The sequence below is a fragment of the Empedobacter sp. 225-1 genome, from assembly GCF_030328185.1.
In the GTDB taxonomy this organism is placed as follows: domain Bacteria; phylum Bacteroidota; class Bacteroidia; order Flavobacteriales; family Weeksellaceae; genus Empedobacter; species Empedobacter stercoris.
This window is the reverse complement of sequence record NZ_JACALO010000026.1, coordinates 1-45,868: the sequence shown is the minus strand read 5'-3', so window position 1 is coordinate 45,868 and position 45,868 is coordinate 1. Positions and strand designations below refer to the sequence as shown.

At 31.2% G+C, this 45,868-nt stretch carries 50 protein-coding genes; 42 read left to right on the top strand and 8 right to left on the bottom strand.

Going from position 1 to position 45,868, the window contains the following annotated elements; translation table 11 throughout:
- Positions 1-93: 93 nt before the first annotated feature.
- The 3 genes from HX088_RS09025 to HX088_RS09015 all read right to left on the bottom strand — a co-directional run bounded on the left by HX088_RS09025 (position 94) and on the right by HX088_RS09015 (position 1,418).
- Positions 94-750 (bottom strand): SCO family protein, encoded by a 657-nt coding sequence (locus tag HX088_RS09025; RefSeq protein WP_171623063.1) that lies wholly within the window; start codon positions 748-750, stop codon positions 94-96.
- Complete coding sequence (locus HX088_RS09020) at positions 743-1,039, bottom strand: YHS domain-containing protein (protein ID WP_171623065.1); 297 nt, start codon at positions 1,037-1,039, stop codon at positions 743-745. The genes HX088_RS09025 and HX088_RS09020 overlap by 8 nt, the downstream gene beginning before the upstream one ends.
- Before the next feature lie 67 nt (positions 1,040-1,106).
- Positions 1,107-1,418 (bottom strand): hypothetical protein, encoded by a 312-nt coding sequence (locus HX088_RS09015; protein WP_171623066.1) that lies wholly within the window; start codon positions 1,416-1,418, stop codon positions 1,107-1,109.
- A 247-nt stretch (positions 1,419-1,665) separates the two neighbouring features.
- On the opposite strand from HX088_RS09015, the gene ppk2 (HX088_RS09010) reads away from it, so the two are divergent.
- The 4 genes from ppk2 (HX088_RS09010) (at position 1,666) to rplS (ending at position 4,595) form a co-directional block, all read left to right on the top strand.
- On the top strand, positions 1,666-2,472 hold the full coding sequence (gene ppk2 / locus HX088_RS09010) for a polyphosphate kinase 2 (protein ID WP_375781345.1): 807 nt from the start codon (positions 1,666-1,668) through the stop codon (positions 2,470-2,472).
- A 17-nt stretch (positions 2,473-2,489) separates the two neighbouring features.
- A complete protein-coding gene (ppk2, locus tag HX088_RS09005) occupies positions 2,490-3,308 on the top strand; it encodes a polyphosphate kinase 2 (RefSeq protein WP_225541689.1) in 819 nt (272 codons plus the stop codon).
- Positions 3,309-3,325: 17 nt separating this feature from the next.
- Positions 3,326-4,129, top strand: a complete 804-nt coding sequence (gene ppk2, locus HX088_RS09000; RefSeq protein WP_286483969.1) for a polyphosphate kinase 2 — start codon at positions 3,326-3,328, stop codon at positions 4,127-4,129.
- A gap of 115 nt (positions 4,130-4,244) precedes the next feature.
- Positions 4,245-4,595, top strand: coding sequence for a 50S ribosomal protein L19 (gene rplS / locus HX088_RS08995; RefSeq protein ID WP_171623070.1), 351 nt, complete (start codon positions 4,245-4,247; stop codon positions 4,593-4,595).
- A gap of 60 nt (positions 4,596-4,655) precedes the next feature.
- Here rplS and HX088_RS08990 read toward each other — a convergent pair whose 3' ends face one another.
- Positions 4,656-5,522: a cupin-like domain-containing protein gene (locus HX088_RS08990; protein ID WP_260543701.1), complete on the bottom strand. Its 867-nt coding sequence runs from the start codon at positions 5,520-5,522 to the stop codon at positions 4,656-4,658.
- 84 nt (positions 5,523-5,606) lie between these two features.
- Positions 5,607-6,851, bottom strand: coding sequence for an NAD(P)/FAD-dependent oxidoreductase (locus HX088_RS08985; protein WP_286483971.1), 1,245 nt, complete (start codon positions 6,849-6,851; stop codon positions 5,607-5,609).
- An 86-nt stretch (positions 6,852-6,937) separates the two neighbouring features.
- Between HX088_RS08985 and flxA the strand changes: the two genes are divergently transcribed.
- From flxA to flxY, 29 genes are read left to right on the top strand one after another with little or no spacing between them, the layout of a single operon-like run.
- Positions 6,938-8,452 carry a flexirubin biosynthesis tyrosine ammonia-lyase FlxA gene (flxA, locus tag HX088_RS08980; RefSeq protein WP_286483968.1) on the top strand — a complete coding sequence of 505 codons (1,515 nt, stop codon included), beginning with the start codon at positions 6,938-6,940 and terminating at the stop codon, positions 8,450-8,452.
- Positions 8,453-8,455: 3 nt separating this feature from the next.
- Positions 8,456-9,187 carry a flexirubin biosynthesis SDR family reductase FlxB gene (gene flxB / locus HX088_RS08975; protein WP_225539280.1) on the top strand — a complete coding sequence of 244 codons (732 nt, stop codon included), beginning with the start codon at positions 8,456-8,458 and terminating at the stop codon, positions 9,185-9,187.
- A gap of 5 nt (positions 9,188-9,192) precedes the next feature.
- A complete protein-coding gene (locus HX088_RS08970; RefSeq protein ID WP_171623074.1) occupies positions 9,193-10,419 on the top strand; it encodes a beta-ketoacyl-[acyl-carrier-protein] synthase family protein in 1,227 nt (408 codons plus the stop codon).
- Positions 10,420-10,422: 3 nt separating this feature from the next.
- A complete protein-coding gene (locus HX088_RS08965; protein WP_171623075.1) occupies positions 10,423-10,671 on the top strand; it encodes a phosphopantetheine-binding protein in 249 nt (82 codons plus the stop codon).
- A gap of 5 nt (positions 10,672-10,676) precedes the next feature.
- Positions 10,677-11,546: a lysophospholipid acyltransferase family protein gene (locus HX088_RS08960; protein WP_225539279.1), complete on the top strand. Its 870-nt coding sequence runs from the start codon at positions 10,677-10,679 to the stop codon at positions 11,544-11,546.
- Between the two features lie 53 nt (positions 11,547-11,599).
- Positions 11,600-12,508 carry a dialkylrecorsinol condensing enzyme DarA gene (locus tag HX088_RS08955; protein WP_286483967.1) on the top strand — a complete coding sequence of 303 codons (909 nt, stop codon included), beginning with the start codon at positions 11,600-11,602 and terminating at the stop codon, positions 12,506-12,508.
- A 1-nt stretch (position 12,509) separates the two neighbouring features.
- Entirely contained in the window at positions 12,510-13,649 is a 1,140-nt protein-coding gene (darB, locus tag HX088_RS08950; protein WP_286483966.1) for a dialkylresorcinol biosynthesis protein DarB, read from the top strand.
- Positions 13,650-14,090 (top strand): hotdog family protein, encoded by a 441-nt coding sequence (locus HX088_RS08945; RefSeq protein WP_260543694.1) that lies wholly within the window; start codon positions 13,650-13,652, stop codon positions 14,088-14,090.
- A gap of 3 nt (positions 14,091-14,093) precedes the next feature.
- Positions 14,094-14,549, top strand: coding sequence for an ApeP family dehydratase (locus tag HX088_RS08940; protein ID WP_171623080.1), 456 nt, complete (start codon positions 14,094-14,096; stop codon positions 14,547-14,549).
- Complete coding sequence (DarG, locus tag HX088_RS08935) at positions 14,546-14,950, top strand: flexirubin biosynthesis protein DarG (RefSeq protein WP_260543693.1); 405 nt, start codon at positions 14,546-14,548, stop codon at positions 14,948-14,950. The genes HX088_RS08940 and DarG overlap by 4 nt, the downstream gene beginning before the upstream one ends.
- Entirely contained in the window at positions 14,934-15,935 is a 1,002-nt protein-coding gene (gene darH / locus HX088_RS08930; RefSeq protein ID WP_171623082.1) for a BtrH-related acyltransferase DarH, read from the top strand. Before DarG ends, darH begins: the two co-directional genes overlap by 17 nt.
- Before the next feature lie 2 nt (positions 15,936-15,937).
- On the top strand, positions 15,938-16,663 hold the full coding sequence (locus HX088_RS08925; RefSeq protein WP_260543689.1) for an ABC transporter ATP-binding protein: 726 nt from the start codon (positions 15,938-15,940) through the stop codon (positions 16,661-16,663).
- A 1-nt stretch (position 16,664) separates the two neighbouring features.
- Positions 16,665-17,942, top strand: coding sequence for an ABC transporter permease (locus HX088_RS08920; protein ID WP_260543688.1), 1,278 nt, complete (start codon positions 16,665-16,667; stop codon positions 17,940-17,942).
- The gene (locus HX088_RS08915; RefSeq protein WP_171623085.1) at positions 17,917-18,354 is read left to right on the top strand and encodes an acyl-CoA thioesterase; all 438 of its coding nucleotides are present in this window, start codon (positions 17,917-17,919) and stop codon (positions 18,352-18,354) included. The genes HX088_RS08920 and HX088_RS08915 overlap by 26 nt, the downstream gene beginning before the upstream one ends.
- Positions 18,354-19,475 carry a beta-ketoacyl synthase N-terminal-like domain-containing protein gene (locus HX088_RS08910; RefSeq protein WP_286483965.1) on the top strand — a complete coding sequence of 374 codons (1,122 nt, stop codon included), beginning with the start codon at positions 18,354-18,356 and terminating at the stop codon, positions 19,473-19,475. Before HX088_RS08915 ends, HX088_RS08910 begins: the two co-directional genes overlap by 1 nt.
- A complete protein-coding gene (locus tag HX088_RS08905; RefSeq protein WP_260543686.1) occupies positions 19,468-20,007 on the top strand; it encodes a 3-oxoacyl-ACP synthase in 540 nt (179 codons plus the stop codon). The genes HX088_RS08910 and HX088_RS08905 overlap by 8 nt, the downstream gene beginning before the upstream one ends.
- Positions 20,008-20,034: 27 nt before the next feature.
- A complete protein-coding gene (locus tag HX088_RS08900; protein ID WP_284583918.1) occupies positions 20,035-20,292 on the top strand; it encodes a phosphopantetheine-binding protein in 258 nt (85 codons plus the stop codon).
- Positions 20,292-21,488, top strand: coding sequence for a beta-ketoacyl-[acyl-carrier-protein] synthase family protein (locus HX088_RS08895; RefSeq protein WP_286483964.1), 1,197 nt, complete (start codon positions 20,292-20,294; stop codon positions 21,486-21,488). Before HX088_RS08900 ends, HX088_RS08895 begins: the two co-directional genes overlap by 1 nt.
- The gene (locus tag HX088_RS08890; protein WP_286483963.1) at positions 21,485-22,474 is read left to right on the top strand and encodes a beta-ketoacyl-[acyl-carrier-protein] synthase family protein; all 990 of its coding nucleotides are present in this window, start codon (positions 21,485-21,487) and stop codon (positions 22,472-22,474) included. Before HX088_RS08895 ends, HX088_RS08890 begins: the two co-directional genes overlap by 4 nt.
- Entirely contained in the window at positions 22,471-23,244 is a 774-nt protein-coding gene (locus HX088_RS08885; RefSeq protein WP_286483962.1) for a polysaccharide deacetylase family protein, read from the top strand. Before HX088_RS08890 ends, HX088_RS08885 begins: the two co-directional genes overlap by 4 nt.
- On the top strand, positions 23,234-23,860 hold the full coding sequence (gene lolA2 / locus HX088_RS08880; protein WP_317619461.1) for a flexirubin biosynthesis/transport protein LolA2: 627 nt from the start codon (positions 23,234-23,236) through the stop codon (positions 23,858-23,860). Before HX088_RS08885 ends, lolA2 begins: the two co-directional genes overlap by 11 nt.
- Complete coding sequence (lolB2, locus tag HX088_RS08875) at positions 23,838-24,461, top strand: flexirubin biosynthesis protein LolB2 (RefSeq protein WP_171623093.1); 624 nt, start codon at positions 23,838-23,840, stop codon at positions 24,459-24,461. Before lolA2 ends, lolB2 begins: the two co-directional genes overlap by 23 nt.
- A 56-nt stretch (positions 24,462-24,517) precedes the next feature.
- Positions 24,518-24,889: an ApeI family dehydratase gene (locus HX088_RS08870; RefSeq protein ID WP_225539270.1), complete on the top strand. Its 372-nt coding sequence runs from the start codon at positions 24,518-24,520 to the stop codon at positions 24,887-24,889.
- Positions 24,889-25,371, top strand: a complete 483-nt coding sequence (locus HX088_RS08865; RefSeq protein ID WP_286483961.1) for a hypothetical protein — start codon at positions 24,889-24,891, stop codon at positions 25,369-25,371. The genes HX088_RS08870 and HX088_RS08865 overlap by 1 nt, the downstream gene beginning before the upstream one ends.
- Before the next feature lie 4 nt (positions 25,372-25,375).
- Complete coding sequence (locus HX088_RS08860; protein WP_171623096.1) at positions 25,376-26,560, top strand: DUF2062 domain-containing protein; 1,185 nt, start codon at positions 25,376-25,378, stop codon at positions 26,558-26,560.
- Positions 26,553-30,212, top strand: coding sequence for an MMPL family transporter (locus tag HX088_RS08855; protein WP_286483960.1), 3,660 nt, complete (start codon positions 26,553-26,555; stop codon positions 30,210-30,212). Before HX088_RS08860 ends, HX088_RS08855 begins: the two co-directional genes overlap by 8 nt.
- Positions 30,187-31,758, top strand: a complete 1,572-nt coding sequence (locus HX088_RS08850; RefSeq protein ID WP_286483959.1) for a phytoene desaturase family protein — start codon at positions 30,187-30,189, stop codon at positions 31,756-31,758. The genes HX088_RS08855 and HX088_RS08850 overlap by 26 nt, the downstream gene beginning before the upstream one ends.
- Positions 31,751-33,418 carry a C45 family autoproteolytic acyltransferase/hydrolase gene (locus tag HX088_RS08845; protein ID WP_286483958.1) on the top strand — a complete coding sequence of 556 codons (1,668 nt, stop codon included), beginning with the start codon at positions 31,751-31,753 and terminating at the stop codon, positions 33,416-33,418. Before HX088_RS08850 ends, HX088_RS08845 begins: the two co-directional genes overlap by 8 nt.
- Positions 33,385-34,698, top strand: a complete 1,314-nt coding sequence (flxY, locus tag HX088_RS08840) for a flexirubin biosynthesis putative acyl-CoA ligase FlxY (RefSeq protein ID WP_286483957.1) — start codon at positions 33,385-33,387, stop codon at positions 34,696-34,698. The genes HX088_RS08845 and flxY overlap by 34 nt, the downstream gene beginning before the upstream one ends.
- A 52-nt stretch (positions 34,699-34,750) precedes the next feature.
- On the opposite strand, the gene HX088_RS08835 is transcribed toward flxY, so the two are convergent.
- From HX088_RS08835 to HX088_RS08825, 3 genes are all read right to left on the bottom strand, one after another.
- Positions 34,751-36,313, bottom strand: coding sequence for a M20/M25/M40 family metallo-hydrolase (locus tag HX088_RS08835; RefSeq protein WP_286483956.1), 1,563 nt, complete (start codon positions 36,311-36,313; stop codon positions 34,751-34,753).
- Between the two features lie 212 nt (positions 36,314-36,525).
- Entirely contained in the window at positions 36,526-36,951 is a 426-nt protein-coding gene (locus tag HX088_RS08830; RefSeq protein WP_225539263.1) for an Hsp20/alpha crystallin family protein, read from the bottom strand.
- 205 nt (positions 36,952-37,156) lie between these two features.
- Positions 37,157-37,948: a S1/P1 nuclease gene (locus HX088_RS08825; RefSeq protein WP_188319849.1), complete on the bottom strand. Its 792-nt coding sequence runs from the start codon at positions 37,946-37,948 to the stop codon at positions 37,157-37,159.
- A gap of 306 nt (positions 37,949-38,254) precedes the next feature.
- Here HX088_RS08825 and HX088_RS08820 point away from each other — a divergent pair, with 306 nt between their 5' ends.
- The 9 genes from HX088_RS08820 (at position 38,255) to HX088_RS08780 (ending at position 45,776) form a co-directional block, all read left to right on the top strand.
- The gene (locus tag HX088_RS08820; RefSeq protein ID WP_171623104.1) at positions 38,255-38,596 is read left to right on the top strand and encodes a PadR family transcriptional regulator; all 342 of its coding nucleotides are present in this window, start codon (positions 38,255-38,257) and stop codon (positions 38,594-38,596) included.
- On the top strand, positions 38,589-40,379 hold the full coding sequence (locus HX088_RS08815) for a PspC domain-containing protein (RefSeq protein ID WP_286483955.1): 1,791 nt from the start codon (positions 38,589-38,591) through the stop codon (positions 40,377-40,379). Before HX088_RS08820 ends, HX088_RS08815 begins: the two co-directional genes overlap by 8 nt.
- 147 nt (positions 40,380-40,526) lie before the next feature.
- Entirely contained in the window at positions 40,527-41,087 is a 561-nt protein-coding gene (locus tag HX088_RS08810) for a 1-acyl-sn-glycerol-3-phosphate acyltransferase (RefSeq protein ID WP_188319850.1), read from the top strand.
- Positions 41,088-41,513, top strand: coding sequence for a PaaI family thioesterase (locus tag HX088_RS08805; protein WP_225542814.1), 426 nt, complete (start codon positions 41,088-41,090; stop codon positions 41,511-41,513). It begins immediately after the preceding gene.
- Positions 41,506-42,528, top strand: a complete 1,023-nt coding sequence (locus HX088_RS08800; protein ID WP_188319851.1) for an isochorismate synthase — start codon at positions 41,506-41,508, stop codon at positions 42,526-42,528. The genes HX088_RS08805 and HX088_RS08800 overlap by 8 nt, the downstream gene beginning before the upstream one ends.
- 94 nt (positions 42,529-42,622) lie before the next feature.
- The gene (locus HX088_RS08795; protein ID WP_171623108.1) at positions 42,623-43,456 is read left to right on the top strand and encodes a 1,4-dihydroxy-2-naphthoyl-CoA synthase; all 834 of its coding nucleotides are present in this window, start codon (positions 42,623-42,625) and stop codon (positions 43,454-43,456) included.
- Positions 43,457-43,660: 204 nt separating this feature from the next.
- On the top strand, positions 43,661-44,038 hold the full coding sequence (locus tag HX088_RS08790) for an MFS transporter (RefSeq protein WP_286483954.1): 378 nt from the start codon (positions 43,661-43,663) through the stop codon (positions 44,036-44,038).
- Complete coding sequence (locus HX088_RS08785; protein ID WP_286483953.1) at positions 44,022-44,900, top strand: MFS transporter; 879 nt, start codon at positions 44,022-44,024, stop codon at positions 44,898-44,900. Before HX088_RS08790 ends, HX088_RS08785 begins: the two co-directional genes overlap by 17 nt.
- 84 nt (positions 44,901-44,984) lie before the next feature.
- Complete coding sequence (locus HX088_RS08780) at positions 44,985-45,776, top strand: hypothetical protein (RefSeq protein ID WP_260543662.1); 792 nt, start codon at positions 44,985-44,987, stop codon at positions 45,774-45,776.
- The last annotated feature ends 92 nt before the right edge of the window (positions 45,777-45,868 follow it).

Here is a 45,868-nt window from a genome sequence, read left to right as displayed (position 1 = left end):
TGAGCCCGATACAATATCGAACTCATTTTTATAATTATTAATTTTTAATCTGTCCAAACTTTTGGGTGCAGTCTACATTGTTGACGCTTTTTATTATTCTGCTAAAAGTTTTTTGATATCTTCTTTTAAATACTCAATTTCAGGATGATATTCACCTGAAAGGGAAGTCTCTTTACCTTCAGGATCTTTGTAATTTAATCCCGAATAAAACAACATAGGAACGCCTGATTTATTGTATCGACTTCTTATATTTCCTTGTTTATCAACTAAAGCGAGCTTTCCGCTGTGATTTAATCCTTCTGCAGTTGTCTCATCTTTTCCAACATAAATATTAAATTTATCCGAAAGTTGTTCAATCACTTCACGATTTGCTGTCAAATAATGCCAATTCGGTGATTTTACTCCTATTTGTTTTGAATATTCTAACAAACGAGCAGGCGTATCTCGTTTCGGATCAATTGTAACGGAAATAAAGCCAAGATTTGGATTGTTAATTTCATCTTCTATCGAACGTAAATTATGACTCATCACAGGGCAAATCGTAGGACAGCTTGTAAAGAAAAACTCCACAACGTATACTTTTCCTAACATATCCCGATCAGTAATTGTTTGATTATGTTGATTAGTCATCGAAAATGTAGGAACTTTCATCACATTATATAACTTATCTTTTGGTTTATTTTTTAACCAAAAAATAGATCCAATAACGCCTAAAATAATAAGTACAACAGCGATTAATTGTTTATTCATGAATATGTTTTTCAGGATTTTTTAGAAACTCATCTTTACACATTGTCGAACAAAAACCGTAGGTTTTTCCTTCATAATTAGCAGTATCACTTAAATGATCAGCAGTTTTCATCTCGCAAATAGGATCAAATTCATTTACAACAGCAACATCTAATTTCTTTGCTGCTTTCATTTCTTCGTGTGAAACATGTTTTACTTCAAAATCATCTTGTTTTGGTTGTTCTTTGCTACAAGCTGTAAATGTTATTGCTAAAATTGTAAGTGTAAATATGTTTTTTAAATTACTCATTTTTAATTGTTTAGTTAATTTTAATTAATTGTTGTCTAAATTTATAGTTCAAATAGATTTTAAAAAATTAAATAATTGGCGGATGAAAAACTAAACGAATAATATAATCAGAATCAATGTCTTGGTAAAAATCAATATGTGATTTATGTTCTTGATAAAAATATGTTTTGGATGATAATAATTGTTGTTGAGGTATAAGCGCATCAAGAACTTTGATCGAATTTTTGACAAAATGATTTTCCGGTAGATTCTTTTCACTTTTAGAAACTTCATCCTTCAGATAGCAAAATCCATTACAAAGTAATTCTGGTTCTTCGCGATTTTCACATAGTTCAGTTGCAATTTTATCATAATTTAAAACATAATCTATCACAGGCATTAAAGGACGAAATGCAATAGAAAATATTAATGATATGAAAAATAGGATACGCAAAAAACTAATTTTATACAAATTTAACCAAATTGGCTGAGGTTGAACATGATAAATTTTATGATTTGAATGGAAAGATTTATCATATTCTTCACTTTTATATTGCTCAAAATTTCTATCTTAAAAAAGATTTTTACAATCTATATTATTTATGAAAAAAAGTAAGATTTCTGATTTTACAACAACCGAACAATTAATGCAGTTTTTGGTTGAAAATCAGGAAGAAAATACATTATATAAAAATGTTTTGAAGAAATTTGAATATGAAACTGAATTGTTAAAATTACAATCGGAATTAGTCAATCTTCAAAATTGGATTTCAACAGAAAACAAAAAAGTAGCCATTATTTTCGAAGGTAGAGATGCTTCAGGTAAAGGAGGAACAATACGTCGTTTTAGAGAACATCTTAACCCACGATCTATGCGTGTTGTTGCATTAAACAAACCAACAGAAGTAGAGCAAAGTCAATGGTATTTTACGCGTTACATTAAAGAATTGCCAAATGCAGGAGAAATTGTTTTTTTTGATAGAAGTTGGTACAATAGAGCGGTTGTAGAGCCTGTGATGGGGTTTTGTACAGAAAAACAATATGAACAATTTATGGTTCAAGTTTCAGAATTTGAACATATGCTATACGAATCTGGTACACACATTATCAAATTGTGGTTTTCCATTACAAAAGAGGAACAGCAAGCACGCTTTGATTCTCGTTTAAATAATCCACTTAAAAAGTGGAAATATAGCCCTGTTGATGCGAAAGGGCAAGAATTATGGAACGATTTTTCGACTTACATCAATCAAATGTTTTCTCGAACACATAATTCGTTTTCACCATGGATTATTGTAAATGCAAATAATAAAAATTTGGCTCGATTAGAAACGATTCGTTATGTTCTATCTTTGTTTAATTACAAGGGGAAAGATGAGTCGAAAGCTGATTTGATGGTCGATCCAAATGTGATTGAACGTTATTATCGAATGGTAAAAGAAATGAATCATTAATTTTATATGTTGATAAAATGGAATTTAAACCGAAGGATTTAAAATTAATCGAAACTAAAAAAGGACTTGTTGGACTTTTGCAGTCAGATCATGACCAATTAAATTTTGCAAAAGCATTGCGTACCGTAAAATATGAAAAACGAATCGAAGAGTTACAAGAGGAATTGATTAAACTTCAAACTTGGGTGGCAAATCACAAGAAAAAAGTGGTGATTGTTTTCGAAGGTAGAGATGCAGCAGGAAAAGGTGGTGCTATACGTCGAATTGTGGAACATCTAAATCCTCGAGAACATCGTATTGTCGCTTTACCAAAACCGAATGAAGTTGAAAGTGGACAATGGTATTTTCAGCGTTATGTTCGTCAATTACCACGCGAAGGAGAAATTGTTTTTTATGATAGAAGTTGGTATAATAGAGCTGTAGTAGAGCCAGTTAACGGGTTTTGTACACAAGATGAATACGCAACTTTTATGAATGAAGTAAATGATGTGGAGAAAATGTGGATTAATTCTGGGATTTATCTAATCAAGATTTATTTTTCCATTACAAAAGAACAACAAATGAAACGTTTTAACGATATTGTTAACTCTCCTATTAAGCGTTGGAAGTATAGTTCTGTTGATCAAAAAGCACAAGATTTGTTCGAAGTTTATTCTGAATATAAAGATAAAATGTTTGAATTAACCCATACAAAAATAGCACCTTGGAAAATAATTGATGCCAATAAAAAATATAAAGCAAGGGTTGAAGCAATGGAATATATTTTGTCTAAAATACCTTATGATGATAAAAATAAACGCATTTTGAAACATCAAAATTTAGAAGTTGAAATATAGTCTTTAAACCTAATACTATGGCAGAATTTGATTTAAGTGATTTAGAGAAAATAAATAATAAACAAGAAATCGTTGATTTTTTAGTTGAACATGATATCATTAAAGAAAAGAAATTCAAAGAACAATTAGCTTACGAAAAAGAGTTAAAGCAACTTCAAGAAAAACTATTGAAAATACAAACCAAAGTTATTCAAGAAGATAAACGAGTTTTAATTATTTTTGAAGGTCGAGATGCAGCAGGAAAAGGAGGGACAATTTCTCGTATTACCGAATTTCTAAATCCTAAAAAATATCGTGTAGAAGCTTTACCAAAACCGACAGAAATAGAAGTGGGACAATGGTACTTTCAGCGATACTTTAAAGAATTGCCAAATGCAGGAGAAATTGTTTTTTTTGATCGTTCGTGGTACAATCGAGCGGTAGTTGAGCCAGTTTTCGGATTTTGTACAGAAGAACAATACAATCGATTCTTGAAACAAGTAAGTGAAATAGAACAGCTTTTACAAGAAGACGGAATTATTTTGATTAAAATTTTTCTTTCTATTTCGAAAGAAGAGCAAGCAGAACGTTTGCAGGAACGAAAAGAAAATGAGATGAAACAATGGAAGTTAGGAGCATTGGATCAAAAAGCACAAGAGCTATGGGAGGTTTATACCAATTATATTGATAAAATGTTTCAAGAAACTGGAACAAAAGATTCGCCTTGGATAGAAATTGAGACAGATGACAAAAAATCGGCACGAATTGTTGCGATGAAATCTATAATTACGCAATTAAACAATCAAGTTTATACACACGAATTAATAAAATATCACAAATAAAATTAAGAGAATCATTTGTATAATCAAGATTTTTGATTAATTTTGCACCCACATTGTTCAACCTCTGACGAAGGACGTTTAAGTTGCTCAATTTAAATAAATTGAAATTATTAAAATGGAAAATTTAGTAAAATACGTACAAGAGAAATACGTAGCTAAAAAAGAGTTCCCAGCTTTCGCAGCAGGTGATACTATTACAGTTTATCAAGAAATTACAGAGGGTGGAAAAACTCGTGTTCAGTTCTTTAAAGGGGTTGTTATCCAAAGAAGAGGACAAGGAACTACAGAAACTTTCACTATCCGTAAAATGTCTGGAGATGTAGGTGTAGAGCGTATCTTCCCAGTAAACATGCCAGCATTACAAAAAATTGAAGTGAACAAAAGAGGTAAAGTTCGTAGAGCTCGTATCTTCTACTTCAGAGCATTACGTGGTAAAAAAGCTCGTATCAAAGACGCTTCTTACTAATAAGTACTTTTTTAGAAGAAATAAAATCCGTTCGATTATTCGATCGGATTTTTTTATTGGTTAATTTTTAATATTATAAAAACGGTGACTTTTCTTGATTGCCCATTTTTCTTTAAAATGAATCCATTTGATTTGAAATATTTTGCGCATGATTTTATCAGTGTAACGCATAATAAAAACATGATAAACGGTATTCAAGACTTGAAAAAATTCATTCGGAAAAGCACGCAATGACATCGAAAAACCAGCTTCCAAATAACGGTTATAATGCCAATAACCACGCGGAATAAATAAAGCATCGCCGTGATTCATTACAAAATCAAATCCTTTGGCGTGTTTCATGGCTGGAAATTTTTCATAATCAGGGTGATCGTAATCTATTTCGTAAATCGTATGAACCGAAAGGGGAACTTTGTACAATGCTTTTGATTGTTGAGGTTCGAATAATAAAATGCGTTTGTCGCCTTGAAATTGAAAATGAATAAAATCCGTCATGTCTACATCATAATGCATCAAAACTTTTGCCTCACTTCCGCCGAAGAATAAAGTAGGTAATCGTTCAAAATATTTTAACCCAAGGTCTGGATAAGTAAAATTGTTAAGTAATTCAGGAATTTTATCTTTAATAATAAAAAAGAAAATTCTTAAGTCAGAAGGTTGCTTTTTTATTAAATCAACATATTCGTTAAATTTCATGTGTGTGGCAGGTGTATCCGAACTTTTTGTTGCATCAGCGGGTTTACTATCGTACAAAGGAACAATTTGTTCACCAGCTTTTTCTTTGATATAATCAAGATTCCATTTATCAAAATCCTTCCAATCTTTAGCGTAACCTTTTAATAACAAAGGTTTTCTTTTTTTGAGATAATTTTTTATAAATTCTTCTTTCGATATCGATTCTACCGTATCAATTGTCTGAAATTGCATGTATTTGTAGTATTGGATTACTCAAAAATAGAGAAACTAATTGAATTTGAAATAAAAAAAATCGACAGATTGTCGACTTCATTATTATTCTTTTTCGTTTACCATTCGGATCAAATAGGCCATATTTCGAATCACGCTACTGTGTTTTTTGACAAAAGGATTTTCTTTATTCCAAACATATCCAGCTAAAACAGCACAAATTTTTTCTTTAACATCAGGATTTTCGGGTTGATGAAAAAATAATTCTTGCAAATTTCCAGTATACCATTCTTGTACATAAGTTGTAAAAACATCAATGCCTTCTTTCATATAATCTTCATATTCAGATTGCCAATCAACTTTTTCGTTGTTTATTTCTTTAATGGCGAGTTTTGCAGCTTTCAAACCGCTTTCTGTCGCAAAACAAACTCCAGAAGAAAAAACAGGGTCTAAAAATTCGGTACTATTTCCTGTCAAAACATAACCATCTCCATACATTTTTGTAACTGCTGCCGAATAATTTTTCAACCATTTAGGTTCAAACTCAAACGGTAAATCACCAAATCGATTGACATAAAAATCAGACTTTTTAATTGCATTTTGTAAAGCCTCAACAGTACTTTGATTGGTTGATAATTGATTGATATAATTTGTTGGACCAACAATTCCGACACTCGTTTTACCATTTGAAAAAGGAATTACCCATAGCCAAACTTTTGTTTCGATGATATCAAAAGAAATCTGTGTACCTTCTTGTCCTTGAGGTCGACGAACATCATCTATATGTGTGAAAATAGCCGAATGAGGATTTAATTTTGAGGGGCTATCAATGTTTAATAATCGAGGTAAAACACGACCATATCCACTTGCGTCAATTAAAAATTTAGCGTTAATTTGATAGGTTTCACCGTTTTGTTTTTTTACAGTTGTGATTGATCTTTTCTGTTCAAATTGTACATCAATAACTTCTTCATTAAAACGTAAATCAGCACCTTTGTCAATAATTGCATTCGCAAGAGTCATGTCAAAATCAGCACGAGGAACTTGCCAGGTCCAATCTTGACCTTTACCAAATTTTTTACTGAAGTCGAAAACACAAATTTGTTCATCACGAATAAATCTTGCTCCAGCTTTTACTTCAAAATTTTGTTGATCCAAATAAGGCAATAAACCCGCTTCTTCGAAATGATCCATTGAACGAGGAATTAAACTTTCGCCAACAACAATTCGTGGAAATTGCGTTTTTTCTAACACAATTACATTGACGTTGTGCTTTTTCAAATAGGCTGCAGCAACAGATCCCGAAGGACCTGCACCGATGATTAAAACATCTGTATTTTCAATCATGATTTTTTGTATAGTTTTTTAATTATTTTTGCAATTGATTGAGGAAACAAGTAACCAAAAATCGCTAAATATTTTACCTAATCAATAACATGACAAAATTAACAATTGACACTATAGAAAACATACTTTTTGCAAATAAAAAATTAGTGATGGATAAATCAACACTTAAGCGAGTGGAGAATAGTTTTAATTTTCTGAAAGAGTTTTCAACAAATAAAATAATTTATGGCGTAAATACAGGTTTTGGTCCAATGGCTCAATATCGTATTGAGGAAGAAGATACAATTCAACTTCAATATAATTTAATCAGAAGCCACTGTACAGGAATAGGAGAACCATTGACGTTAGATCAAACAAAAGCAGCAATTATTGCGCGTTTAAATACGTTGTCTCTTGGTTTTTCAGGAATTCATCCATCGGTCTTGTTGTTGATGCAAGAGTTGGTGAATCGTGATATTTTACCGGTTATTTATCAACATGGTAGCGTAGGAGCCAGTGGAGATTTAGTTCAGTTAGCACATTTAGCATTAGCTTTAATCGGTGAAGGGGAAGTATTTTATAAAGGAGAAATCAAATCAACGAAAGAAGTTTTTGAGATTGAAAATCTTCAGCCAATAGAAGTTCATATTCGCGAAGGTTTGTCTATTATGAATGGGACTTCGGTTATGACAGGTATCGGAATGGTAAATTTGATTAAAGTAGATCAATTGATTAATCTTTCGATTACGTTGAGTTCGATGATGAATGAGATTGTTCAATCTTTTGATGACCATTATTCAAAACCATTAAATGAAGCTAAACAACATATAGGACAGCGAGTTGTTGCGAATAAAATGACCGACTTTTTGAATGATAGTCAATTGGTTAAAAAACGAGAAAATGAATTGTACCAAGAACGTAAAGAGAAAATTTTCCAAGAAAAAGTACAAGAATATTATTCGTTACGTTGTGTTCCGCAAATTTTAGGTCCAATTTACGATACATGGAATGCTGCAAAAGAAGTAATAGAAAACGAGATTAATTCGGCAAGTGACAATCCAATTATTGATGTAGAAAATCAAACGGTTCATCACGGAGGTAATTTTCATGGCGATTATGTTTCGTTAGAGTTAGATAAATTGAAATTAGCTGTCACGCGTTTATCGATGCTTAGTGAGCGTCAATTAAATTATTTAGTGAATCCAAAAATTAATGATATTCTACCACCTTTTGTGAATTTAGGAACACTTGGTTTTAACTTTGGTTTACAAGCAGCGCAGTTTACAGCTACGTCTACAACGGCAGAAAATCAAACACTTTCTACGTCGATGTATGTGCATAGTATTCCAAATAATAACGATAATCAAGATATTGTGAGCATGGGAACGAATGCCGCTACAATTTGTGCAAAAGTGATTGATAATACGTTTGAGGTATTGACAGTTCAAAGTTTAGCTGTAACACAAGCGATAGAATGTCTACAAATACAAGATAAATTGTCATCAAAAGGGAAAGCATTTTATGATTCAATTCGTAAAATTGTTCCTGCATTTAAGGAAGATGAGGTGATTTATCCTTATCTTAAGGAAGTTAAAAATTATTTACTAAATAATAAAGTAAAATAAAGCATGAAATGTGCAATAGTAACAGGTGGTTCGCGTGGAATAGGAAAAGCAATTTGTTTAAAAATTGCCGAAGACCATGAGTATCATCTTTTAATCAATTATAATTCGAATGAAGCTGCTGCGTTAGAGACTTTAAGAGAAGTGGAAAGGTTAGGAGGTTCAGGTGAAATTTTGAAATTTGATGTAGCTGATACTAATCAAACCCAACAAGTTTTGACAGATTGGTCAGAAAAAAATTCAGATGCAATTGTAGAAGTAATTGTTAACAATGCTGGAATAACAAAAGACAATTTGTTTATGTGGATTTCGCAAGATGATTGGTCGAATGTGATTAATACAAGTTTAAATGGTTTTTATAACGTGACGCATTTCTTTATCAATCCATTGTTAAGAAATAGATTTGGTCGAATTGTGAATATTGTTTCTGTTTCTGGATTGAAAGGAACGCCAGGACAAACGAATTATTCAGCAGCGAAAGCAGCAGTTATTGGTGCTACAAAAGCCTTAGCACAGGAAATTGCCAAACGCAATGTGACAGTAAATGCTGTTGCGCCAGGTTTTATCGAAACCGATATGACAGATGAATTGGATCAAAAGGAATTAAAAAAAATAATTCCAGCCAATCGTTTTGGAAAAGCCGAAGAAGTAGCTGATTTGGTAAGTTTCTTGGTTTCTAAAAAATCGAGTTATATTACAGGTGAAGTAATCAATATAAATGGAGGAATTTATTCTTAGCTAAAATGAGTCAAAGAGTCGTAATAACAGGAATGGGAATTTATTCTTGTTTAGGAACATCATTAGAAGAAGTAACCGAATCTTTGCGTCAAGGAAAATCAGGGATTATTTTTGATGAAGAACGTAAAGAATTTGGATTCAAATCCGCATTAACAGGAATGGTTCCTCATGCTGATTTGAAACCTTTTTTAAATCGTCGTCAACGAATTACAGTTGGCCAAGAAACAGAGTTTGCGTATATGGCAACTTTAGAAGCCTTGAAGAATGCTGGTTTGACGGAAGAGTATGTGAAATCAAATGAAGTTGGCATTATTTACGGAAACGATAGCGTTTCGAAAGCAATTATTGATGCTATTGATATTGTTCGGGAGAAAAAAGACACAGAATTAATAGGTTCTGGTGCTATTTTTAAATCAATGAATTCTACTGTAACCATGAATCTTGCAACAATTTTCGAATTGACAGGAATTAACATGACCATTAGTGCTGCTTGTGCAAGCGGTTCTCATTCTGTTGGTTTGGGTTTTATGATGATCAAAGATGGTTTGCAAGACATGATTATATGCGGTGGAGCGCAAGAAATAAATAAATATGCTATGGCAAGCTTTGATGGGTTAGGTGTTTTTTCAGCCAATGAAAAGCATCCAGAAAAAGCATGCCGTCCTTTTGATAAAAATCGTGATGGATTAGTACCAAGTGGAGGAGGGGCAACGTTGATTTTAGAGAGTTATGAATCGGCTATAAAACGTGGTGCTCCAATTATAGCTGAGGTTTTGGGTTATGGTTTTTCATCAAATGGGGGGCATATTTCTACACCTAATGTAGATGGGCCTGCGATAGCAATGAATAGAGCGTTAAAACAAGCAAATCTATCGGCTGATGAAATTCAATATATCAATGCTCATGCGACTTCTACACCAGTTGGTGATGCGAATGAAGCAAAAGCAATCGATCAAGTTTTTGGGAAAACGAGACCTTATGTTAGTTCGACAAAATCGATGACAGGACATGAATGTTGGATGGCGGGAGCAAGTGAAATTATATATTCTAACTTAATGATGATGAATAATTTTATTGCGCCTAATATTAATTTCGAAGATGCAGATGAAGATTCAGCTAAATTAAACATTGTTAAAGAAACCTTAAATAAAGAATTTGATGTATATTTGTCAAATTCTTTTGGATTCGGTGGAACGAATTCTGCCCTTGTAATTAAAAAAATTAATTCCTAAAAAATGGTGAAAAGTCAAATCGCTGAAAAATTAAACGCTATCTTAATTGATGAATTTGAAGTTGATCCTTCTGTGATTTCAGAAGAAAAAAATATCAAAGAATCATTAGATTTAGATAGTTTAGACTATGTCGATTTAGTGGTAATCATTGAATCTAATTTTGGTGTTAAATTAGTAAAAGAAGATTTTCAAAGTATGATTACTTTTGAAGACTTTTATACAATTGTAGAACAAAAGTTAGAGAACAAATAACAAATATGAAACAATGGGATGGTCGTTCTAAAGGAACGGTCCTTGGTTACAAAATATTTGTCAATGTGATGAAAAAGCTCGGAATTAAGGCTGCTTACTCAGTCTTAATTTTTGTAGCTTTTTATTATTTTATAACAGCTGTCGATAGCAATAAATCAATCTACAATTACTTTCGTTATCGTCTAAAATTTTCCATTTTCAAATCAATTTTAAGCGTTTATAAAAGTTATTATACGTTTGGTCAAACATTAATTGATAAAACAGCAATTAATGCAGGTTTACGTAATAAATTTACGTACGAATTTGATGGGATTGAATTGTTGAAAAATTTGTTAGATCAAAAACAAGGAGGAATTTTAATCAGCGCACATGTTGGAAATTTTGAAGTTGCAGAACATTTTTTTGCTGACATCGATTTAGATTGTCAAATAAATTTGGTAACGACAGATTTAGAACGAAACGTCATCAAAGAATATTTGGAAAGTATTTCCATGAAACCTTCGGTGAAATTTATCTTAATTCAAGAGGATTTATCACATATTTTCGAAATTAACAATGCGCTTAGCCGAAATGAATTGATTTGTTTTACAGGTGATCGTTATTTCGAAGGAAATAAGACCATGTCAGAAGTTCTTCTTGGCAAAGAAGCTAATTTCCCTGCAGGACCATTTTCTATTGCTTCTCGATTGAAAGTGCCCGTTGCTTTCGTGTATGTCATGAAAGAAAAAAATCTACATTATCATCTATATGCTCGTCAAGCGAATTTCAAACATCGTGATGCAAACGCTCTATTGAAGGAGTTTTGTACGAATTTAGAAATCATTCTAAAAAAATATCCTTATCAATGGTTCAATTATTTCGATTTTTGGAAGTAAATTACACAACAATATGAATTTTCAAACCACTAAAAAAAATAATCTTTTACAAAATGACAAACATATTAGTTGTCTATTATTCGCAGTCAGGACAATTGAAAGAGATTGTAAAGCAAACAACTTATGATTTAAATAAAAGCCAAGATATTAGTTTAACGACCTATAACATAAAAATGGAGGAGGAGTTTCCTTTTCCGTGGGATTTTTATTCTTTTTTTAATGCTTTTCCTGACAGCTTTCTTCAAAAAAAGAAGAAAATTAAACCAATTCCATCCGAAATCTTACATCAAAAATATGATTTGATTTTATTGTATTATCAAGTTTGGTTTTTATCACCTTCCATTCCAATTAACTCTTTTTTAAGAGATTCGCAAACGCAAAAACTTTTAGAACATACTAAAATAATTACGATTAGTGGCTCGCGAAATATGTGGTTTTTAGCACAGGAAAAAATCAAGGTAATTTTGAAAGAACAAAAAGCGAAATTGGTCGGAAATATTGCGTTAGTAGATCATACACCAAATTTAATAAGTGCAATGACGATTGTAAATTGGATGTTTTCAGGAGTTAAAAAACGAATGTTTAATTTGTTGCCTTTGCCAGGAATTAATGAAAAAACAATACAAGAAAGTAGAAGATTTGGTAAAATTATTCTAAATTCAATCCAAAATAATAGTTATTCAGATTTACAAGAAAAATTAGTACAAGCTCATGCTGTTGAGGTAAAACCTTTTTTGGTTTCTGTAGATAAAAAGGGAAACCGAATGTTTAAAGTTTGGTCAAAAATGATTGATTCTAAGCAAGGTAAACAGCGAGAAAAGTTCTTAAAATTCTTTTATTATTATTTAATTGTGGCTATTTGGATAATATCTCCGATAGTAAATTTGTTATATATTATATTTTATCCGTTTAATTATTTTAAATACAAAAAACAGGTAAAATATTATCAAGGAATAAAATAATATGCAACACGTATATATCACCAAAACTTCTAAGTTTTTGCCAAATCAACCAGTTTCAAACGAAGAAATGGAAGATTTTTTAGGAAAGATTAATCAAATTCCGTCAAAAGCAAGAAGAATTGTTTTAAGAAATAATGGAATCAAAACACGTTATTATGCACTTGATGAATCAGGGAATATAACGCATTCTAATGCTGAATTGACAATGAAAGCAATCGTCAATTTGTTGGATGATCGATTTACACAAAACGATATTGAGGTATTGTCTTGTGGAACTTCTACACCCGATTTGCTATTACCTTCTCATGCAGCAATGGTACATGGTTTATTGCAAAATAATGTTTCAGTCGAATTAAATTCTTCTTCTGGTGTTTGTAATTCGGGAATGAATGCGTTAAAATTTGGATATCTTTCAGTGAAATCGGGTAATTCTAAAAATGCAATTTGTTCTGGATCGGAACGAGTTTCGACATGGATGAAAGCAGAAAAATTTGAACATGAAGTTGAAAATTTGAAAGAATTAGAAGAACAACCTATTATCGCGTTCAAAAAAGACTTTTTACGTTGGATGTTGTCTGATGGTGCAGGTGCTTTTTTATTAGAAAATACACCAAATGAAGATACTATTTCACTAAAAATAGAGTGGATGGAATCTTATTCTTACGCACACGAATTAGAAACCTGTATGTATGCAGGTGGTGATAAATTACCAAGTGGAGAAATGAAACCTTGGAGCGATTATTCTTCGGAAGATTGGCTAAAAAAATCGGTTTTTTCATTGAAACAAGATGTCAAAGTTTTAAACGAAAATATTTTTATCAAAGGTGTGGAAAGCATGAAAGCTGCAATGGATAAACATCAATTATCATCAGATCAGATCGATTATTTATTGCCACATGTATCTTCTAATTATTTTGTTCAAGGATTATATGATGAATTTTGTAAGAAAGGTATCACAATTCCGCTTGAAAAATGGTTTATGAATTTGAGTAAAGTTGGAAATGTTGGCTCGGCTTCTATTTTTTTAATGCTTGATGAACTTTTTCAGAAAGGAAATCTTATAAAAGGAAATCGTATCATGCTTTGTGTACCAGAAAGTGGACGTTTTTCTTATTCGTATGCCTATTTAACTGTCGTGTAAATGAGTGCAATACAATTACCTAATCACTCGATAGAGTTTATCAAATTATTGATTCCACAACGCGAACCAATGATAATGGTTGATGCTATTTTTGATTTTGAAGAAGGAAAAGTAGTTGGTGGTTTATCGGTACAAAATGATTCAATTTTTGTGAGTAATAATGAATTAAAAGAACCAGGAGTGTTAGAACATATGGCGCAAACAGTAGCGTTGTATACAGGATATCAATTTTATATTCGAAATGAATCAGCACCAACAGGATATATCGGGTCGATGAAGTCAATACAGATTAATCGTTTGCCTAAAGTTAATGAAAATTTAGTAACAACAGCCGTTATTTTACACGAAGTGATGGGGGTGACTTTGGTATCAATCGAAACAAAGATTGAAGAAGAGGTAATTGCAAAAGGAGAGATGAAAACAGTGATTGCAGAAACATAATTTATGAAAGTAAATCAACAAATTGATATTCAACAATACCTTCCACATCGTGAGCCAATGCTTTTTGTGGATACGATTTCTTGGTTAGAAAAAACGTATGTTGAAGCATTATTTACGATAAAACCAACTCAACTATTTATTCAGAACGAATATTTTACTGAAGTCGGTTTGCTCGAAAATATGGCGCAAGTTTGCTCAACGATTATAGGTCAAAATTATTTTGTCAATTTTGCTGATCTTCATAAAGGGGATGTAACTGGTTTTATTAGTACGATAAAACGAGCTGAAATCTTGAAATTACCAAAAATTAATCAAACAATAACAACAAAATCAACATTGTTAGAAGTTTATGATTATGATGAATTTACAATTAGTTTAATGCAGGCAATAGTTGTACTTGACGAAGAGATTATTGCAACAGCTACGATGAATTTGATGCTTCAAAACCATAAAAAATGAAACAATCAGAAGTACCACAAGATAAAGGACATTTAAAAGATTTTAATGAAGTATATTACGCGATTGATGATCAAGGCGAGTTTTCTCAAACGTTGAGTACGGGTTGGGAAGCGAAGAATCTTGTTCAGTCCGAAACATTAAAAATATTAGATGAGCGTACAGAGCAAGCAAGACAACAAGTGATTGAAGGAAAAGCAAGTCCAATATTATATTTCATGGAATTGAAACGTATGGATTGGGATATCCTTTCTAATTATGTTGGAATTTGGAAATTTTTTGTCAAACGACATTCAAAGCCAACTGTTTTCGCAAAACTAAAAGAATCAACACTAAAAAAATATGCCGAAGCTTTTGAAATTTCGGTTGATGAATTAAAAAACTTTAATGGAAACCCTAACTGATTTTAAACATTTTCAATCTGCACATTGCGAGAACGGTGTTGCTTCTAATTTGTTAAAAAATAAAGGAATTGATATTTCAGAACCAATGATTTTTGGAATTGGTTCGGGACTATTCTTTGTCTTCTTGCCATTTCTTAAAGTGAATCATGCGCCTGCTATTAGTTATCGTCCAATGCCTGGAATGATCTTTAATCGTGCAGCAAAAAATCTTGGAATAAAGGTTAAACGTCATAAATTTCGTTCTACAAAGTCTGCTCAAACCTTTTTAGATCAACAACTATTAGCTAATCGTCCATGTGGTTTGCAGGTTGGTGTATACAATTTAACTTATTTTCCCGAAGAATATAAATTCCATTTCAATGGACATAATTTGGTTGTTTTTGGTAAACAAGATCAAACCTATTTAATTAGTGATCCCGTGATGCAAGAAACAACAAAATTGACAGAAAATGAATTAGAAAAAGTTCGTTTTTCGAAAGGAGTTTTAGCTCCAAAAGGTCATTTGTATTATCCTGAATATATTCCAGAACATATAGATTATCAGAAAGCGATTACAAAAGGAATAAAAAAAACGTGTCGCGAAATGTTAGCACCAGTACCAATTGTTGGTGTTAAAGGTATACGAATGGTTGCAAAAAGAATTAAAAAAATGCCAAAGAAAATTGGAAATGCAAAAACCAATTATTTCTTGGCTCAAATGATTCGTATGCAAGAAGAAATCGGAACTGGTGGTGGAGGTTTTCGTTATATTTATGCTGCTTTTTTACAAGAGGCTGCACAAAAAATAAACCAACCACATCTGAATGATTTTGCCTTAGAAATTTCTGAAATAGGCGATAAATGGCGCGATTTTGCTTTAAATGCTTCAAGAGTATATAAAAAAAGAAACAATGCCCAAGATATTTATGATGTAATTTCTGATCAATTGTTGGAATTAGCAGATTTAGAAGAGTCGTTTTTTAAGCGTTTAAGAAAAGCAATTTAGAGATGATTGAGATTGAAAAATTATATAAAAAATATAAAAATTCGGATGTTTTTGCGTTAGAAGACTTCTCATTAACGATAAAACAAAACGAAATTCATGGTGTTCTTGGTCCAAATGGAGCAGGGAAAACAACATTGATGTCGATACTTTCAGGTTTGATTAAACCCACTTCTGGGAATATTGTGATTCAGAATTTTAATCAGAAAAATGATTTAAAAAAGATTCAAAATATTATTGGAATTGTTCCACAAGAATATGCATTGTATCCAACGTTGACAGCACGAGAAAATTTAGAATTTTTCGGAAAGATTTATAAAGTTCCTTCAAAAGAATTGCATGAAAAGATTTTGCTTTTGACAGAAAAGGTTGGAATGAGTAAATTTTTGGATAGAAAAATTGAATCTTTTTCGGGTGGAATGAAACGCCGTATTAATTTATTGGCAGGCATTCTTCACCAACCAGAAATTCTATTTTTAGATGAGCCAACTGTTGGTGTTGATATTCAGTCCAAAATTGCGTTATTGGATTATTTACAAGAACTTCATCAGCAAGGAATGTCGATCGTTTATACATCGCATCATATGGCAGAAGCGGAAGATTTTTGTACGCAGGTTACTATTATGAATCAAGGAAAATCGATTATAACTGCCCAACCAAAACAATTGATTCAACAAGTAAATGCGTATAATCTTGAAGAAGCATTTGTTCATCTAACTAAATTGTCATGATATGTTGAAACAACTTTTAGCATGTATTAAAAAAGAAATTTTATTGCTGATTCGCGATATTGGTGGGTTGGTGATTCTTTTTATAATGCCTTTGATTTTGGTTGTAACGGTAACTAAAATTCAGAAAAGTACCTACGATTCGTTTGCAGAAGCAACTATTCCAGTACTATTTATTGATCATGATCAGGATAGTATTTCTGCTGTGGTTAAAAAATATATTTCTCAATCGGGCAATTTGAAAATTGTTTCAGAATTAAATGGAAAAAAATTAACAGAAGATGAACTAAAATCAGAGGTGTTCAAAGGGAAATATCAAGTCGGAATTGTTATACCTGAACGATTATCAAAAGATTTGGATTATAAAATCAATCAAAATGTTGAGCAAATTTTAAATGAATTTGCTTTCGATAGTACGGAAGTTAAATACAATCAACAGGTTAGTCCAAAAACGATTAAACTTTATTTTGATCCAGCAACTTCCTTGGCATTTAAGGACAATGTTTCGAATGTATTGGATCAATTAATAACGGACACCGAAAATAAAAGTATTTATAAGGCATTTCAACAAGAAATGGGGTCTGAAGATTTGAGTTTTCAAAATGAAAAATTCATTCATTTTCAAGAAATTGTTCCCGAAGATTCAAAATCAATTTTAAAACCAAACGTGACACAACATAATGTTCCTGCTTGGACATTATTTGCTATATTTTTTATCGTTGTTCCTTTATCTATCAATATTGTAAAAGAAAAAAGTTTAGGAACACACGTACGATTATTAACTAGTCCGATGCCTTATTCAGTTCAAATTATTGGTAAAACAATCACTTATTTAGCCATAAGTTTATTTCAGTTTACAATGATTTTAGGTGTAGCTAAATTCGTTTTTCCATTGATTGATTTACCAAGTTTTAAAACAGATGGTATTTTATTTTCTATTTATGGACTGACTGTTTTTGCGTCTTTAGCCGCAATTGGTTTGGGACTTTTAATTGGAACAATAGCCAAAACACAAGAACAATCTGCACCATTTGGAGCAACTTTAGTCGTTATTTTAGCAGCGATAGGAGGAGTATGGATTCCTGTTTTTGCAATGTCAGATTTTATGCAACATTTCGCAAAAATCTCACCGATGAATTGGGCGCTAGATGGCTATTATAGTCTTATTCTACGAAATCAGTCATTCATAGAGATTGTACCGAATATTATTTTGTTAATTTTGTTCTATATTATTACCTTGTTTGCCGCATTATATTATGATAGATTCAAAAGAGAAGATTAAAACCTTAGTACATCATTCTAATTTCGCTGTTCGATTTAATGAAACCGACCCGTTGGGAATCGTGTGGCATGGGAATTATATTACATATTTTGAAGATGGAAGAGAAGCTTTTGGCCGTCATTTTGGAATTAGTTACTTGGATATTCAAAAAAGTGGCTTTGTAACGCCGATTATCAAATCAGTTTGCGAGCATAAGTTTCCGTTGAAATATGGGGATAAATGTAGAATAGAAACCACTTTTGTAGATACTTTGGCTGCAAAGATGATTTATAAATTCAAGATTTTTAATCAAGATGAAAAATTAGTTTGTATTGGTGAAACAATTCAAGTATTTTTAGACAACGAAGGAGAATTAATGTTAACATTTCCAGCATTTTTTGAACAATGGAAGAAAAAAGTAGGATTATTGTAATGGAGAAAATTTACATCAATCGTGCGAATATTTTAACGCCTTTCGGTAATACAATTGAAACGAACTGGAATCAATTGTTGGAGGGAAATTCTGCCGTCACTAAAGTTGAATCATTTGGTCATTTAAAACATTTTTATGCAGGAAAAATTAATGAAGAAATTTTCTGTAATTTAAAAGATCAAGTAATTGATAATAAAAAATATACTCGATTAGAATTAATTGGGATTATAGCTCTTCAATCTATTGTTGCGCAAGCGGAAATAAGTTCTCGAACGGGTTTTGTTTTATCCACAACGAAAGGAAATATTAATCATCTTTCACATTCTATAAACGAAGCATCTATTCCAAATTTCGCTAAAAAAATCGCTGATTATTTTGAATTCAAATCAGAACCAATAATCGTATCAAATGCATGTGTATCTGGTGTTTTGGCGGTAAATGTAGCAAAACGTTTCATTGAAATGGATACTTTTGACAATGTATATGTTTTGGCTTTAGATGAATTAACAGATTTTGTTTTAACAGGTTTCAATTCATTTCAAGCAATGGATTTCGAGTTGTGCAAACCTTTTGATCAGGCTCGAAAAGGTGTTAATTTAGGCGAAGCAGCAGCTTGTATTTATCTTTCGAAGAATAAAGAAAAAAATAGTTTTCAAATTTTGGGAGAAGCTTCTATTAATGATGCAAATCACATTTCGGGACCATCACGAACAGGTGAAGGTTTGGTTTTGAGTATCGAGTCGGCGATGAAAGAAGCAAATGTTTCATCAAATGAAATAGATTATATTTCAGCTCATGGAACGGCGACTTTGTATAACGATGAAATGGAATCAATTGCTTTTAATCGTTTGCAAATGAGTAAAACCCCGACCAATAGTCTAAAAGCTTTTTACGGACATACATTGGGTGCGTCTGGATTGTTAGAATTGGTGATTTCGATGAAACAAGCAGAAGAAAATATTATATTGAAAAGTAATAATTTCAAAGAAGTAGGAACTTCAGTTTCTCAAAATATTTTAAAGGAAAATCTTCAAAAAGAAATCAATGTTATTCTAAAAACTTCTTCTGGATTTGGCGGAAGTAATGCTGTAATCATACTTAAAAAAGTTCAAGATGAATAAAGTTGAAATTAAAAAAGAACAAGTTTGGTTGAATGACGAACTTTATTTCGAAGATTCTTCAGGAGATTTTGGGTTATTTTCTAAAAATTTATTTAAATCGTTAGAAATAGATTATCCAAAATTCTATAAAATGGATAATCAAAGTAAATTGGCTTTTTTAGCTGCTGAGATCATTCTAAAAGACGAGAATACATTGAATGAAAATCAAGAAATAGCGTTGGTTTTTGCCAATAGAAATTCAAGTTTAGATTCAGATTTGAAACATCAAAAAAGTATTCAATCGACTGATGAAATTTTTCCAAGTCCAGCTGTATTTGTTTACACATTAGCAAATATTTGTTTAGGAGAAGTCAGTATTCGTCATCATTTGAAAACTGAAAATGCTTTTTTTATTTCATCGAATTTTGATGAAGATCTACTTAAGAAATATGCGAATTTTTTGATTAATAAGAATAAAACAAAAAAAGTTGTGTTGGCTTGGGTTGATTATTTACAAGAAGATTACGAAACAAAAATGTACTTAATAGATTAAAATAATATTAGTTAGAATAAAAACATTATGGAAAATTTAATAAATGATTTAAAAGTGAAAATTATCGAAATTTTAAATCTTGAAGATGTTTCGGTAGAAGAGATTAAAAATGATGACCCTCTATTTGGAGACGGTTTGGGGTTAGATTCTATTGATGCATTAGAATTGATTGTTTTATTGGATAAGGAATATGGAATTAAAATTACTGATCCAAAAGAAGGAAAAACAATCTTTCAATCGGTTGAAATCATGGCTGATTATATCGAAAAAAATAGAACAAAATAATGACAAAAAAAGTTGCTATAACTGGAATAGGAATTATCTCGGCAATTGGTAAGAATGTCGAAGAAAATTTTGATTCATTAATTCATCAAAAACATGGTTTATCGCGCCTTAAAAACGTTGAATCTATTCATCAAAATGAAATTTTTGTAGGTGAAATAAAATTATCTAATGATGAGTTAGCAACTTTTTTAAATTTATCTTCGGACAACAACTTTTCCAGAACAGCAATGCTAGGGCTTGTAGCTGTAAAAGAAGCTTTAAAAAAAGCTAAGATAGAAGATGTAAATGAAGTAAGAACGGGGTTGATTTCCTCTACGAGTGTAGGAGGAATGGATCGAACTGAAAATTATTTTTTAGATTTTGAGAATTTACTTGATCAACAAAAGTATATTATGAGTCATGATGCAGGAGCAACAACGAATCAAATTGCAAACGAGATTGGTTTAAAAGGTTTTGTTTCGACGATTAGTACTGCATGTTCTTCAGCTGCAAATGCGATTATGTATGGTGCTCGTTTGATTAATTCAGGGAAATTGGATCGTGTGATTGTAGGAGGAACAGACGCTTTGTCTAAATTTACAATCAATGGATTTAAAAGTTTAATGATTTTAAGCGACGAGTTTAATCAACCTTTTGATGAAAATCGTAAAGGTTTAAACCTTGGAGAAGCTGCAGCTTATTTGATTTTAGAGTCAGATGAATTAGCTCAAAAATCAAACAAAAAAATCTTTGGTTATTTGATCGGTTCAGGTAATGCCAATGATGCATTTCATCAAACTGCATCTTCTGAAAATGGAGAAGGAGCGTATTTAGCGATGAAAAAAGCATTTGAAACCGCGAATATTCAACCAAAGAATATCGATTATATCAATGTTCATGGTACAGCTACAAACAACAATGATATAACAGAAGGTAGAGCTTTGAAAAGAATCTTTGGAGAAGATGTACCTATTTTTAGTTCAACTAAACCATATACGGGTCATACATTAGCTGCTGCAGCGAGTGTAGAAGCGGTTTTTAGTTTGTTAAGTTTACAACATAGTATAGTTTACCCTAACCTTAATTTTCAATCTCCGATTGAAGAATTGAATATCTTTCCTTCGACAGAAGTTAAGAACAAAGATATTCAATGTGTATTATCAAACTCGTTTGGTTTTGGAGGGAATTGTTCAACTTTAATCTTTTCTAAATCATGAAAGAAGTAGTGGTAAATGGATTAGGTTTCGTAAATGCTCAATTTACAAATGAAATCACAAATGATTTTTTGTTATTAGAAACTTCAATAACGAAAGCGAAATCTCCTTTGTTAAAAGATATTATTTCTTCTGCGATGAGTCGTCGAATGGCTTCTGGAGTTAAAATGGGAATTTATTCTTCTTTAAAAGCATTGAATGATGGAGGAATTGAACATCCAGAAGCGATAATCACTGGAACAGCTTTAGGTTGTTTGGTGGATTCTGAAAAGTTTTTGACGAATATTATTCAAAACAAAGAGGAGTTTTTGACGCCAACTGCTTTTATTCAATCTACACATAATACGGTTGGTTCTCAAATTGCTTTACATCTTGGGTGCAACGCTTACAATTTTACCTATACAAATGGTTTTAATTCCTTTGAGAATGCGTTATTAGATGGTTTTTTACAAGTAGAAAAGGAAGGGATTAATAATGCGTTAATTGGTGGAATTGATGAAATAGGTGTTCGTACTTATGAATTATTGCAATTAGTTGGTGAGATTAAAAATGAGTTTAACCAAGGAGTTAAATACAGTGAAGGTGCACACTTTTGTGTTTTATCTAATCAAAAAAGTGAAAGTTCTTATGCGAAAGTAATAGATGTTCATCTCTTGAATAATTATGAAGATGTAAATGCTGAAATTTTAAAGTTTATTCAATTGAATAATATTGATTTATCCGATATTGATGCGATAATTTCAGGAGATCAAACTTTGCGAATTAATGAGAAGGAATTGATTGAGATATTTGAATACAAAGATTTTATTGGTGAATTTGGAACGTCATCGGCTTTTGGATTTATTTTAGGTTGCAAATTATTACGTCATCAAAGTTTACCTTATCAATTTAAAACCAATGAAATAGTGGCTAAAAGTTATCGAAATGTACTTTTGGTCAATGGTCGGAATGGAAAAGATTTGAGTTTAGTATTGCTTCAATCGATATGAAATTTAAGGTTACCACCATCTTTTTTGTAGCTACACTAATTTGTCTGTCAATTGGTTGTTTTGCAGAAAGTTTGTCTTTTTTTTATTTGTTTATACCTTTTTTTATTTGGTCGTTATTGACAATTTTTGGTGCTTTTGAAATTCGATTTAATTACTTTTTGAAAGCGTTTCATTCAGCAGGTAAAACCACAGATCGAATAATTTCGTTAACTTTTGATGATGGACCAACAGAATTTACACCAAGAATTCTTGAAATTTTAGAAAAAAATAATGCTAAAGCAACATTTTTTTGTATCGGAAAACAAATCAATCAATCTCCAGAAAATCTTCAAAAAATACATCAATTAGGGCATTTAATAGGAAATCATACTTATCATCATTCGCCTAAAAATGGCTTTTATTCAACTGATAAAATTATACAAGAAATTCTGACTACTAATCAAATTATTGAACAAACTATATCGGTTAAAACAAAGATTTTTAGACCGCCTTTTGGCGTGACAAATCCACATATTGCAAGAGCTTTGCGCAGAACCAAACATCACGTAATAGGTTGGGATGTTCGATCTTTGGATACAGTTATTGATGATGAAAAAAGATTGTTTGATCGAATTACACGACAAATTAAACCAGGTTCAATCGTTTTATTGCATGACACTTCGGATAAAACAGCGAATGTGTTAGCACAATTATTTGTATTTTTACAAAAGGAAAATTATAAAGTAGTTCCTTTAGACGAACTCTTGAAAATTGATGTATATGAAAACTAAAATCTTCATTTTATTTGCATTTTTTCACTTGACAATTTTTGCGCAAGAAAGTAAAATGAGTAATGCTGAAATTGAGAATTTCAAAAAAGATATTGTAACTGATTCTAAAAGAATAAAGACGTTAACGGCTGATTTTACACAATATAAAGTGATGAGTTTTTTAGAAAATCCAATTGTTTCGAAAGGTAAATTGTATCTGCAAAATCCAAGTTCGATGCGTTGGAATTATACGCAACCTATTGATTATAATGTCATTTTTAACCACAATAAAATTTACATTAACGACGAAGGAAAAAAATCGAGTGTTGATTTACAAGGGAATAAAAAGTTTGAAAAACTAAATCAATTGATTGTTGGAAGTGTAAGTGGTAATTTGTTCAATACCAATGATTTTGTTATTACGTATGTTAAAACGGATAAAGCTCGAATAGCAAAATTGCAACCGAAAATAAAAGATGTGATGAAATACATCAAAGAAATTCAGTTGACGTTTTATTCCGGACAATCGACGGTGACAGAAGTGAAATTGATTGAGCCTTCAGACGATTACACCAAAATCTTATTTACGAACAAATCTTTAAATAAAGCAATCAATGCGTCTGTTTTTACTCCTTAGTATTTTGTTTTTAACGTCTTGTGGAACGACATATAAAATAGCCGATATACAAGATAAACAAAAGGTTGAAAAGGAATTTCTTAATCCTTATTTTAGTCAAATTAACAAAGAATACAGTTACCGTTTTAAGATTACGTTTATGAAAAATGAAATGAAAGGTAATTTTGTAGTAAAAAAGCTCGGTTATGATTCGCATCGAGTAGTAATGATGTCTGATTTTGGAAATACATTATTTGATTTATCTATTTCAGAAAATAATTACAACTTGAATTATGCCATGCCAGATTTGAATAAAAAAGTAGTTGTGAAAACGCTTGCAAATGATTTACAAATGCTTTTTAAAAACGATTTCAAAGTGGATGAATCTATTAAAACAGCAAATTTTGTTGTTTTAAAATCGAAAGAAGTAAGTTTAGTATTCGATGAAAATGAATCAAGTTATTTTCAAGAATTAATTCATCTAAAGAACAATAAAATAAAGACATTCAATTGTTTTACGACTAATCAAACAGATTATCCAGAAAAGATTTTAATCAAACACTATCACTTTAACTTAAGTATCGAATTGTCAAAAGTAAATACACAATTAGAGGAAGATTAAACAAACTTAAATTACAATATTTTTTAGATTATATTTGTAAATCAAAACAGTTACAAATGCTTATTCCTAATCTATATACCATCAAAAATTCGGAGAAAATAGATGATGTAAATTTTAAAGTCCAAATTGAACTGAATCCAAATCATGAAGTTTTTGAAGGTCATTTTCCAAATAATCCAATTACTCCAGGCGTTTGCATGATGCAAATTATAAAGGAAATAACAGAAGGTTTTGTTGCGAAAAATCTGTTTTTGTCTAAAGTTTCGAATGTCAAATTTATGGCAACCATAAATCCATTTGTGAATCCAATTTTGGAATTAAATTTGAATGTTGTTTGCGAAAATGATGAAGTAAAAGTTAAAAATACCTCTTTTTTTGAAGCAACAAATGCCTTAAAATTTAGTGCAATTTATAAAGTTTTGGATTAATGAAAATCATATTATCGTTATTATTTTCGGTTTTATTCTTTTTTGGATTAACATTATCCGAATTAAGGACGGATTTTGAAAACGCTTCGAAATCATCTAAAAATGTGAATATTTTATACAATAAATTAAATAATTATCCTGGTGAAAATCAGACAATTATTGCGTACAAAGGAGCTTCTAAAATATTAAAAGCAAGAACGATAAAAGATAAGGAAATAAAAAAACAATTTTTTACAGAAGGCGCTACTTTGATTAATAATTCGATCAAAAAGGATTCAAAAGATGTGGAAAATCGTCTGATTCGATTAATCATTCAAGAAAATATTCCAAAGTTTATTAAATACAATCAAAATATTCAAGAAGATAAAACATTTATTATCGAAAATTATAAATCGGCTCCTAAAGAAGTTCAAGCATTGATTAAGTCATACGCCAAAAATTACAATACTTTTACAGTACAACAGCAGAAAACATTTCATTAAGCGCATGGATTTTTCGAATATTCGACATAAAATAGATGAACTAAAAGTTTGTGTACTTATACCGACTTACAACAATCATAAAACGTTGAAACGTGTGATTGATGGAGTTTTGGACTACACCAATCAGATTATTATTGTTAATGATGGTTCTACAGATGCTACAGATGCTATTTTAAACGAATACGAAAGTCAATTTGTTGTGGTTAAAATAGCACAAAACAAAGGGAAAGGAAATGCTTTGCGAGTTGGTTTTAAGGAAGCCGTAAATAATGGGTATCACTATGCTTTGACAATCGATTCTGATGGGCAACATTTTCCACATGATATTCCAAATTTTATAGAAGAATTAGAACAACGTAATAAACCTGTTTTAATTATCGGAAGTCGCCAAATGGAACAAGATGGTATTCCGAAAAAAAGTAGTTTTGGCAATAAATTTTCTAATTTTTGGTTTTGGTTCGAAACAGGAATTAAATTGAATGACACTCAATCTGGTTATCGTTTGTATCCATTAAAATTTATTCCAAAAAGATTTTGGACAACTAAATTTGAATTTGAAATTGAGGTGATTGTACGTACAGCTTGGAAAGGAATTGAAGTAATTAACATTCCGATTGACATTTTGTACGATCCAAATGAACGCGTTTCACATTTCCGTCCATTCAAAGATTTTACACGAATTAGCATCTTGAATACATTTCTTGTATTCTTGACTATTTTCTACATTAAACCTCGAAATTTTCTGTTCAGTTTCAAAAAAAAAAACTTACGAACATTCATTAAAGAAGATATTTTAGGAAGTAACGATAGCAATAAAGTAAAAGCGCTATCAATTTCTTTGGGTGTTTTTCTTGGTATTGCTCCTTTTTGGGGTTTTCAAACCTTTTTATCTATTTTTTTAGCCTCTATGTTTCGGTTGAATAAAGTGATCAGTTTCTTCTGTTCTAACATTAGTATTCCGCCAATGATCCCAATCATCATCTACCTATCTTTAGTTACTGGAGGGTTCATTTTACAAGATAATTTTCATTTAGATTTAAGTTTGGTTTCGTTCGAAACGATTAAGAAAAATTTACTTCGATATGTAATTGGGAGCTTAGTTTTAGCAACATTCTGTAGTGTTGTAAGTGGGATTTTAAGTTATTTTTTATTAACTTATTTCAGTCAAAAGACCATTAAGAATGCATAAATATTTCTACACTATATTTTTACATATCAAAGGGAATAAATGGTTGAGCAGTTTACTTTTTATTCTTTTTTTGGCGTGTTGTTTATTTTTTGCGAATCGATTAAAATTTGAGGAAGATATAACGCGAATTATTCCAAAAGATGAGAAGAATGATGCCATTACAAAAGTTATTTCTCAATTAAAATTCACAGATAAAGTTGCTGTTATTATCGAAAAAGAAAAGGCTGGAACATTAGATGATATGACTGCTCAAGCAACAGATTTTTTGGATAGTATTCAACCGCTCAAAGAGTATTACAATGATGTTCAAGGTCAATATGATTTAGATAATTTTGCTTCGACATTTGATTTTGTACATCAGAATTTACCGCTTTTTTTAGAGAAAGAAGATTATGATAAGTTAACTCTAAAACTGACGAAAGATTCTATTGAATCGATTGTTGAACAGAATTACAAAAGTCTAATTACACCAACGGGAATAGTTTCAAAAGAATTTATGTTGAAAGACCCTCTTGGTTTAACTTTTGTTGCGTTAAATCGGTTGAAAGATAAAAATTTAACGAGCGATTTTGAGGTGTATAAAGGGTTTATTGTTACGAAAGATCATTCGAAATTATTGCTCTTTATCAATCCAACATTTTCTGGAAGTGAAACAGAACATAATACTGATTTTGTCAATCGATTAGAGGAAATAAAACAGCATTTAAATCCAAAATATAGCGGGAAATCAACATTAAGTTTTTTTGGTTCAAGTTTTATTGCTGTTGCAAATGCCAAGCAAATCAAGCAAGATATTATCACAACTGTATTGATATCGATGACGACATTAATGGTAATTTTGATGGTGTTTTATCGTAAGCTTTACATTCCAATTATCATTTTTATACCTTCTGTTTTTGGTTTTTTCTTTGCCTTGGCAATGTTGTATTTCATTCAAGGTACAATTTCTGCAATTTCATTAAGTATTGGTGCGGTTTTACTCGGAATAACGATTGATTATTCGTTGCATATCATGACGCATTACAAACACAATAGCGATTCTAAAATACTTTTTAAAGAGATTACCAAACCGCTAATCATGAGCTGTACAACAACAGCGATTGCTTTTTTGTGTTTACTTTTTGTGAAATCAGATGTGTTAAAAGATTTAGGAATTTTTGCTGGAATAACGGTTATTGTTTCTGGTGTTTTTTCATTGTTGATTATTCCACATTTGTATCACCCAAAGCAAAATTCGGTCGAAAATAATTCTACCATTATAGAGAAGTTAGCATTATTCTCTTTTCATCATAATAAATTTTTGATTGTAGCTTGTATACTGCTGATTATTGTAAGTTGTTTTACGTTCAGTAAAGTTAAATTTGATAAGGATTTATCAAAATTGAATTACATTCCAACAGATCAAAAAATTGCTGAACAAAAATTAGAAACGTCTTCTAATACCATTTCAAAATCATTGTATGTGGTTAATTATGGAACGGATATAAATGAAGTTTTAACTAAAAATAGCGCGTTAACAACTCAACTATCAAAAGCAGTCAATGCAGATGAAATATTAAGTTTTAATTCGATTCAATCATTGGTTTTACCAGCTGCTGAACAAGTAGAAAAAATAAAGAATTGGAATAATTTCTGGTCTGCTGAAAAGATAAATTTTGTAAAGAATGAGTTTGTCAACGAAGGAAAAAAATATGGTTTTAAACAAAGTATTTACGATCAATTTTTCTCGATTTTTGATAAATCCTATCAACCATTAAAATTAGAGGATTATCGCGCGTTCAATCCATCACTTTTTGAAGAATTTGTTTCCGAAAAAAATGGATTTTATACCATCTCAACTTTAGTCAAATTAAAGGAAGAGAATAGAGAGAAATTTGTGAATCAATTTCATCATAACGAAACAATTGTAATTGACCGAAAGTTACTAAACGAAAACTTTTTAGGTAATTTAGTCAATGACTTTAATAATTTAGTTAATTATTCGTTTTTAGCTGTTTTATTGATTTTATGGTATTTTTTCCGACGTATTGAGTTGGTTATTATTAGTGCGATTCCTATCGCGTTATCAGGTTTGGTTACTGCAGGTTTAATGGGACTTTTTGATATCAAATTTAATATTTTTAGCAGTATTGTTTGCACGTTGGTTTTTGGTCATGGAGTTGATTTTAGTATTTTTATGACAAGTGCTTTACAAAAAGAATACACGATTGGTAAAGATGAAATGCCGACTTACCGAACATCAATTTTATTAGCCGTTATTACGACAGTTTTAGCGATTGGTGCGCTTATCTTTGCAAAACACCCTGCTCTAAAATCTATTGCGTCAGTTTCGTTGGTTGGAGTGCTTGCAGCATTGGTGATTACATTTATTTTTTATCCAATTTTATTTCGATTTTTTATAGCCAATCGTTCCAAAAAAGGAAAAAGTCCGATGACTTTATGGTTGGCAATTCAGAGTGGAATTTTCTTTTTATATTTTGGATTATTTGGAACGTTGACTTCTTTAATACTTCGTTTTTTGATGCTTATTTTACCAATTTCGAAAGAGAAAAAGTACCAACTTTTTGGATGGGGAATGGCAACTTTTATGAAATCTGTATTGATGTTGAAACCAACGGTTGTTAAACGAATAATCAATCCAAATCATGAAAATTTTAAGAAGCAGTCGATTATTATTGCCAATCATACTTCTTTCTTAGATACGTTAGCTATTGGAATGTGTACACCTAAAATTGTTTTTTTAGTAAACGATTGGGTGTATAAATCGCCAATTTTTGGACGTGCAGTTAAAATGGCTGGTTTTTATCCAGTTTCAAATGGTGTAGAAGATAATATTGACGCGATCAAAAATCGTATTGGTCATGATTTTTCGTTGATGATTTTCCCTGAAGGAACGCGTTCTTTTACAAATAATATCAACCGTTTTCATAAAGGAGCATTTTATTTAGCAGAGAAATTGAAATTAGATATTTTACCAATGTATATTCATGGAAATTCAGAGATTATTCCAAAAGGCGACTTCTTAATTTCGGATGGACATATCTATTCAATAATTGGAGATAGAATTGCTTGGAATGATGAAACTTATGGATTAAATTATTCTGAACGTACAAAAAAAATCAGTAGAGCTTATAAAGCAAAATTTCAAGAAATTCGAAATAGATATGAAGATGAAAATTACTGGAAACAAAAATTTTTTTTAAGTTTTTTGTATAAAGAATTTGAAGTTGTACATGCAGTAAAACAAGATTTTAAACAATTTAAATCGGTTTATCATCAGTTGAATGATGTATTTGGTTCGAACGAAAAAATCGTTCATTTTGCTAATGACTATGGACAGATTGATTTCTTATTGTTAATGCAGCAAGCAAGTCGTAAAATTATTTCGTTTATAAAAAGTGAAGATAAAAGATCAATTGCTGCGACAAATTACATTACAAAAATCCGCTCATTAGAATATTCACCAAACTTCAGCGTTAATGAAGAATATACAACTCTTTTGATTTCGACAGAAATTGAAGAAATTAACCAAGAAACAATCAATCAATTTAATAAAATTGTTGTTCTAAAAAATAGAAACATCAATCAATCATTATTTACTGAATTTATTCAACAAACAGAAACAAATGAATACATCGTTTACACAAAATAAATCGAAACCTCATTACGATATTGTCGTGATAGGAAGCGGTTTGGGTGGACTTGTTTCTGCTCTTATTTTGGCAAAGGAAGGAAAGAAAGTGGTGGTGCTTGAAAAGAATAATCAGTTTGGTGGAAATTTGCAAACTTTTGTTCGGAATAAAACAATTTTTGATACGGGTGTTCATTATATTGGAGGTTTAGCCAAAGGTGAAAACTTATATAATTATTTCAAATATCTAAATATAGCCGACAAGCTAAAGTTGAAGCAATTGAACAAAGATGGTTTTGATATGATTTCTTTTGATGATGATAAAAACGTCTATCCAATAGCACAAACTTATCAAAATTTTGTCGATCAATTGTCTGTCTTTTTTCCAGAAGAACGCGAAAATTTAATCGAATACAGTAGAAAGTTAGAAGAGATTTGTGCTGCTTTTCCGATGTATAATTTAGCCACTGCTGCGTTTGCTGACGAAGAAGATTTCTTGGCAATTAATGCCAAAGTTTACATTGATTCTGTGTTCACAAACGAGCGATTGAAAGCCGTTTTAGTTGGGAATAATTTTTTATATGTGGGACAAGCAAAAAAGACACCTTTATACATTCATGCGCTTTCTGTTAACTCTTATATACATTCGGCTTGGCGTTGTGTAAATGGTGGAAGCCAAATTTCAACTCTTTTGATTAAGGAGTTGAAAAAGTATGGAGGAGAAATTTATAAATACCAAGAAATACAAACCTTTGTTCAAGATGAAAATGAAGAGGTAATAGCTTGTGAAACGAAGGAAGGAAAGCGTTTTTATGGAGATTTATTCATTTCGAATATAGATATCAAGAAAACGATCGATATGTTGGGAGAACGCAAGTTTGGAAAACCATTTTCTAAACGTGTTAAAAGTTTAGAAGTCACACCTTCCGTGTTTTCTGTTTATTTCGTTTTTAAGCCTAAAAGTTTTCCATATATCAACCATAATATCTATCATTTTAATTCGATAAACGATGTATGGGACAGTTATGAAAAGTCAATTGACAATTGGCCGAATACTTATATTGCAACATTTAGTTTAGATCAAAAAAATGAAGCATATTCGGAAAGTATGACGGTTATGACCTATATGACGTTTGATAAAGTGCAACAATGGGAAGAAACATATAATGTTGATACCAATGATAATTATGGAAATAGAGGAGAAGATTATGAAGCATTTAAACGGTATAAAACAGAACTGATTATTAAAAAATTAGAAAACAAATTCCCTGATATTCGCGAAAAGATTTTAGCGATTCATACATCAACACCGCTTTCCTATCGAGATTTTATTGGGTCAGAAAAAGGTAATATGTATGGTTTTTTGAAAGATAGTCATCATCCGATGAAAACATTTATATCACCGAAATCAAAAGTGAAAAATATTTACTTTACAGGTCAAAATGTACGAGTTCATGGTGTTTTAGGCGTTACAATTGGTGCTTTTCTGACGTGTTGCGAAATTCTTGGATCCGAATATTTAATGAATAAAGTTCATCGGGAAATCAATCAAAAAGCTTATGAGTAAATACTTCTACATTTTAACTCTTATTCTGTTTACACTTTCTTCTTGTGGCATCCAAAAAAGTATGGCTGACCGTCCTGATTTATCTGCTTATCATTCTCAAAATTATATTCGTAACGAAGTAAATGATTCTCTATTTTATATAGAAAATAATTTCTTAAAAAAGAATAAGTCTCAAAATTGGGAGTTATATGTTTCGGGTGATGCATTAGAAATAGGTCAGAAAACAGGGGTTTTAACAAAGGAATTATATGCATTTCAAGAAGAATCATTTATGAATCTGATTACTGATTTCATTCCTTCCGAAAAGCGTCGAAAATTTTTGTTTAAAGTTTTAAAATACTATAACCGAGATTTACATCAATATATCAAAAACGAATATAAAGCACAGATTTATGGTCTTTCCGAATTTTCTTCAAATCGATATGATTCGTTGATGGATAAATACAATCGAAATCTTTTTTTGCATGGCGCACATGATATAGGGCATGCTATGCACGATTTGATGTTGGTTGGATGTTCTTCTTTAGCAGTTTGGGACAATAAATCGGAAGATGGAGGATTATTAATCGGTCGAAATTTCGATTTTTATGCAAACGACGATTTTGCTAAAAATAAAATAGTGTCGTTTATTCGACCTACATCTGGCTTTCCATATATGTCGGTTACTTGGGGTGGAATGATAGGTGTGTCGTCTGGAATGAATTTAGAAGGTTTGACAGTGACGATTAATGCAGGAAAATCTTCGATTCCGCTGAAAGCAAAAACTCCAATTTCTCTTGTTGCATTAGAAATATTGCAGTACGCATCTACTATTGATGAAGCGATCGAGATTGCGAAGAACAAAAAAGTGTTTGTGTCCGAAAGTTTAATGATTGGAAGTAGTAAAGATCATCGGGCAGTTTTGATTGAAATTTCGCCTAAAAAATTTGGTGTTTATGAAGTACAAAATCAACCTTATTTGGCGTGTACAAATCATTTTCAGAGTATAGAATATCAAGATGATAAACGAAATAATAAGCAAAAAACAGAAAGTCATTCCGTTTATCGTTTCGAAAAAATTGATGAACAGTTAACCATTCAAAATCAGTTAAATCCTCAAAAAATGGTTGATTTATTACGAGATACAAATGGGTTAAAAAACAGTAAAATTGGTTTTGGAAATGAGAAAGCGTTGAATCAGTTATTAGCGCATCATGCAGTTGTTTTTCAGCCAGATAAACGATTGGTTTGGGTTTCATCAAATCCATATCAATTGGGTGAATTTACAGCTTACGATTTGAATAAAATTTTTAATGATTCAATTTCAAATTTTAAATTAAATGTGGACAGTTTAGAAATTGAAAAAGATCAATTTTTAACGACAAAAGCGTACCAAGATTACGAAGCGTATCGCGTTCAACAGAAGTTAATTGCGCAATTGATTAAAGATAAAAAAGAAATAGATAATGATTATTTAAATCGTTACATTCAGAATAATCCAAATTTTTGGAAAGTGTATGCGCAAGTTGGTGATTATTTTTTTCAACAAAAAGACTGTCAACAAGCGAGTAATTATTATAAATTAGCATTAACAAAGGAAATCACTACGATTCCGGATCGATTAATAACAGAGAAAAAGCTATCAAAATGCACACGCAAAATAGCCAACAAAAATCAATAGAAAAGCTTTCGGTAGAAGAAATAAAAGCGTTTCAAAATCAAAAATTACAAGATCAAATTGCCTATTTAGCAAAGCATTCTAAGTTTTATCAAGATTTATTTGAACAAAATAAGATTGATTGGAAAAGAATCAAATCAACGGAAGATCTAAAATTAATTCCCGTAACAACCAAAAATGATTTACAACAACGAAATCTTGACTTTTTGTGTGTTCCGTTACCTGAAATTATAGATTATTCGACGACTTCCGGAACTTTAGGCGATCCTGTAACGTTTGGATTAACGAACCAAGATTTGGAACGATTGGCTGATAATGAATTGAATTCCTTTCAACGAATTGGCGTTCAAAAAGGTGATGTTGTACAAATGATGACGACAATTGATCGTCGTTTTATGGCTGGATTGGCTTATTTTCTTGGTTTGCGAAAGTTAGGAGCAGGTGTTGTTCGTGTAGGAGCGGGGGTTCCTCAATTGCAATGGGATTCTATTCTAAAATATCAACCGAAATTTTTGGTAGCAGTTCCTTCTTTTTTGTTGAAAATGATTGATTATGCTGAAAAAAATAACATCGATTTCAATACATCTTCTGTAAAAGCAGTTCTGTGTATAGGCGAAGCTTTGCGAGATAGGGATTTGAAACCTTCTTTGTTAGCGCAAAAAATTACTTCGAAATGGAATATTCAGCTCTTTTCAACGTATGCTTCGACAGAAATGAGTACCGCTTTTACGGAATGTGAAGTAGGAGTAGGAGGTCATCATCAACCAGATTTGATTATTACAGAGATTTTAGATGAAGAAAATAATGAAGTTGAAAATGGTGAATTAGGTGAATTAACGATTACTACTTTGGGTGTTGAAGGAATGCCTTTGTTGCGTTTCAAAACGGGAGATTTAGTACGAAAACATTCCGAAAAATGTAAATGCGGAAGCCATACCTATCGATTAGGTCCAGTTGAAGGAAGAAAACAACACATGATAAAGTACAAGGGAACAACGTTGTATCCACCTGCTTTACAGGATGTATTGTCGCATTTTGATGAAATAAAACTACATTTAATAGAAATTTATTCGAATGAGTTAGGAACAGATGAAATTTTGATTCGATTAGTTTCGATAGATGAAACGGATGATTTTTTAGCCAAAATAAAAGATCATTTTAGAGCAAAAATGCGTGTAACTCCCTCGATTAAATTTGAAAATTTTGAAACTTTGCAAACAGTCATTTTTAAACCAGAAAGTCGAAAGCCGATTACATTTATTGATTATAGAGAAAATAGTTAATTCAAAAAAAAAATCCACTCATTTGAGTGGATTTAATATGTTTAAGAAAATCTTATTTCATATAAGCATCAGAATTTCTTGCAGGGCTTTTAACCTCTGGCCATTCTTGTTGCTTTCCATCTCTACCAACAGGTAAAACACGACGATCTCTATTAACTAATTCATTTTCCTTGTCCGCCATCATTGTTAATGTAGCAGCTAATATTGCATTATTCTGAATTTCTTCGAAAACAATTTTGTCATAAGTATCCTTGTTTGTGTGCCAAGTATATGTACTATAACCCCAATTAAGAGAACTTAACATAAATCCTGGTACGCCTGCAGCAACAAATGAAGCATGATCTGATCCACCTCCACTTGGAGAACCAGGGAAATCTGTTTTAATTTCATTACGAACAAAAGAAGGTGTTGCAGCTAACCAACGCGTCATATATTCGTAAGATTTTTCGAAACCTGAACCATTGATGTTAACTACTCGCCCAGTCCCATTATCTAAGTTGAACACAGCTTGTGTATTTTTTACAATTTCTGGATGATCTTCTACGAAAGCACGAGAACCGTTCAATCCTTGTTCTTCACTTCCCCATAAACAAACTAAAATGGTACGTTTGTTATTTGGATATAATTTTTTAATTGTACGAATAGCTTCCATCATCGCGATTGTTCCTGTTCCATTATCAGTCGCACCTTGTGCACCATCCCAAGAATCAAAGTGAGCCGATAAAATAATATATTCGTTTGGTTTTTCTTTACCTTTTATTTCTCCTACAATATTAAATGTTTTTGCAACTCCATTATGTTTAGATTGCGCATTAACAGTTAATTTTGGAGCAGTTCCATTTTCAGCTAAACGATATAGCATTCCATAATCTTCATTCGAAATATCTAACATTGGAATCGTTTTCGTTTTTGCACCAAAAATTCTGTTTGCACCCATAATTCCAGTCCAATATGAAATGGCAACTGCAGCAGCTCCATTTTTCTCCAGAACTTCTGGAAGTGTATTGTTGTTAAAACCTGTTACTTTAATAGAATTACTCCAAGCTTCAGCTTCAGCTTTTCTATTTTCAGTTACTTTTTTGTATAATGCTTCAGACCCAAATTCTTTGTATTGATAGTCAGAACGTCCATACGATTGGTTTTGAGACATTAAAACAATTTTACCTTTTACACTTGGTAACCAAGCGTCAAATTCCGCTTTCGTTTTGAAAACTGGCATCGCAATAACTTCAGCAGTTACAGCTTTTTTAGTTGCTGGTGACCATGCTAATTGAGTTGCTTCGATTGATTTTGCTCTCGGATAAGTCATATCAACGTGAGTTAAACCACGTTCCCAAGCTTTCCATGTTCCGTAATCTTCGCGACGAGCTTCAACTCCCCATGATTTTAAGGTTTTAATTGCCCAATCTCCGGCTTGATCCATTTGTGGTGTTCCAACTAATCGAGGTCCAATTCCGTCTAATAATTCGTGCGAAATTTTTTTCAATTGCGAATTATTTTGGATTTCTGTTACAAAGCTTTGTACTGTTGGATCCAATTTTTCTTGCGCTTGTGCATGTACTGCAACAGAAGATAAAACTAATGCAGAGTAAGTTAATGTGTTAATCAATTTCATAATTAATCTGATTTCGTGTGATAAATTTTACAAATTAGGTCTAAAATATAATATTTTGTTAAATAAAAAAAGACTTCAGAAGATGTCTTTACTTTATTTATGTTTTTTTGAAAATATAATATTGTTTTTTATTAATTTATCATTCCGAAAAAAAATCCCCAACTTCGAAAAATTGAGGATTGATGAATTAACTAACTAAAATTAAATTTATACTATGAAATTTGTATACTACGTTTTTCTTTTGGCAATGCTTCTTCTTTTTTAGGTAAAACTAATTTTAAAATTCCGTTCACATAAGAAGCTTCAATTTTATCTTCATTAACCGTTTCTGGTAAAGTAAATGCTCTTTTAAAGTTGGTGAAATTAAATTCTCTTCTCGAAAATTTTTCTTCCTTTACTTCTTTTGTTTGATTGATTTCTGAAGAAATAGTCAAAACATTTTCATCTACCTCAATTGCAAAATCTTCTTTTGTAAGACCTGGCGCAGCTAATAAAATCTCAAAACTATCTTCGTTTTCTTTGATGTTGACTGCCGGAAATTGATTGTTCGAATTTACGTATGTTTCAAATTTTGGAAGCATCGCATTATCAAATCCAAAAGGGAAATAATTTGTTCTGTTTTTTCTAACTGTATTCATGTTTTGTATGTTTAAATTTTTGATTTCATTATTCATGCTAAATACTTTTCAAATTATATGCAAAATGATTTAATAAGACAAAATGACTTGTTTTTGAAAAATATCACTGTCAAAAAGTCTGAAAATTAGATTTAGTGCATAAAAAATCCTGAAAAATTGACTTTTCAGGATTTGAATTTATTTTAGAATAATTTAAAAATCTATTTTATTTAAATATATCATCCAAAACTTTTGCTAAACGAATTCCTCCTTTTAATAATTGATCTTCTATGATAAATTTGTTATCAAAATGGTAACGGTATCCTAATTTATCGTCCATTTTTACACCTGCGTAAATATTGTTTGCAAGAATGTAAGAACCATAAATCCAGTCTGCATAAGTGCCTTCTTTCATTTGAATTTGACGCTCTTTTGAAGCAATATCTAACAAATTTGAATATTCTGTGTACGAATAGTTTTCGTAATCAACTAATTTAGAATCCCAAACCGTGTGGATATTTACTTTATCACGGAACCATTCTACTTTGATTCGATTTCCTCCCAAATCATCTGGACGCCCCACATGAAGTGGTTGATGCGCATCCCCAAGAATGTGAATTAAAAAGTATAAATTATGCTGTTTTTCCTCAATCGTAAGATTTTGATTGTTTTTTAATTCGTTGATTAAAAACAACCCTTTTTTGTACATATTTTCATCCGACGTTTGCTCTAAAGCAACATCAAATTGTTGACGATTTAAATTTCCAGGAATGTTGACATAGTGATAAGAATCTGCATGTTTCCAAGTAGTATCAGATTTAATAAAATCTGGCCAGTTCGCCCAATACGCTAACTTTTGAGGGCCAATGATTTTAGTAATTTCTTTACGAGTTTTCTTGCTAATATGTTGTTCTGCGATTTGAGAAACTACTCGGTGACCTGTTAATCCCCAAGCTAAAGCACTTTCTGAAGCTAAAAAAGCACCTAAAAGCATTATGCTTCCTATTATTTTTTTCATTGTGTGAGCTCGAATTTTTGCAAAGATAAGGAAAGTTAAGCAAGTTGAAATGTGATTTTTAATTGCAAATAAAGTGATAGAGGTTTTTATTGAATAGAATAAAAACATTTAAATTTTTATTCTAAAAAAATTAATTAGAAAAGAATGTAAAAAAACTTAAAAAAAATATTTTTATATCAATCCTTGATAAATAGACCGATTGTTGTAGTTTTTATATATAATACTAAAAATAATTCAGTACTTTGTTTTGCATAATACTAAAACTTTTATATATATTTGTATAACAAAATAAAACAAGCCGTTCTTATGAATATAGAGAAAACAAAAGTTCAGATGCGAAAAGGTGTACTGGAATATTGTATTCTCAGCATTATTAAAAAAGGTGATGCTTATGCATCTGATATCATAGACGAATTGAAAAAAGCAGAGATGATTGTTGTTGAAGGAACATTATATCCGCTTTTAACAAGATTAAAAAATGATGACCTTTTACAATATCGTTGGGAAGAATCAACCTCAGGACCACCTCGCAAATATTATGCACTTACAGAGTTAGGTGAAGAATTTTTAAAAGAATTAGCTGCTACTTGGGATCAGTTAATCGAAGCCGTGAATAAAGTAACCACAGAAACGCACAAAAATGGATAAGACAGTATCAATAAGTATAGGAGGATTTTCTTTCGTGTTAGACGAAATCGCCTATAATAAATTAAAAACCTATTTACAGGATGTAAAAACTTCGTTGAGAGGAACAGAAGGTATTGAAGATATTATTGAAGATGTAGAAATCCGTATTGCTGAATTGTTTCGCGAACGATTAAAATTTAGAGAAGTCGTGAACGAGGATGATATTAATTTTGTGATTGCAACGATGGGGCATCCAGATCAATATAAAGTAGAGGATGAAGAGGGTGAAACGACGTCATCAACAAATTCTTCTTACACTTCATCATCAAATAACCAATCGTATGGAGGACAACAAACAGGAGCAAAACGTTTGTACCGTGACCCAGATGATACAATTGTAACAGGATTATCTGCTGGTTTGGCACATTATATGGGCGTAGATCCTTGGTTTGTACGAGCAATTTGGTTGGTTTTACTTGTGTTAGGAGTTGCAACTCTTGGTGTTTCGTTTTGGTTGGTTGTTTTTTGTTATTTTATCTTATTAATTTTTGTTCCAAAAGCAAAAACTACATCAGAAAAATTGCAAATGTATGGACAACCAGCAAACATAGATACCTTAAAAAAAAACGTAGAACAAGCCAGTGAAACGGTTGTTAGCGGAGGTAAAGAATTAAGTAATAAATTAGGTCGAGTCTTTGGTGTTTTTGGTCGACTATTACTTTGGTTTATTGGATTTATTATACTGAGCTCGGGAATTGGACTTATTGTTGCTGGATTCTTCTTCTTTTTCACAACGTGGACAGAAATGCCTACAGAATTATTTGGCTACATAGTTGAGGAAGAATGGATGAGCATGGCTGCAAAGATTTTTGGTGGAATCTTAATGGTAATTCCAGGTGTTTTATTGACAATTTTAGGCGTAAAATGTTTTTGGAATCGTGTAACAGTGAGCAAAGCCGTTATTTTTGGATCAATCGCTCTTTGGTTCGTTGCCTTATTTGCTATCATCGGAATTTCGGTAAGTACCGCAAGTAAATTCAGAAATTCTGTTGAAATGACTGAAGATAAAGTACTAAATATTCCTTCAGACACGCTTCAAATAGAATTTACGAATAGAGAAGAAGGGAATTATAGATACAGTGGTTTCAATGATTTAGAGCAATTAATTGATGAAGAAGGTAATTTAGTTATTCCAATTTACAAAACTTTTGACATCGAAGAGAGCAGTGACAATAATGTACATTTAGAAATTCGCTATTCATCGAAAGGAGGAAGTAAAGAGGAAGCAAAACGTAATTTAGAATCAATTAAATACAATTATCAATTAGAAGGAAACAAATTGAATTTAGATAAATTTGTTAAAATTCCAAAAAACGGTAAATTCAGAGAACAAACAGTTGATATTAAAATTTATGTACCGAAAAATAAAGTATTATTTGTCAGAAAATCAAATTCGGTAAATATCAGATCTGGACAATACGATACCGATTATTTTAACGATGTAAATAATAATTATTTTGCATTTAATGGAAAAAAAATCGTATGTTTGAATTGTCAAAAGGATACAGATTCTGAAGATGATAACTTCGAAGGAGATGTAAACATACATGTAAATGACGGAAACGATTCGGCAAAAGTTAGAATCGATAAAAATGGTATTCGTGTTGAAAGTAATGAAGGATCTGTAGGATTAAATTTACCAAGAACCGAAAACAAAAAAGAAAAATCAAACCAAGAAATAAACTACAAAGATGATACAGATTCTATTAACATTAACTACAGAAATCATTCAAATAATCGTTGATTTCTTTGCATAGACCAAAGAAGAATTTTAATTTATACTATACAAAAAAGAGACATTTCAAACGAAATGTCTCTTTTTATTTTCGTCACATTTACAAATATCCGTTTTGAGTTTTGTATGTTTGTATAGGTTTAATGTACCATATTTATGAAAAAAATTTTAGGTAAATTATTGTATTCGTTAGGAGGTTGGAAATTAGACAATCATCTGGATTTATCAAAGGTAGATAAATGCGTTTTGGTTTGTGCGCCACATACTTCTAATTGGGATTTTTACTATACGATTTTAGCTTTTTGGCAAATGGGAATTCCAATGAAAATGTTTATCAAAGATGCTTGGACAAAGCCTTGGTATGGTTATTTTATCAAACAAATGGGAGGAATCGGAATCGATCGTTCACAACGACATAATATGGTTGATTTTGCATCAGATATTTTAAAAAAAGCAGATAAATTATACTTAATCAATACGCCAGAAGGAACGCGTTCACGTGCAGAAAAGTGGAAAAATGGTTTCTTTTATATTGCGCAGAAAGCTGATGTTCCGATTGTTTTAGCATATTGTGACTTTAAGAAAAAGCGAGCTGGAATTTCAAAAATTGTAGAAACAGAAAATAGATCTTTGAATGATGTGATGGATGAAATTCAAGATTTTTACAAAGATGTAACAGCAAAACATCCCGAACTTTATAATCCAAAAATACATTAGATGATGAACGAACAAGATAGTTTAAGAAAATTTCAAGCTATGTCAAAAAACACATTACTTGAAACATTAGATATTGAATTTACAGCAGTTGGAGAAGATTTTTTAGCTGGAAAAATGCCTGTTACACCGAAAGTTCATCAACCTTTTGGATTATTGCATGGTGGCGCATCAATTGTTTTAGCTGAAACTTTAGGAAGTACCTTATCCAATATAATTTTAGCATCTGATGATTACGTTGCTGTAGGGCAACATGTTGATGCAAATCATCTTCGACCAAAGAAAGAGGGGACAATTTTTGGACATGCAACAGTCGTAAAAAGAGGTCGTACATCGCATTTGATTAAGATTGAAATCAAAGATGAAAACGATAAATTAATTTGTTATACTCATTTAACTAACGCCATTATTTCTAAAAAACATGTTTAAAAAATTTCAAGAGAAACTTGAAAGATTAATTCAGAATCAAAAACCGTTTATACTTTTCAGAAAACCAAATACGACACAAGTCGAGTTATGGGAGAATAAAGCTATTGTAACAGATAATCAATTTATTTGCAATAGTTTCGATAATTCAAAATTAATTGAATTTAATGATGATGAAGTTCAAGTAATACCAATTGATCAATTACCAAATTTTGAACTTTCTTTACCAGAATCTGATCAAAATGAAGCGATTTCGTACGAAAATTACATTAATTTAATTCAAAAAACTGTTCAAGAATTACGCAGTGAGTCGGCAACAAAAAAAATTGTAATTAGTCGAATCAATTCACTTGCAAAAACAGCAGTTAATTTAGCCGAAACATTCAAAAACTTACACCAACATTATCCAAATGCCTATCTATATTTGCGTTATGATGTTAAAGAAGGATGTTGGATTGGTGCGTCTCCAGAGCTCTTATTGAAAGAAAATAATCAATTCATCGAAACAGTTTCTTTGGCAGGTACAAAGGCGAAAGAAGATGATTGGACGGAAAAAGAATACCATGAACAACAAGTTGTTACCGATTATATTGCTTCAACTTTAAAACCTTATACTGCTTATATTGATGTGGATGGTCCGTTTTCGGTAAATGCTGGTTTTTTTGAACATTTGAAATCGTATATTTCAGCTCAATTAAACGATAAAACAAAGCTTTACGATTTATTGAAAGCCTTGCATCCAACGCCTGCTGTTGGTGGAATGCCAAAAGATTTATCGAAAGATTTTATCTTAAAAAATGAAGGATATGATCGCTCTTTTTATGCAGGTTTTATGGGGTATCAAAATAAAATAGCATCTGAATATTTTGTGAATCTTCGTTGTGCAAAAATCTATTCGAATAAAGTGAATTTGTATGTCGGAGGTGGAATTATGCCAGATTCTGTACCTGAAAAGGAATGGCATGAGACAGAATTGAAATCCAAAACAATAGGTGAGTTATTAATTTATTCAACATAAATTATCTTAATCAATAGTTTTACTAAAAGAGTCTAAATTGTAAGAAAAGTCTTATTTTCGAAAAGTTAAAAATTAAAATAAAATACAAAATATAATGGCAACAATAAATTGGCAAACGGTAAAAGAATATGAAGATATCACGTTTAAGAAATGTGATGGTGTAATGCGTATTGCTTTTAATCGTCCTGAAGTTCGTAATGCGTTTCGTCCAAAAACAGTTTTCGAATTGTTAGACGCTTTTCAATTAGCAGAAGAAGATCGAGAAGTTGGTGTAATTCTGTTAACAGGAGAAGGACCATCTGCAAAAGACGGTGGTTGGGCTTTTTGTTCGGGAGGAGATCAACGCGTTCGTGGAGCAAAAGGCTACGAAGGACAAGATGGTGTTGGTCGTTTGAATATTTTAGAAGTTCAACGTTTGATTCGTTTTTCAACTAAAGTTGTAGTAGCTGTGGTTAACGGTTGGGCAGTTGGTGGAGGACATTCTTTACACGTTGTTTGCGACATGACATTAGCTTCTAAGGAGCATGCGATTTTCAAACAGACAGATGCCGATGTTGCGTCTTTTGATGGAGGTTATGGTTCGGCTTATTTGGCAAAACAAGTTGGTCAAAAACGTGCGCGAGAGATTTTCTTTTTAGGATTGAATTACTCTGCTCAAGAGGCTTATGAGATGGGAATGGTGAACTTAGTTGTTCCTCATGATGAGTTAGAACAAGTAGCTTTTGATTGGGCACAAGAAATTTTAACAAAATCTCCTACAGCAATCAAAATGTTGAAATACGCGTTCAATTTAGTGGATGATGGATTGGTTGGTCAACAAATATTTGCTGGTGAAACAACTCGTTTTGCTTACGGAACAGAAGAAGCTGTAGAGGGTAGAAATGCGTTCTTAGAAAAACGTAAACGAGATTTTTCTAAATTTCGTTAATTTAATTTTACACCATATTTAGGAGAGCGGTACTTTGAGTATCGCTTTTTTAAATTAATTTATAATTTAACAATAAACTTTTAGTAATTTTTGAATAGAATTAATGGAAGTTTGGTTTAATATTGGAACAAATTAATTATCCAAAATCAATTTATTTTTTCTTAAAATCAATGTACATTTAAGGTTTAAAATTCAATTCGTAAAATGACATCAGAGGAGAAAATTCCATCTATTTGGAAAAATAAAGAATTTGTTCCATTTATATTTTTAAGATTTTCCTTAATCTTCGCATTATTTATACAAAGCACATCGGTTGCTTACGAAATTTTTCAAGTCACACAGAAAGCAATTTTTCTTGGATTAATAGGTTTAGCTGAGTTTTTGCCCATTCTTTTTACCGCATTTTATGCAGGACAACTAGTGGATAAATTAGATAAGCGAATGATTTTGGTACGGAGTATAAGTTGTTTTATGACAGCTTCTTTTGTCTTGATGATTGTTAATTTTCCTTCAGTAAGAGAAGCAATCGGAATTCCAATTTATTTAGGCGTTTGTTATTTTGGGGTTGACAAGAGCATTTAGCGGACCAGCGTTATTTGCACTATTAGCATTAGTTGTTCGCAAAGAAAATTATACGAAAGCAATTCCAATTTCTTCTTCTGCTTTTATGATTGGTTCAGTTTTAGGACCATTAGCTGGTGGAGTTATTTTAGCCAAATTTGGTATTGAGGCAGCTTTAATAACGGCATTTGCTATCATGTGTATTTCGATGATGATGATTTTAATGATTGCTAAAAAACCAGCTGAAACTTCCGAATCTGAATCAACAGAATCACCATTGATACGAATCAAACAGGGATTGAGATTTATTTGGGGTACACCAATTATATTAGCCGTTTTGAGCTTAGATATGTTTGCTGTTTTCTTTGGTGGAGCAGAATCGTTGTTACCAGCTTTTGTTGAAAAAGTATTAAAATTAGGACCAGAAGCTTTTGGGTTTTTACGTTCAGCCCATGGAATCGGATCGTTAATCATGATGTTTTTTTTGTCAATAATTCCAAGTTTATTAAAAGGGAATGTAGGTCCAAAATTATTAGGTGCAGTTGCGATGTTTGGAGTTTGTATTATAGGTTTTGGTTTCAGTCGAAATTTGTATTTATGCTTTGTTGTTCTGCTTTTTGGTGGTGCATTTGATGCTATTTCAATGGTCATTCGTCAAAGTATTTTACAAATCAAAACACCCGAAAATTTAAAAGGTCGTGTATCATCTGTCAATTCAATTTTTGTGAGTTCTTCTAACGAATTAGGTGCTTTGGAAAGTGGAATTGCAGCTACATTTTTAGGGATTGTTCCTGCCATTATTTTTGGAGGATCGATGACAATTTTAACCGTCATTTTAATCTCTTTATTTATTAAGCCAATTAGAAATGTTAAGTTGAAATAGAATTATTTTTAGTTTGAAATATTATTACACAACAAGGGGTATTTTAAATAAATAAGTTTATTTTTGCAATAAACTGTATGAAAAATGTTTAGATATTTATTAATTGCTTTTTGTAGTTTGTTTATAATTTCTTGTGATGAGGATATTCAAGAAGAAGAATATTTGGTAGAATCGAATGATAATTTGTTTCCGAAAGGTTTTTTTTCGAATAGATATTTTGTAAATGAATCTTTACCAGATTATAATTTTGATAGTATTCAAATTAAATATGATGATCAAAAAAGACCAATAGAAAAAAATATTAAATCTTTTCATTATATCATGAGTTCTCAAAAAGTGAAATATACCAATGATTCTTTATATGAGATTTCTGAAGGTGGAGTAATTATAGAAAAGGGAACTTATCAAGTTAAAAATTATTTTAAAGAGAAGATAATTCAGAAATTAACTTCTACTAAAGATAAAATAAATACTAAATATGTATATTCTGCAATTGAAGGAGATTCTGTTTTGGATTCAGTCAAAATAGAAAAAGGGAAAATTTTAGAAATTCAGAAATATTATTGGAACAGAAATTCAAATTACCCTCATTTAACGAACTTGGATAGTATCGAGATTAGACAAATTAATAAAGCTGATTCTACTGATCATTCGAATGCACGTAATGTACTTTCTTTCTATAAATACGATAAAAAACAGAATCCTTTTATCCGTTTGGGGATTTTTGACGATATAAACTATAGACATTTATCGTTTAATAATTTTATATTAGTAAATATGAAATTGTATGATAAAGAAGATAAAATTATTTATAATCATGATTTTTCTCCAACCAAGTTTTATTACAAAAATGGAAAAGTAGATTTAACAAAATAACAAAAAGCTCATCAATTTAGACTGCACCCAAAAGTTTGGACAGATTAAAAATTAATAATTATAAAAATGAGTTCGATATTGTATCGGGCTCA

Excerpts from the sequence above, each read along its gene's own strand:
- HX088_RS08890 (WP_286483963.1), top strand. The coding sequence starts at position 21,485 with ATGAAAGAAGTAGTGGTAAATGGATTAGGTTTCGTAAATGCTCAATTT.
- HX088_RS08800 (WP_188319851.1), top strand. The coding sequence starts at position 41,506 with ATGTTTAAAAAATTTCAAGAGAAACTTGAAAGATTAATTCAGAATCAA.
- HX088_RS08850 (WP_286483959.1), top strand. The coding sequence starts at position 30,187 with ATGAATACATCGTTTACACAAAATAAATCGAAACCTCATTACGATATT.
- HX088_RS09025 (WP_171623063.1), bottom strand. The coding sequence starts at position 750 with ATGAATAAACAATTAATCGCTGTTGTACTTATTATTTTAGGCGTTATT.
- HX088_RS08955 (WP_286483967.1), top strand. The coding sequence starts at position 11,600 with ATGACAAACATATTAGTTGTCTATTATTCGCAGTCAGGACAATTGAAA.
- flxB (WP_225539280.1), top strand. The coding sequence starts at position 8,456 with ATGAAATGTGCAATAGTAACAGGTGGTTCGCGTGGAATAGGAAAAGCA.
- HX088_RS08865 (WP_286483961.1), top strand. The coding sequence starts at position 24,889 with ATGAAAATCATATTATCGTTATTATTTTCGGTTTTATTCTTTTTTGGA.
- HX088_RS08965 (WP_171623075.1), top strand. The coding sequence starts at position 10,423 with ATGGTGAAAAGTCAAATCGCTGAAAAATTAAACGCTATCTTAATTGAT.
- HX088_RS08870 (WP_225539270.1), top strand. The coding sequence starts at position 24,518 with ATGCTTATTCCTAATCTATATACCATCAAAAATTCGGAGAAAATAGAT.
- HX088_RS08910 (WP_286483965.1), top strand. The coding sequence starts at position 18,354 with ATGGAGAAAATTTACATCAATCGTGCGAATATTTTAACGCCTTTCGGT.
- darB (WP_286483966.1), top strand. The coding sequence starts at position 12,510 with ATGCAACACGTATATATCACCAAAACTTCTAAGTTTTTGCCAAATCAA.
- HX088_RS08925 (WP_260543689.1), top strand. The coding sequence starts at position 15,938 with ATGATTGAGATTGAAAAATTATATAAAAAATATAAAAATTCGGATGTT.
- HX088_RS08815 (WP_286483955.1), top strand. The coding sequence starts at position 38,589 with ATGGATAAGACAGTATCAATAAGTATAGGAGGATTTTCTTTCGTGTTA.
- lolB2 (WP_171623093.1), top strand. The coding sequence starts at position 23,838 with ATGCGTCTGTTTTTACTCCTTAGTATTTTGTTTTTAACGTCTTGTGGA.
- HX088_RS08835 (WP_286483956.1), bottom strand. The coding sequence starts at position 36,313 with ATGAAATTGATTAACACATTAACTTACTCTGCATTAGTTTTATCTTCT.
- HX088_RS08830 (WP_225539263.1), bottom strand. The coding sequence starts at position 36,951 with ATGAATACAGTTAGAAAAAACAGAACAAATTATTTCCCTTTTGGATTT.
- HX088_RS08905 (WP_260543686.1), top strand. The coding sequence starts at position 19,468 with ATGAATAAAGTTGAAATTAAAAAAGAACAAGTTTGGTTGAATGACGAA.
- HX088_RS09020 (WP_171623065.1), bottom strand. The coding sequence starts at position 1,039 with ATGAGTAATTTAAAAAACATATTTACACTTACAATTTTAGCAATAACA.
- HX088_RS08945 (WP_260543694.1), top strand. The coding sequence starts at position 13,650 with ATGAGTGCAATACAATTACCTAATCACTCGATAGAGTTTATCAAATTA.
- HX088_RS08915 (WP_171623085.1), top strand. The coding sequence starts at position 17,917 with ATGATAGATTCAAAAGAGAAGATTAAAACCTTAGTACATCATTCTAAT.
- HX088_RS08940 (WP_171623080.1), top strand. The coding sequence starts at position 14,094 with ATGAAAGTAAATCAACAAATTGATATTCAACAATACCTTCCACATCGT.
- ppk2 (WP_375781345.1), top strand. The coding sequence starts at position 1,666 with ATGCAGTTTTTGGTTGAAAATCAGGAAGAAAATACATTATATAAAAAT.
- HX088_RS08885 (WP_286483962.1), top strand. The coding sequence starts at position 22,471 with ATGAAATTTAAGGTTACCACCATCTTTTTTGTAGCTACACTAATTTGT.
- darH (WP_171623082.1), top strand. The coding sequence starts at position 14,934 with ATGGAAACCCTAACTGATTTTAAACATTTTCAATCTGCACATTGCGAG.
- HX088_RS08895 (WP_286483964.1), top strand. The coding sequence starts at position 20,292 with ATGACAAAAAAAGTTGCTATAACTGGAATAGGAATTATCTCGGCAATT.
- flxY (WP_286483957.1), top strand. The coding sequence starts at position 33,385 with ATGCACACGCAAAATAGCCAACAAAAATCAATAGAAAAGCTTTCGGTA.
- HX088_RS08860 (WP_171623096.1), top strand. The coding sequence starts at position 25,376 with ATGGATTTTTCGAATATTCGACATAAAATAGATGAACTAAAAGTTTGT.
- HX088_RS08810 (WP_188319850.1), top strand. The coding sequence starts at position 40,527 with ATGAAAAAAATTTTAGGTAAATTATTGTATTCGTTAGGAGGTTGGAAA.
- HX088_RS08845 (WP_286483958.1), top strand. The coding sequence starts at position 31,751 with ATGAGTAAATACTTCTACATTTTAACTCTTATTCTGTTTACACTTTCT.
- HX088_RS08960 (WP_225539279.1), top strand. The coding sequence starts at position 10,677 with ATGAAACAATGGGATGGTCGTTCTAAAGGAACGGTCCTTGGTTACAAA.
- flxA (WP_286483968.1), top strand. The coding sequence starts at position 6,938 with ATGACAAAATTAACAATTGACACTATAGAAAACATACTTTTTGCAAAT.
- HX088_RS08970 (WP_171623074.1), top strand. The coding sequence starts at position 9,193 with ATGAGTCAAAGAGTCGTAATAACAGGAATGGGAATTTATTCTTGTTTA.
- ppk2 (WP_286483969.1), top strand. The coding sequence starts at position 3,326 with ATGGCAGAATTTGATTTAAGTGATTTAGAGAAAATAAATAATAAACAA.
- HX088_RS08825 (WP_188319849.1), bottom strand. The coding sequence starts at position 37,948 with ATGAAAAAAATAATAGGAAGCATAATGCTTTTAGGTGCTTTTTTAGCT.
- DarG (WP_260543693.1), top strand. The coding sequence starts at position 14,546 with ATGAAACAATCAGAAGTACCACAAGATAAAGGACATTTAAAAGATTTT.
- HX088_RS08780 (WP_260543662.1), top strand. The coding sequence starts at position 44,985 with ATGTTTAGATATTTATTAATTGCTTTTTGTAGTTTGTTTATAATTTCT.
- ppk2 (WP_225541689.1), top strand. The coding sequence starts at position 2,490 with ATGGAATTTAAACCGAAGGATTTAAAATTAATCGAAACTAAAAAAGGA.
- HX088_RS08920 (WP_260543688.1), top strand. The coding sequence starts at position 16,665 with ATGTTGAAACAACTTTTAGCATGTATTAAAAAAGAAATTTTATTGCTG.
- HX088_RS08820 (WP_171623104.1), top strand. The coding sequence starts at position 38,255 with ATGAATATAGAGAAAACAAAAGTTCAGATGCGAAAAGGTGTACTGGAA.
- HX088_RS09015 (WP_171623066.1), bottom strand. The coding sequence starts at position 1,418 with ATGCCTGTGATAGATTATGTTTTAAATTATGATAAAATTGCAACTGAA.
- HX088_RS08805 (WP_225542814.1), top strand. The coding sequence starts at position 41,088 with ATGATGAACGAACAAGATAGTTTAAGAAAATTTCAAGCTATGTCAAAA.
- rplS (WP_171623070.1), top strand. The coding sequence starts at position 4,245 with ATGGAAAATTTAGTAAAATACGTACAAGAGAAATACGTAGCTAAAAAA.
- HX088_RS08900 (WP_284583918.1), top strand. The coding sequence starts at position 20,035 with ATGGAAAATTTAATAAATGATTTAAAAGTGAAAATTATCGAAATTTTA.
- HX088_RS08855 (WP_286483960.1), top strand. The coding sequence starts at position 26,553 with ATGCATAAATATTTCTACACTATATTTTTACATATCAAAGGGAATAAA.
- HX088_RS08990 (WP_260543701.1), bottom strand. The coding sequence starts at position 5,522 with ATGCAATTTCAGACAATTGATACGGTAGAATCGATATCGAAAGAAGAA.
- HX088_RS08795 (WP_171623108.1), top strand. The coding sequence starts at position 42,623 with ATGGCAACAATAAATTGGCAAACGGTAAAAGAATATGAAGATATCACG.
- lolA2 (WP_317619461.1), top strand. The coding sequence starts at position 23,234 with ATGAAAACTAAAATCTTCATTTTATTTGCATTTTTTCACTTGACAATT.
- HX088_RS08790 (WP_286483954.1), top strand. The coding sequence starts at position 43,661 with ATGACATCAGAGGAGAAAATTCCATCTATTTGGAAAAATAAAGAATTT.